Origin of the sequence: Desulfogranum mediterraneum DSM 13871 (genome assembly GCF_000429965.1) — a bacterium.
GTDB lineage: Bacteria > Desulfobacterota > Desulfobulbia > Desulfobulbales > Desulfobulbaceae > Desulfogranum > Desulfogranum mediterraneum.
Genome location: NZ_KE387007.1, coordinates 161,134 through 218,804 on the forward strand (window position 1 = coordinate 161,134; position 57,671 = coordinate 218,804).

Sequence of the window (57,671 nt, forward strand, 5' to 3'; positions counted from 1 at the left end):
GTTGCCCGTGAAGACCGGGCAAGTCCGCTCCACTGGTGGGTGGGGGTCGGTTACGCCGTTGGTCGTGATCGGGCCCGTTTTTACCTCAGGGACCGATCCGGCAGGGGGTTCGGGGTCTCCGGAAGCACCGTCCTGACCGATGGCCTGTGGCATCATGTGGTGGCGATCCGTGATGCCGCGGACGCCGAGTTGCGGCTCTATGTGGACGGCATCCTGGAGGGGAGTACTGCGGCCTCCTACAGTTCGGGATTTGTGGGGATCGATGCCACCTTGAACCTCGGTTGGGTGGATTATGGAGGTGGGTACCACTTTAGAGGAGAGCTTGACGAGGTGGCATTCCACCGTCGTGCCCTGAGTCAGGCAGAGATCACGGCCCATTATGAGAGCGGAGGCTTCGGGCGAGGATACTTTGAAGAGTAGGCCTTAGGGGGAGGGGGCAAAGACTGCAGATCTGAGCTCTCCCATCGTCCGCCCCCAAAAGAATAAAAACGATACCAGGACACCTTGAAAAATTGATTTTTTTCCAAGTTCAGCCTTGTGGGTACAGTCTTGTCTCCGGCATGTCAACCGTATGGCTACGGTAAGATTTGTCGCCTCCTTGGCCTTGATCGAAAAATCAGATTTTTCAAGGTAGCATGAGGCTTGATCTCTTGTTTTTATCTGGAAAAATCAGGGTATCCTTTTTGAGAGACCCGCCTGGATGGGCTATAAGGAAAGTGGCTGCAGGGTTGCGGCACAAGCCCCCTGTGTCAGGATAGATGTCGTCTCTTCTCGGAATTGTGTGTGGAGAGGGGGGAAAAGATGTGAAAGACAGGCCCCTGGTTCCTTTGCAGTCGCTTGCAGCTCTAGCCCTGAGACTCAGGCTTTCTGGACGATGAAAAACCATCTCTGGACATGCTGAGCGCTATCCTTCCTGGGGCTGATAAGCAGTGAGCTCAGAGCATCAACAGTCGTGTGGAGAAAGATCAAGATTCCAGCCAAGGCTTCATCGGCAGAGAGCGAGCCGGAACCGCTCGCTTGCTCTCTGAGGAGGCGTGCAGGCCTGCCTGATATGCGGGAAAAGGAGAGCTGTCCCGGTGCGTTGGAGGAAGATTCGTTTTTTTTTGGAGGGATGGTCGTTATGATTCCGTGGAAGATGAAGAGGGTGTGGCGAATATTTTGGCTGAGTCAGGGGGGGATTGGAATGTATGGTCGTTTTGCATCCCTGATGGGAGGCTGTTTTAGTGAACCATATTATGGTCGTGTTTCCCTGGCGAAATATAGTCAAAGAGGATTTGTTTCCCCCCTTGCCACTGTTTCGCATGAGCATTTTTTATATGGTGATAATGTGTTTCTTGATGATAGGGTCTTAATATATTGTGACTATGATGGAGGCGCCGTTGCCCTGGATGACAGAGTCTGTGTTTTTCGGGATACCATTATGCAAACAGGGCAGGGGGGAACCATTGAACTTGGCTCAGACACTTCTGTGCAGGCGAAATGTCTGTTTTCTGCTTATAAGGGGTTGATAAAGATCGGAAAAGATGTGCAGATTGCACCGAGTTGCAGTTTTTATTCCTATGATCACTCCCTGTCTGCAGGAACGCTTGTCAGGTCGCAGCCGTTGAAAAGCAAAGGAGGGATTGTTGTTGAAGATGACAGTTGGATTGGAGTTAATGCCGTACTGCTTGACGGGGTGACTGTTGGTAAGGGCGCCGTTGTCGGGGCAGGCTCTGTGGTAAATAGTGATATACCTCCAATGTCTATAGCCTGCGGCGTACCGGCAAGAGTCGTGAAGATGCGAGTCTCCTGAAGCTGTGATCCGGGAAGGGTCGCACGTGGGATTCAGCGGAGTTGCAAGAAGACGTATCCTGTCGGCACATTACGGCCAACAGGATACGCTGTCTTGTTACCTGCGTCTATCTCTGACGTTTGCCTGTGGTTATGGGTAAGTGAATGTAAATCTCTCCATGGTGGCCTCCAGTCAAGCCTTTACCTTCAGGCCAGCTCGAAAAAGTGTCTTTTCTTGCAAACTTGTCAAGACTTTACCCTTGGAATATCAGGCAAGTGCCTGCGGTGAAAGGTGTCGCAGGCCTTGACCTTGATCGAAAAATAGAATTTTTCAAGCTACCCTCTAGTGTGTACGCTATTGGAGGTCAAAGTCTTGGGGCGCAGATAAGGACTGGGGGGGCGGATCTGTGGGGCCTGGGGGCGGAGTGCCGCCTACAGGACCAATCGGGCCGCTGGATCTGATTGCGATGTCATCGTGATCGATATACATACTTCTGCTGTTGGCCACATCCTTGCTGTTTGAACCGACAGTAATGCGGGATATAGAGTTGATGGCTCCAAAGTCAACATTAGAGAAGTTGCCCATCAGTTCACCGTCTACCCAGTATTGATAGACTCCGTTGGGGATGTTAAAATGCACTTCAAACATGTGCCAGCTGCCGTCTGAGGTCTTGGTAGGGTAAAATTTGTCACCAAATCCCCCGGTATGGCGATAACTCTGGACCGTGGAGTAGAGTCGCATGTTTCCGGATCTGTCCATAAATTGAAATACCATCCCTGTGCCCGAGGGGGGATAGATGTACAGGCTTTTGTACTCCCGAAAAAAGCCGAACCCTGTTTCCCATCGCATATACCAACGCATCCAGAATTCAGTTTTAGCGGAATTAAAGCGTATGCTTATTCCTCCAGAGCCGTTGTTTGTGCCAGGGCCTACCCATTTACGCTGGCCTTTTCCCCCTGCCCCGCCAGGATAATTTGCAGCTGTGGTGATCTGGGTATATTTCTGATCAGGCTCTGTCCAGCCGTTCAGCCCCTTTTCCAGTCCGTCACAGTTAAGGGGATCGGTGTAGGTGTTCCAGTCAGCGCAGTCGTAGGTGGTTGACCAGGGAATGTTTATACTGGCAGAGGCACCGTAAGGGGAGAGCAGATACGCAAGAATTGCTGCCATAAAAAATAACTTCTTCATTGTTAACTCCTATACGAGAGAGCAGGTGGGGACTTAGTTCTCGGGCCATCCCCTGTGCTTTCGAGGTTGTACTTGGTATGTTTGGCTAATGGTTTCCCCTTCCCCCTCTTTTTTGGGGGAATACAGGGTTCTGTTACCGTTTTGTAATCAGGTGCTTTGTGATGCGTTCTAACAGAGACGCTGGTTTAAAGATCGTTGCCTGTGGTAGTAAAAGTTTCCTCGTTTTGGTCTGTTTTTTTTGGGTGTATTTTCAGTTTATTAGGCTCTGGGCCTTCACTTGCTTAAGAGCGTTTCCCTGAAAATCGTTTCCTCGCTGTCTGTGGCCACTCACTGATAGCTGTCTTGGTATCATGCAGTAATTAGGCCATTTTGTGCAGGATGATACTTTGGCTTTGCAGGGTTCTCTTCGAGGTAATCGTTGGTCGCGTCTTCCGGGTGGAGCCAGCTTGGCTGGAAACAAGTACGGTCCAGTAAAAATAGGCACTCTTATGGTTGGTTGCCAGCAAGGATCTGCTGTGGAGCATGATGCCGGAGCGAAACCATGCCAGGTTAGCCAGATCATGTTGTCCCCGGGAAAGCTGGGTGGCATGGAACCGCCGTCCCCTGCAAGTAGGTATGAGTTGCTGAAATTTCTGGGTCATGTGGGCTGCGTTTCGAGGCAGATTCTCTTTTACCTTAGGTCCGCTGTCCCTGCTTTTCCCGAATGCAGAGGGCTTGAGCGGCTGCTGGGGAAAACAGACTTTCTGTTGAGCAATCCATCTGCAAGCTCATGCCTCTGCGCTTGGTGGAGCACTTTCCACCCACCATAACCGGGCGTTACCGGTCGGTTGAGTGGTTGCCTTGGCGAAAGAAGGTCGTGTTTCCTTAATCGAGCCAGCTCAGATCTGGTCAAATGAAAGGGTATCTTCAGGCAGATGGCGGGACCTATGACGACGAGTTCTCCTCTGTTGAAGCTGTTGGGCAAACACCGGCCTGCTGCCGGGCAGGACTGTTGGGCGCTGCATCTCTGCCAGCAATAGCGATCTCTATGGAAGCTTTGCGATATGGCGCCTCCAGTCGACAACGGCTCTGCTCTGCCTCTGTCTCCTCTGGCGCGGAACATCCTTCCGGGTAGCATGCCCTGTGGAACGATCTCCTGGTGCTTCCCTGGGCTGCTGACCTTGGGGAGCACCGGCGAGTGGTGCATGGTTGTTATGAGCGATATTCATCTGCTGCTCCAGATCGGGAAAACCAAGCCGGAACCCGGATAACCGCTGTTGGCCAACAATTTCAAGGCTAAGGCTTGGGTGAGTTCTAGTTACTGGAGGCGATATTTAAGATCTCTGGAGGAGGTGTTGTGGATTCTGGTGGCTGCCAGGCGACTTCTTCACTGAAGCTACTGCTTGCTCCCTGGTCGTCATAGGCTGTGGCTGCAAAGTAGAGAGTGTCTCCTGGCGCCAGGTTGTTGACCGTAGCGTAAATTCTGCCGTTCACGGCCTGAGGCTTGCCGATGTCGAGCGTGGTTGTGTAGGCACGGCTTGAGGTCCCGTAGTGAATGCGGTAGCCGGCAAGGTTGGTCTCCGTGTTCGGCAGCCAGCTAAAGGTGGCGGATCCTGCTGCATCAGGCGGAGGTGTCTTCGTATCTGTCGGATTCCAGATAGCCTCTTGGCTGAAGCTGCTGCCTGTTCCCTGGTCGTCATAGGCTGTGGCTGCAAAGTAGAGAGTGTCTCCTGGCGTCAGGTTGTTGACCGTAGCGTAAATTCTGCCGTTCACGGCCTGAGGCTTGCCGATGTCGAGCGTGGTTGTGTAGGCACGGCTTGAGGTCCCGTAGTGAATGCGGTAGCCGGCAAGGCTGGTCTCCGTATTCGGCAGCCAGCTAAAGGTGGCGGATTCTGCATCAGGCGGAGGGGTCGTCGTATCTGTCGGATTCCAGACAGCCTCTTGGCTGAAGCCACTGCTTGCTCCCTGGTCGTCATAGGCTGTGGCTGCAAAGTAGAGTTTATTTCCAACGGTCAGGTTCTCGATGGTGCCGTAAATTCTACCGTTCACGGCCTGAGGCTTGCCGATGTCAATACTTGAGGTGTAGTTTCGGCTTGAGGTTCCGTAGTGAATCCGGTAGCCGGCAAGGGCTTTTTCCGTGTTCGGCAGCCAGCTGAAGGTAGCTGTCTGGCTCAAGGCAATACCTGTCAGGCTAAGATAAAAGAGCATGCTGAAAACTATCTTCTTGGCTGAGCCGGTGAGGCTATGATTCTTTGTTATGGCCATGGTATCCTGTCTTTCCTGCTTTTAATGTTTCAACAGGGAGATGGTGATTTCTCCCTGAATCTCTTTGATTTCAGGTGCTGTTGTTTGCTGATTATTCAACGGATATCTCCTGTTCTCCATCGTCATTCTCTCCTTCCACACCTGTGCCGATGCTTAAGTAGTATCTTGAGTCCCCGTTGCTGTTATCGTTGGCCTTTGACTGTTTATGGTCATTTTGGAGCTGAAACCCGGATGAATCTGCCTGCTCTAAGCCAACCATCTTTTTTTTCTCGCTAGTTGCCGATCTTGTATCAGGGAACAAAAAAGCTTGTCCGGGGGCAGCGGCTGGGGAACGCATCTCTTCCCGGCTGCTGTTCGCCTTCGTCTCGGACCTGCCTGCATCAAAGATTAAACCCTTGAAGTTGCCGCTTCCTTGCTGCCAGGCAATGTAATGGACAGCCTCTTCGGCAGCTTGCTCCTTACTCCCCTTTTGTTGTGAAAGTTGATACTCAAAGCCCTCGCCATTGATATCAGCTAGTTGGGCCCTGGTCGTTGTTTCCCTGTTGGTGGAACCGATGGTGGCCAGTACGATTGGTCTCTTGGCAAAAGGCTCTCTGAATTGAATAGCGTTGAGCCTGGTATATCCGGAAGCAATGCCTGCCTCCACAGTTGTTGTCTCGTTGAGGGCAAAACGCCCTTTTTCGACCACCAGGTAATTAACGGTCAGAGGGGCGTCTTTGCTATCTGAGGACGTCTCGGCGATGAATTTGATATCAAAGCCAGAGGCGTCGATATTTCGCAGTCGAACGGCGCCTGGGGGGAGGGTGCTCAATTTTGGAGCAGCGGTGACAACCACGGGGGTTGTAAAGGGTGTTTCCAGTTGAACCCTGACCCACTCGGAACTGATATCTATTTCACCCATTTCCAGGTGAAATGGTGCCTGCTTCTCGCTGTTGTTTACCCTGATGGTGGTGCTCACCGTGTCTATGACCTTCTGGTTTGCTGTTATCTGCAGGGATGCGGTAAAGTCAGCTTCTGTTGTATAGGTATGGCTGGCAGAGCGGCCGGTTGCGGTGGTGCCGTCTCCAAAAAACCAGGTGTAGTTATGAGAGGAATCGTTATTCTCTGTTGCTCCTTCGGCGTTAAAGGTAACGGTTAATGGAGCACGACCGCTGGCAGAAGAGGTGGTAATTTTTGTCTGTATCGGAGGCGTTCCGCCTGTTGGTGCTGAAGTGACTATAATGGGAAGACTCTCGAAGCTTGTCAGCCCATGGCGGTCTTTGGTGGTCAGGCGTACACCATAGGTGCCAGGCTCTGTAAAGGTGTGTTGGACCTGTTCTCCGGTGGAGACCTTGCCGTCTCCAAAATGCCAGGTGTGGGTAACCGGAGTGTCATCTCGGGGCGATGACTGGCTGCTCTTAAAGCTCACCTGTAACGGCGCTGGTCCGGTTGAGGCGGATGCCGAGATAATCGTGTTCAGGGCAGCCTCTGCTCCCTGGGCGATCAGGTCATTCTTGGGGGCGGCCTTGTCGGTCATTGTCGACGCTTGGGCTTTGTTGCTGTTATTAAAATGGTAATTTTTAGCTGAGGTGCTGGTAGCCGGCTTGTTGCCTGCGGCAAAAGAACGGGTGCCAGGTGCCTTGTCGCCAAGCGGGGACTGCCGGTCTGGACTGGCTACGGTTGGGGTGGATAGGGGGGAGCTGCCAGTGGTGGGTGTCGTTGCTAAGCGGGCAGAATGAATTTTTTTCTTGCTCTGAAAGGGGAACGGGGCTGAATGGGCGCTCTCGGAGCCATCGTTGAATAGGGCTGTAATGGTGAACAGGGTTGTGTCGCGTTGCGGAGACACTCGACAGTCCATGGAGAGGGCCTTGGGGTTACGGGTTTCGCAAACCTGACGGCCTTCCTGGTACATCCGAAAACCAGCCACGGCTGGGTTGCTTGGCGGGGTGTAGCCCCACTCAACATGAATGGATTGCTCGCCAGCAGCAGGGATGGCCGGACAGATGATACTGGCCAGCAGTATGGGTAATAGGGTGAGTCTGTAAGACATTGGTCTACCTATGGTCAAAAGGGGTCTTTGAGTGTTTTAGTATTTTCTGGTGAAAAAACTACCGGGCTGTCTTTAGCAAATAGAGTGCCAGAAGCGTTGTTGAGGGCAGGGTGACCTCAACTTCATCGTGCAAGGAGGCGACGCCGTCCGGCGATCTTCAAGATCAACTGGCCAAAGAGAGCAGAGGGAAGGGGGGAGGATGCCCCTGTTCTCCAGGCGCCAACGTGTGTAGGGAGGTATGGTATCTGGTGGCTAGGTGGCTAGGTGGCTAGGTGGCAACGAGAACAGCTCGCCTAAATCTCGACGAGGTATAGAGGGAGGTTTATGACTGACTGACGCTTTGTCTTGGCCTTGAGTGACCCCTCACCTTCAGCTGAAGCGCTGTGCCCTGTCTACTAAAAAGCAGAAGAACAAGCTGGAGTCGAGGCTGAATATGCCGAACCTCTTTGGAGGTGGAGGTGGAGGTGGAGGTGGAGGTGGAGGTGGAGGTGGTGGGTTGCCTTATCGCCTGGGGCAGGGTGGCTCCCATGTTGCGGGAACAGGGCCCGGCAAGCATGGGAGTTTGGCCGTTTATTTTCCTACAGTGATCTCGTCTTTGATTTTTTGGTACAGTTTGTCGCCAATGCCTTTGACCTTGACGAGATCTTTTTCGGTCTTGAATTTACCCATCTCTTTTCGATACTTGAGGACTGCCTCGGCCTTTGCCGGGCCAATCCCGGAGAGGCTCTCCAGTTCCTCCACAGAGGCGGTGTTGATATTGATCTTGGCAAGAGCTGCACCAGCAAAAAAGAGTACGAGCAAAAGTATCAGGGTTAGTTTCTTCACGTCGGTCTCCTTGGCTAAGATTGTACATTGTTAAGTCCCGTTTTCATTTCATATCGTATTGCCGCTTAGGGCGTGGTGTCAATGGAAAACGAGGGGTCTTTTTGGTATAACTGGCTATCGATACTAGGTTTTCTTTGTGTTGCAAGGGCTTGGTGGAGAAAGATGGAACTTCGGGTTTTGTTATTTTTCTGGTATCGTAGCGGCACTTTTTTTTCGAGGTCAATGGCTGCCGCAAAATGTGGCACTATGAAGGGGGATGAGCTCGGACCCATGAACAGGTATTCACAGGACCTTGAAGAGTGGACTCCCCTGTCAGGCTTGCTCTGCTGCAAGGCTGGTGTTCGCCTGAGACCGTGCCTGCTCTTGCTGTATCTGTCAGTCGTTAAGCTGGTAAGGAGCGTCTTTTCCATGTTTTTATGCCATGGCTGCCTGGAATATGATAAGATTTCAGGATCTATTAGCAGTGAGGAGGAACTGTGTATATGCATTCTTCGGAATTTTCAGAGAGTCTGATTGTTCATTTTAGACGGGCGGAGTTGTTGCGTGAAGAGGCGGTACAGTTACGGACCCTGGACTTGAACAGTCATCAGCTCTGTGACCTGGAGTTGTTGTTGAATCGGGGGTATTACCCTCTGAACGGCTATCTCAGCCAGGCTGATTATAACTCTGTGCTCGAGCGGATGGAGTTAAGCGATGGTTCGGTCTGGCCCATGCCGGTCTGCCTGGATGTGTCGGCGTCTACGGCAGCTCAGCTCTCCCCCGGACAACGTATCGCCCTCAATGATCAGGAAGGTTTTCAGCTGGCAATTCTTACCATCGGCGAGATCTGGCAGCCGGATAAGCTGCTCGAGGCGGCAGCCGTCTATGGAACCACGGATCCCCAACAACATCCAGGGGTGAAGCATTTGCTCCAGCAGACCGGGGAGTGCTATCTCAGCGGAGTGGTCGAAGGGGTTTCACTGCCCATTCACTATGATTTCAGAGATCTTCGCCTGACCCCCTCGGAAACCCACCGTCGCTTCACCCTGTATGGTTGGCGGCGGATTTTAGGTTTTCATACCCGCGAGTATCTCCACTGCGCCCATCGGGAGATGGTGTTGGCTGCGGCCCGCGAGATCGGAGCCAGTATCTTTCTCCATCCCGTGGTTGGCCTGGAGCACCCGGGCAGGCGGGATCATTACACCCAGGTCCATTGTTACCAGGAGTTTGTTACCCAGTTTCCCGCCAATATGATCCTCTTGGGGATCACTCCTCTGGCCGACCGTTTTGCCGGCCCCCGGGAGGCCCTCTGGCATGCCATGATCCGGAAAAATTTTGGCTGCAGCCATTTCATGGTGGCTGCCGATCACGGTGACCCCTTTGCCGGAGCAGGGCAGGACCTCTTCTATCCGCCCCGGGCTGCCCAGCAGCTGGTGGCGGAGATGAGTCCTCGTACCAGGATTGAGATGGTCCCGGAGCAGGCCATGGGCTACGTGGAGGCCAAGGCCCAGTATGTCTTTCTGGATAAGGTCAGCGATGACGAGGAGGTGAAAAATATCACTTCCTCGGAGTTGAAGAGGCGACTGGAGTGGGGGCTTGATATTCCGGAATGGTACTCGTTTGCAAACGTTGTCGATGAACTGCGCAAGGCCTTTCCGCCCAGGTCCCAACAGGGCTTTACCGTCTTTCTCACCGGCCTCTCCGGTTCGGGAAAATCGACCATTGCCAAGGTCCTGATGGTCCGCTTCATGGAGATGCGCGATCGGCCGGTCACCCTGCTTGATGGGGATATTGTCCGCAAAAATCTTTCCTCAGAGCTCAACTTTTCCAAGGAGCATCGCGACCTGAACGTGACCCGGATCGGCTTTGTGGCCAGCGAGATCACCAAAAACGGCGGGATCGCCCTCTGTGCCCCCATTGCCCCCTATGAAGAACCCAGGTCCGCCAACCGTGAGCTGATCAGCCGCTACGGCGGCTATATAGAGATCCATGTCGCCACCCCCCTGGAGATATGTGAACAGCGTGATCGCAAGGGGCTCTATGCCAAGGCCAGGGAGGGGCTCGTCAAGGGGGTGACCGGTATCTCTGATCCCTATATCACCCCGTCCAGCCCTGAGCTGACCATTGACACCAGCCAGCTGACCCCTGCCGAGGCCGTGCAGGAGATCATGCTTTATCTTGAGGAACAGGGGTATATTCGCTGAGTTGAGGGCAGGATGAAACGCTCCCTTTTCCTTGCCCTTGTCTTGGGCCTGATCGCGCCTTTTTTCTTTTTCGGCGGTCCGGGGTACCACGCCGAGCGTTCGTTTAAGGCTGGCTGGGATCTGGGACATATCGTTTTCTTTACCATTGCCGCCCTGCTCCTCCACGGTTGGCTGGAGCGAGGCCGGCAGTGGTCTTCGGCTCGCTGCCTGGGAGGGGTGTTTCTGCTGATTCTGCTTCTCGGGACAGGGGTGGAGCTTCTCCAGATGCAGCTGAACGGCCGATATCCAGATGGCTACGACCTGCTCCGTAACCAGTTGGGCGCCCTGCTGGGCTATCTTCTGGCCAGCCACGTCCGGGGACAGCTGTTGGCTCCGTGGTGGAGGCTGGCGCTTGGCCTGGTGGTTCCTGTGCTGCTGCTTGTTGCCCTCTGGCCCCTGGGGCGCAGCTTGACAGATGAGTATACCGCCCGGCAGCAGTTTCCCCTGTTGGCCGATTTCGAGACCCCCTTTGAGCAGTTGCGTTGGCTGAATCCCCGCCAACTCACCCGGCAGAGCACCATCGTCCGTCACGGCGACCATGCGGTTAAGGTCAGCTTGACCACCGCCCAATATTCCGGGACTTCACTCTTTTATTTCCCTGGTAACTGGCAGGGCTACTCCTGGCTCCATTTCAGCGTCTATAATCCCCTGGCCCAGGGCCTGGAGCTGCACTGTCGCATCCATGATCGCCAGCATAAGAAGAACGGCATGGTCTTCAAGGATCGGTATCATCAAAAATTTTTTCTCCACCAGGGGTGGAATGATCTTAAAGTATTTCTGACAGAGGTTGAGCTGGCCCCCGCCTCCAGGTCCATGGCCATGGAGCAGATAGAGGGACTTGGTTTCTTTGTGATCCGTCAGCCTCATCCCCGTGACATCTATCTTGATTATCTTTACCTGAGCAGGTAGCTACTGTGCGATTCTATCGGCCTCGATCTTTTTTTTCCCTCCTCCTTCTCGGCTTTTTCTTTGTCTCTCTGCCCCTGTTTACAGCCCTGTTCAGTTCTGTCCAGATTCTCGATGGCCTGCTCCAGCAGAGTGCGGTTGCCGTGTTTCGCTCTGTCAGTCGGGTGGAGAACTCCCGAAAGCTGGTCGATCTGCTGCATGATCAGGAGCGCTCAGCCCGGCTGTACAATGTCCTGGGGGAATCCGTCCACCTTCAGGAGGTCAACCGTGCCCAGGAAAAGGTGGAACAGGTCTTGGCCCATTTTATAATAAACAGTTCCGATGTCGAGCTCATCGGTCTCATCGAGCTGCTCGATGCCAAGGTTCGTCACCTGGTGGCGGCCCTGAATAAGGTCTCCGGTGACCCCGAGTCCCGCAAACAGACCCAGGAGACCACCCTGCTGCTCTACAGCGAGGTCGGCTCCATTGCCGCCAAGCTGGAGCGGCAGAGCAATACCCTGATGGTGAATGAGGTGGACCAGCTCCGGGAGAGCGTCCGCCGCAACAAGACCGCACTCTCCTGGCAGGTATCGGGATTGATCGGCTTCAGTGTCCTGCTGATCATTTTCTTTATTTCTCTGATCGTCAAGCCGGTCAGCCAGATAGACAAGGGGATCGATCGTCTGGGGGAAGGTGATTTCTCCACCCCCATTGCCGTGTCCGGATCCAGGGACCTGGAAGCCCTGGGGGAGAAGCTGGATTGGTTGCGTAAGCGGCTCAATAAGCTCGATCGGGAAAAGGTAAAGATGATCGCCCATATTTCCCATGAGTTGAAAACGCCGTTGGCATCCATCAAGGAGGGAGCCGGTCTCTTGAAAGACGGACTGGTGGGGACCTTGACCGTCAGCCAGGAGGAGGTGGTCTCAATTCTGGATAAAAATTGTGATAAGCTCCAGCGCCTGATTGAAAATATTCTGGATTTCAACATGGCCGAGGCCAAAGAGATGCCCATTGATCAGACCGAGCTGCCCCTGGATGCCCTGATCCGTGATGTGGCTGCAGATCATCATAACCCGACCCTGGCCAGGAACATTGCCCTGGAGCTTACCCTGGAGCCTGCTGCGGTCCTGGGTAATCTTCAACAGATTAAAACCGTCTTTGACAATCTCCTGGCCAATGCCGTCAAGTTTACCCCGGATAACGGTACGATCCGGATCTATATGCGGAAGAAATCAGGATCGGTCAATGTGATCGTGGAAGACAGTGGGCCCGGGATCAGCGAGGAGGATCGCGCCCAGATCTTTCTGCCTTTTTTCCAGGGAAACCAGCCTAAACAGGCGGCTGTTAAGGGTTCTGGCCTGGGGCTTGCAATAAGTAAAGAGTATGTGCAAAATTGTGGCGGGAGTCTGCGATTGCTACCCAGTCGTCAGGGGGCCCGTTTTTCAGTAACCTTACCTCGGATGAAAGGTGGCATGGAATGAGTTGGCGGTGGATTGCTTGGTGGATACTGTTGGCCTGTTGTTGTAGCGGTTGCGTCGGCCTGAGGCCACAGGCTTCGATTTATAATGGTCGTCAGGAGGCAAGTGTTGTCTTTTTTCCCACCCATTGCAGTAACCTGCTTTCCTGTATCAATGAATCACAGGATTTATCCAGGAAGGAGTTTTCTTCCTACTATAAGAAGAGTGTGGCTCAACAGGGTAAACAGCCGGCAGAGGAGGATCAGCTTCGTCTTATCTGTTTGAGTATGCATCAATATGCAAGCTATAAACAGTTTAAGCAGGGGTTGGAACTTTTAGAGAAGTACATTGATGGACATCCGGATGAAGAGGGAAGCCTCCAGGGCTTGAATCTGCTTTTAAAGCGCATTAACCGGGAGAAGATTAAGCGCTGGTCTCAGCAAAATCGACTGACCGATGAAAAAGAGGTGGTTGAAGAGGAAAATCGAGGCCTGTTGGAGACCGTTGCCGGCTTGGAGGGCCAAAGGGAGTTGGACCAAAAGCGGATCAATGAGTTGCAGAAGCAGATTGAACAGTTGAAAAATATAGAAAATATAATCAAAAACAGAGAGTTGTAGTGATGCCTCCGGGTGCAAGGGTAACAGATATGAGCGAGAAAAAATGCAGGATCCTTTTGGTCGACGATGAAGCCGATCTGCTGCGGTTGTGGAAGCTGCGTCTCCAGTCCAGTGGCTATGAGGTCTCTGTGGCTGAATGTGCCGAAGAGGCCTTGGCCACCTTTGCGGCGGTCAAGCCGGATGTGGTGCTGACCGACTTGCGGATGCCGGGTCTCGATGGGATGGCCCTGTTCGAGGCGATCCGTAATCTCAATAAATCCATACCAGTTATTATCATCACCGCCCATGGCTCTATCCCCGAGGCCGTGGAGGCCACCCGGCAGGGTGTCTTTTCTTTCCTGACCAAGCCCATCGACGGCAACGAGCTGCTGGAAGAGATTGAAAAAGCTTTGGAAAGCACCGGCGGATCCGGAGGGGACTCCTCAGGAGAGCGGGAAGAGTGGCGCCGGGAAATAGTCTCCCGCAGCGCGCTGATGGACGAGTTGCTCTCCCGGGCAAAACTGGTTGCAGAGACTGACTCCACCATCCTGATCCGTGGGGAGAGCGGCACCGGCAAAGAGTTGCTGGCCATTGCCCTGCACAAGGCCAGTAACTATAGTAAGGGGCCGTTTATCCCGGTCAACTGTACCGCCATTCCAGAGACGCTGCTCGAGTCAGAGCTCTTTGGCCATGTCAAGGGCTCCTTTACCGGCGCCTCCAGGAGTTATGCCGGGCTCTTTCAGTCGGCTCACAACGGTACCCTGTTCCTTGATGAGATCGGCGACATGCCACTCCATATCCAGGTGAAATTACTGCGAGTGCTCCAGGATCGACAGATCCGGCCGGTGGGCAGCTCCCAGCCGGTACCGGTGAATGTGCGTATTATTTCGGCCACCCATCGCAACCTGGAAGAGGCGATCCAGGCCAACGCCTTTCGTGAGGATCTGTTTTATCGCCTGAATGTGGTCAGCCTGGAGCTGCCGGCGCTGCATAAGCGTAAGGAGGATATTCCGCTGCTGGCAGAACACTTTGTCAGTGTCCTGACCGAAAGGGGAGACGGTAAACCCAAGAAGTTTACTCCGGAAGCCATGCAGACCCTGGTGGAGGCGCCCTGGCCGGGGAATGTCCGCCAGTTGTATAATGTGGTGGAGAATGCCGTGGCCCTGGCAACCTCCTCTTTTATCACCGAGGAGTTGCTCTACGATGCCATCAAAACCAACCAGAAGAAGATTGTTCCCCTGGCCGAGGCCAGGCGACAGTTTGAGCAGCAGTACCTGATCCAGCTCCTCCAGACCACCCGGGGCAATGTCTCCCAGGCGGCGAGGCTGGCCCACAGGAACCGGACCGATTTTTACAAACTACTCAACCGTCATCACATTGTGCCCTCCCTGTTCAAGTCCTAGGCGCCGACAGCCGGCAGATCTCTCGCTATCCGTTGCTGTCGTTTTTTTGCGACTAAGGGAGGGGCGACCCAGGGGTGTTTCTTAGGTTTCAGGGGGTTATGTTGTTGCTTTTTTGCGACTTGAAAGGGGTTGACAGTGGCTGCAGAAGAAGGTGGCCCGGCCGGCTAGGTTCTTCTTGCTGATGGGGGTTCGGCAGCTGGGGCAGGGGGCATCCTTTTTGCCATAGACGCTGAGTTGCAGTTGAAAGTAGCCTGCCCGACCGCTTGCCCCGAGAAAATCGGAGATCGTCGTTCCCCCTGCAGCAATGGCCTGTTCAAGGGTGGTTCTGCAGTGGGTAATGATCGCCTGCCACTGCTGTTGATTGAGCCCTCTGGCTGGGGACTCCGGGTGAATCCCTGCCTTGAAGAGCGTCTCGTTGGCGTAGATGTTGCCGACTCCGGCAATGAGGCGGCTGTTCATCAACATGGTCTTGACCGGGATGGTTCTCTTTCGAGCCAGGCTGAAGAGCTTTTCCGAAGTGAACCCCTCGCCCAGGGGCTCGATGCCTTCGTGGTTGGAAAAGTCCTGTTCGCTAAGAGCAGCCTCGGCAGCTGGCCAGACCATCACCCGGCCAAAACGGCGCACATCGTTAAGCCGCACGCTCAGGCCGTTGTCGAGCTGCAGGGCGAGGTGGTCATGCCTTGCCAGGGGGGTCTCATCTGCAAAGAGGCGCAACTTACCGCTCATCCCCAGGTGGATGACCAGGACCGCTTCGCTGGCCATGCGCACCAGCAGGTACTTGGCCCGTCGATCGATGGTGGTGATGAGCTGTTGCTTGATCTCTTTTTGGAGCAGCTGGACCGGCACGGCGGTACGCAGCCGTTTCCCGCTCCACTGGATCCTGATTACCCTGCGCCCCGGGAGGTGGGAGAGCAGGCCTTGACGGGTGACTTCCACCTCCGGGAGCTCAGGCATGATCACCCTCCTGGCTACAGGCGATGACATAGTCCTTGAGCAGGGCCAGGCGGACCTCAACCGGTCCGCCGTCGGGACTCCTCTCCAGGGAGCAGGCCATGGTCCAGCACCTTTCGCTCTCCTGGCGGATGCCCTGCACCTCAATGCCGCTGAACAGGGAGGGTTGGTCGTGGAGCATGCTTTTCTTGATCGCCTCCTTGGCTGCCCAGATCAGGGTGAGGGTGAGGAGCTTGTCGGTGTCTCTTAAAAGCGACGTTTCCCCGGGGCTGGTGAATTTGTCCGCCACCAGCTCGATCTTGGCCAGGATCTTCTGGATGTCGACTCCACAGCGCCCCTGGCACGAACAGAAGGCTGCGGCGTAGCCATGGCTGTGGCTGATGGATATCTGTGGCAGTCGTGTCAGGCTGGAGCGCTCTCCATGTTCCAGGTAGGGGCGGCCATGTTCATCGGCCAGGATGGATAAGCTCTTGGCCCGGGCTGTGCGGAAGGCAGGGAGCAGGCTGAGACAGTACTTGGCGGCGAGTCTGCCGCCGAGCCACTCCAGGTAGCGTTTGGGATAGCTGAAGCCGGCGCAGCGCTGTTGCTCGGCCTCGGACAGCAGGGAGCACCACCAGGGCGGGGTGGCCGCGTAACTGTGCAGTGCCTTGAGCAGGGAGATATCGGCCAAGGCCAGGGTGGAGGTAGCTGTGCCCGCCAGATGGGCAAAGGCCGAGGAGAGGCGCTGCATCTCGGGGAAAAAACAATGCTCAGGATTGTGTTCCCCCCCCTCTGCCGGTTGCCAGGGAGAAAGCAGGGGAAGAATGGTTGTTAAATCCATGGAATGGGGTATGGTCCACCTGATTAGCTTAAGGCTACCTTGAAAAGTTGTTTTTTCTGCCAATCTCTGCGTTGCGCTTGAAATTTTATCCACTGAATATCAAGCGTATGCCTGCGGTACATTTTATCGCGCGCCTTGGCCTTGATCGAAAAATCGAATTGTTCAAGACCGCAGAGCTGAACCCTATGCTGCCGCGACCCGGGTCATGTGGGGCTCGGTTCATTTCCCAGAGACTCTTCTTTACTCTACAACGTTATGGCTGTGTTTGCTGAATTTAGTCTGTTTGATATCTTTGTTGTTCTGATTCTGCTGTTCTTCCTGATCCGCGGGCTGTGGATTGGCTGTGTCCGTCAGTTGGCAGCCTTCTTTGCCCTGGTCGGCGGCTACTGGCTGGCCGCCCGCTACCATGGAGAGCTGGCGCCCCTTGTGGATCACTTTCTGGATGAGCCCAAGCTCATCTTTCTGGTCAGCGTGATTGCGCTGTTTATGGTGGCCGTGCTGGTGTTCACCCTCCTGGGGAAACTGCTGCACAAGGTGGTACAGATCACCCTGATGGGTTGGTTTGACCGGCTTCTGGGCGGTGGGCTGGGGGTGCTGAAGGGGCTGGTGATCAGCTCACTGCTCTACATGTTTCTTGCCTCCAGCCTTTCCGCCTCCAACAGCTTGCTGGGCCGCTCTTTTACGGTCCCCTACCTTCAACTCGGTGCAGCCCAGCTGCAGCGTCTTATCAATGATCCGCGTCTGCGTGACTACTTTAATCCCAAGAAACCGGCCATCGGTTCCCAGGAGAAGGCACGCTCCAAATCCTCCTCGCCGGGAAAGAACTAGGCAGGAGTTGTCTCGGCTGGTGTGAGGGCTGGGGGGAGAGCCTGCCGGCGCTGGGCTGCAGCTCTCCCGGCCCGGGGCTCCTCAGCCTCCAGCCTCCTCAAGCAGTTGAGCACGATATTCCCGGGCCATCCGTGCCACATCCTCCTTCCAGTCCACCATCAGATTCAGACCCGCCTGCTTGAGGCGATGGTTTTCCAGGATAGAGTTGGCCGGTCGTGGTGCAGGCGTCGGGTATTCCTCGGTGGTACAGGGCTCCATGGAGTAGGGAACCTGCATGCAGTCCAGGAAAAATCTGGCCCCCTCGTACCAGCTGGAGTGGTTCTCGGCGCTGGCATGGATGATCCCGGTGAGTTCGTGCTCCAGGAGGAGTTCGATCTGGGCAGCCAGGCGCCAGGACCAGGTTAAAGAGCCATACTGGTCGTTGACCACCCGGATGGTGCGTTCGGGGTCGGCCACGGCCAGACGCAGCATGGTTTTGAGGAAGTTCTTGCCTCCCATGCCGTAGAGCCAGGCCGTGCGGATGATCAGGTGGTTGGTCAGGGACTGGACCGCCTGGTCCCCCTTGAGTTTGGTCTGGCCGTAGACCGAGAGCGGCCGTGCCGCTGCGTCTTCTCGATATGCCTGGGGAGCAGGCAGGGCCCCGTCATAGACATAGTCGGTGGATATCTGCAGCAGTCGGGTGTTGTACTCTGCACATTGCTCGGCCAGGAGCTGGGGCCCCAGGGCATTGACCTCCAGACAGCGCTGTTGATCGGTTTCGCAGTTATCCACGGCCGTGTAGGCCGCGCAGTTGATGACCGCCTCCGGTCGGTGGGCAGCGAACAGGGCGGCCACCTGGGCACCATCGGTGATATCCATATCCTGGACATCACAGCAGGCCACGGTATGTTTGGGGGAAAGGGTGTGGAGGCAGTCCTGGCCAAGCTGGCCGTTGGCTCCGATGATCAAGAGTTTCATGGTGCTCGCTCCTAGGAGAGATCGGCCACGATATCCATCAGATACTGGCCGTATTGGTTTTTCATCATAGAGGCAGCGAGCTCTTCCACCTGCTTGCTGTCGATGTAGCCCTGGCGAAAGGCGATCTCTTCCAGGCAGGCAATCTTCAACCCCTGCCTATCCTGAACTGCCTGGACGTAGCTGGAGGCCTGTTGCAGTGACTCGTGGGTGCCGGTGTCCAGCCAGCAGAAACCGCGACCCAGGAGCTCTACGCTCAGCTTGTTCTGCTTCAGGTAGGCATTGTTGATATCGGTGATCTCCAGTTCCCCCCGTGCCGAAGGGCGGATCGAGCGGGCGATCTCGACGACCTGCTGATCGTAGAAGTAGAGTCCGGGTACCGCATATTTGGATTTGGGCTGGCTCGGTTTTTCCTCGATGCCGATGACATGGTTGTGGGCGTCAAATTCCACCACCCCGTAGCGTTGGGGATCCTTGACCAGGTAGCCGAAGATGGTTCCCCCTTCCTGGAGTTGGCTGCAACGGGAGACGATCTCGGCAAAGCCGTGGCCAAAAAAGATGTTATCCCCCAGGACCAGACAGGTGGAGTCTCCGTCGATAAAGGATTGGCCGATCAGAAAGGCCTGGGCAAGTCCCTCGGGCCGCGGCTGTTCCGCATACTGGATGTTGAGCCCCAGGTGCTCGCCGCTGCCGAAAAGCTCTGTAAAGCGGGGGAGATCGTGGGGGGTCGAGATGATAAGGATATCCCGGATGCCGGCCAGCATCAGCACCGACAGAGGGTAATAGATCATCGGTTTATCGTAGACCGGGATCAGCTGCTTACTGAGCACCCGGGTAAGGGGGTAGAGGCGGGTGCCGGAACCTCCTGCCAGAATAATGCCTTTCAATGGCTCGCTCCTGAGAGTATTGGGCATCTGGCCACAGGCTGAGAGGCGGCCTGGCTGTTGTCGCCTGGTCGTTGGCGGTGACCGCTTCGATTGGCGGCGGTCACCCCCTGGCGAGCGTGTGGGCAGATCCTGTTTGTCATAAAAGAAACAACTCGTTGCGGGGTGGAGAGGAAGTGTGCTACCTTTCTGCTTGTACAGTGCGTTGTTTGTTGCACACACCTTAGCACGCTACATACTGCATTTCCCGATTTCTTTCAAATAACATTCCCCAGGTGACGAGAATGAGTGATTCGGTCCGTTGCTTCACGGCCTATGATATTCGCGGCAAGGTGCCGGATGATTTGGATGAGGAGCTGGCTGCCCTGATCGGTCTGGCCTTTATTGAGCACTTTGCGGCCAAGAAGATTGTGCTTGGTCATGATATGCGCCTGACCAGTCCGGCCATTTCCCGGGCCCTGACCAGGGCCGTGCTTGCCCGAGGCTGCGATGTGGTGGATATCGGTCTCTGCGGCACCGAAGAGGTGTATCACCGGGTCTTTGCCGGTGCTGACCAGGGGGTTGATGGCGGGATCATGATCACGGCGAGCCATAACCCTGCCGCCTATAACGGCATGAAGCTGGTGCAGAGAGAGGCCCGGCCGGTCTCCGGGGAGAGCGGCCTGGCAGAGATCGAAGCCCGCGTCTCGGATACGACCTGGCGCCGGCAGGCGGGAAAGGATTCCGGTGTGCCGCCGGGCAGCTACCGGCTGGAGGAGGAGAAGGGTGGTTACATCCAACACCTGCTCTCCTCTGTGGATCTGGAGCAGCTGAAGCCCCTGAAGCTGGTGGTGAATCCGGGTAATGGCTGTGCCGGGCCGATCATCGACCTGTTGGAGTCCCATCTGCCCTTCACCTTTATCCGCCTGCAGGAACAACCCGACGGCAGCTTTCCCAACGGGGTGCCCAATCCCCTGCTACCGGAAAAGCGGGCCGTGACCGCCGAGGCAGTAAGGGAACACGGTGCGGATCTGGGGATCGCCTGGGACGGTGACTTTGATCGCTGCTTTTTCTATGATGAAACCGGCCGATTCATCGAAGGCTACTATATCGTCGGTCTCCTGGGGACCGCCATCCTCCAGCAGCATCCCGGCGCCACCATCCTCCACGATCCCCGCCTGACCTGGAACACCATTGAGATGGTGGAGGCCGCCGGAGGCCATCCCCTGATGACCCGCACCGGGCACGCCTTTATCAAGGAGAATATGCGGGCAGCCGACGGGGTCTACGGGGGCGAGATGTCTGCCCATCACTACTTTCGCGACTTTGGCTACTGTGATTCCGGGATGGTGCCCTGGCTGCTGGTGACCCAGCTGATGAGCAGCTCCGGTCAACCGCTTTCGGCCATGGTCGATGATCGGATGCAGCGCTTCCCGGTCAGTGGGGAGATTAACTCGACCGTGGCAGATCCCGATGGGATTATCCGTCAGGTGGAAGAACGCTACCGTGACGGTGAGCTGGACCATACCGACGGGATCTCCGTCAGTTATCCGGAGTATCGTTTTAATATACGTAAGTCCAACACCGAGCCGGTGTTGCGGCTCAACGTCGAAACCAGGGGTGATGCAGCCTTGCTTCACCGCACAACAGAGGAACTCCTGGCATTGATCCGGGGTTAGGGATAGGGGTATTTCATGGCTATTCAACCGATTATTCTTGCCGGGGGAACAGGTTCCCGGCTCTGGCCCCTGTCCCGGGAGTTGTATCCCAAGCAGGTGATCAGCCTGACCGGGGAGCTCTCGCTCTTGCAGACCACCATCAAGCGGGTTGCCGAGCTTGAGCATGCCCGGGCACCCATTGTGGTGGTAGGCGAAGAGCATCGTTTCATGACCAAGTCCCAGCTGGAAGAGCTGGAGCTGTTCAAGGACTTTCAGATTCTGCTGGAACCCATGGGCAAAAACACGGCACCGGCCATCTGCGGGGCCGCGGCCTTTGTTGCCCGTCAGGGGCACGGTGAGGATACCCTGCTGGTACTGCCGGCAGATCACCTGATTACCCGGCCGGAGATCTTTGCCCAGGCGGTTGAGCGGGCTGTGGCCCTGGCAGAACAGGGGATGCTGGTGACCTTTGGCATTGTCCCTGACCATCCGGAAACCGGTTATGGCTACATTGCCAAGGGAGAGGGGGGCAAGGTGGAGCGCTTTGTCGAAAAACCGGATCTTGTAACAGCCCAGGCCTACCTGACCCAGGGAGGCTATCTCTGGAACAGCGGCATGTTTACCTTCTCTGCCCAGACCCTGTTGGCAGAGATGCAGCTCTATGCGCCAGAGGTGGTGGAGTGTATGGCTGAGGCCGTCGAACAGGGGCGGTTTGATGGGGTGTTTTTCCGCTTTAACCGGGAGATCATGGCCTCCTGTCCCTCGGATTCCATCGACTATGCCCTGATGGAGAAGACCCGGAATGCAGCCGTTGTGGAGGCAGATATCGGTTGGAGTGATATCGGTTCCTGGCAGGCCCTGTGGGAGGTCGCTGACAAGGATGAGCGGGGCAACGTGGCCGGCGGCGATGTCCTGCTGGAGGACGTGGAGAACTCCCTGGTCCGCTCCGAACATACCCTGGTTGCAGCGGTGGGCTTGAAGAATACCATGGTGATCGAGACCGCCGATGCCGTCCTGGTGGCCCCCATGGATCGCTCCCAGGATGTGAAAAAGATCGTTACCCGCCTGAAGCGCGAGAAGCGCGGGGAGTTCCAGGTCCACAAGACCGTCTATCGTCCCTGGGGCTCCTATACCACCCTGGAGATGCAGGATCGCTTTCAGATCAAGCGGATCACGGTGAATCCAGGGGCCAAGCTCTCGCTGCAGATGCATCATCACCGTCACGAGCACTGGGTGGTGGTTTCCGGTACGGCCCGGGTGGTGAACGGTGAGGAATCGATCCTGCTCCAGGAGGACCAGTCGACCTATATCCCTTCGGGAACCAGGCATCGACTGGAGAATCCCGGGGTGATCCCCCTGGAGTTGATCGAGGTGCAGATCGGGAGTTATCTGGGGGAGGACGATATCGTCCGTTTTGATGACGACTACGGGCGCCAGGAGGAGTAGGCCCCGGCTGCCGGGCTCATCCTCCCGCAAGGACCAGCCGGTCTCTGCCCGCCGGGCTTTGTCGTCGGCCGGGCTTTCTGCTGTGCCTTGAGATGGGGGGGGACGCTCTGGGGCGGTCCGGAGAAGGGGTTTGCCGCAGCGAGTCTGAGATGAGCCCTGGTGAGACAAGCCTTTGGCAGCGGTTTAGGGTTGAGCCTGGAGCCCTGGATCTGCAGGGGGGGAACCCTTTTTCTGGGAGTCGTGGAAGGCCTCTACATAGGCATAGAGGATGTGGCGATCGTTTTCGCTTACGTGGAAGAACTCTATGCCGTTTTGGTGCATGCCCGAGGAGTAGGTGGTGTAGACGATCCGGCCCATGATGTTGACCAGTTTATCGTCAAGCTCCAGGGTAAGCATCACCTGCTGGCCTTGGGGGAGCGGGATATGGGTTTCCATGAGGATGCCGCCCTTGCTGACATTCAAGGTCCTGGCCATGGAATATTCTCCCTGCCGTCCCTGCTCGTCGACCACCAGGTAGTCAAGCAGGTTCAAGGATTCGGGTCTGGCATGACTTCTTCGTTCCGTGTTCATCTGGGGCCTGTGGCAAACAGGTTATAGGGGGCCGCTTTCCCGCGGCTTATTGGCGGATTTTTTAGGTCCATCTTTTATAGTTATTCGATATTCTTCTCCTATGCAATCCTTGAACATGGTTTTTTTTCCTCCTGATCAATTTTTTTGAACAACCCAGCCGGCAAGGCGGTCCTGGCTTGCGCGCCTGAGCTCAACTGCGCGTACCTTTCAGGGGCGTATCTCAAGCGGGACGGATCTCCCTGCCTCTGCCCCGGGGAAGTGTTGGGGCTGTTCGATGGTCACTTTTTGCACATAAATGTCACGTTTTTCGCCAAGGTGTACAATAGTGTAATCTTTTTCGCGCCAGTTTTTTTGCCTGGTTTTGACTTTTTCTCCCTCTATTTCAATTTCTTATCTGTTTTTTGTTTTTTCTGGCACAACACTTGAAAGCTAGAGCGTGAAGTGCAGCGCAAGGATCGTGGATTCAGGGGAGTCGCTTTTCTGCTTTTCTGTTTTCTGTAGAGGAGCTGAGCAGCCGGCCTCTCCTGGTGGCCGGCTCAGGCTGTGTCCTTGTCTCCAGGATGGGATGGCTTGACTGCTGCGTCTTGTTGTGAAACAAATGTTGCGAAACAAAAGCGTAAATCACAAAATTGTGAAGGAGGCAGGAGATGATCAACGCTGCAGATACCGCATTTATCCTCGCCGCGGCAGGCTTGGTGTTGCTGATGACTCCGGGCCTGGCCCTGTTCTATGCCGGCATGGTTCGCAGTGAAAATGTGCTGGGCACCATCATGCAGAGCCTGATCATGATCTCGATCATCTCCATCGAGTGGGTCTACATTGGTTACTCCCTCTCCTTTGGTCCTGATATCGGCGGGGTGATCGGCGACCTTTCCTGGTTTGCCCTGCGGGGGGTCACCACGGCCCCGAGTGCGGACTACGCAAGCACCATTCCCCAGCTGGTGTTCATGATCTATCAGTGCATGTTTGCGGTCATCACCCCGGCCCTGATCACCGGCGCCTTTGCGGAGCGGGTGCGCTTTGCGCCCTTTGCCCTGTTCAGTCTGCTCTGGGCTATCCTGGTCTACAATCCGGTCTGCCACTGGATCTGGGGCAGCGGCGGCTGGTTGGGAAAGATCGGCGTCCTTGACTTTGCCGGCGGCCTGGTGGTTCATGCCACCTGCGGCGTGGCTGCCCTGGTGGCGGTGATGATCATCGGTCCCCGCAGGGGGCATGGCAAGGTGAATTTCCTGCCCCATAATCTGCCCATGACCATGCTGGGCACTGGCCTGCTCTGGTTCGGCTGGTTCGGTTTTAACGGCGGTAGTGCCCTGGCAGCAGACGGGGTTGCAGCCACCGCCTTTGTCGCCACCCATCTTGCCGGGATGGCCGGGATGGCCATGTGGACCGTCCTGGAGTGGTTGAAGTTGGGCAAGCCGACTACCCTGGGGGCAGCCTCGGGGGCCATCTCAGGGTTGGCCACCATTACCCCGGCAGCTGGTTTTGTCGGACCCAATGCTGCGGTGATCATCGGTTTGATTGCCGGGCTGGTCTGTTATTATGCCGTCAACCTGAAGGCTCGATTACAGTTTGATGACTCCCTGGACGTGGTCGGGATCCACGGGGTAGGGGGCCTTACCGGAACCCTGCTGCTTGGGGTCTTTGCCTCCAGGGCGGTGAATCCCGGTGGGGTTGATGGCCTGCTTGCCGGTGGCGGCCTGGATCAACTTTTTTATCAGGGGCTGGGGATTGTGGTGGTCTGCGGCTATACTTTTGTGATGAGTTGGCTTATCCTGAAAGGGATTGATCGCTGGCTCGGCCTCCGCGTCAGTGTCGAAGCCGAAACCCAGGGACTGGATTACACCGAGCATTCGGAAACTGCATATAATTGATAAGGCCGGGGTTTCCCCATTCGGCTTGTGAACAGCAAGGAGACTCTGGGCCAGAGGTTAGCCATGAAAAAGATTGAAGCCATTATCAAGACCTTCAAACTCGATGAGGTCAAGGAGGCCCTGACCGGTATTGACATCAAGGGCATGACCGTGACCGAGGTCAAGGGCTATGGACGGCAGAAGGGACACACCGAGGTCTACCGTGGTGCCGAGTATGTCGTGGACTTCATCCCCAAGATCAAGATCGAGCTCATCGTCAACGATGATCAGGTGGATCAGGTGGTGCAGCTGATCGTGAAGGAGGCCCGTACCGGCAAGATCGGTGACGGTAAGATCTTTGTCCTGCCCGTTGAGCAGGTCGTCCGGGTTCGCACGGGAGAGGTCGATACCGAGGCCATCTGATGGAGAGGAGTCTGCGTTTTCATCAGGATGGGCTGGAGGATCTCTGGCAGCAGGGGCTCAGCGGCCATGCACTGCTGCAGCGCTATACGGATCTGGTCGATGGATTTATTGCCGACCATCTGCAGCAGGCCAGGGACAAGGTCCGGCCCGACGGCGCCATTGCCGTCATCGCCCTGGGGGGGTATGGCCGCTCCGAGCTCTATCCCTATTCGGATATCGATCTGCTGCTGCTCCATGATCGAGCCGCAGCCAAGAGCATGGCGGAGGTGGCAGAGGCGATTCTCTATCCCCTCTGGAACGAGGGGCTGGACGTGGGCCACAGTGTCCGTACGGTAAAGGATGCCATAAACTTTGCCGGGGAGGACTATATCTTTCAGGTGGCCCTGTTGGATGCCCGTCTGATCGGTGGCTCCGAGGAGTTGTTCGCAGAACTGCAGGGCAGGTACACCAAGAAGATCTTCGAGGGACGACGGGCCGCATTCGTGGTCTCCATGGAGGAGTTGCGCAGGCAGCGCCGGCAGAAATTCGGCAGCCATGCCTACCTGCTGGAGCCCCACATCAAGGAGGGCAAGGGCGGCATGCGGGATATCCAGGCCATGCTCTGGGTGGCCAAGGGGGTTTTCGGGCTGACAGATCTGGATGCCATCGCCTCCTCGGCCATGATCAGTGTGCAGGATCGCGTCTCCCTGGAAGACTCCTGGGACATGCTGGTCAAGGTCCGTAATAGGCTCCATTACCTGCGGCGGCGCAAGGATGACCAGCTGATCTTCGAGTACCAGGAAGAGATGGCCACGGCCTTTGGCTACCAGGAAGTGCACGGGATGCTACCGGTGGAACACTTCATGCGGGAGCTCTATGGCCACCTCCAGAACATCGCCGTGGTCACGGATATCTTTTTCGAGCATGTCCAGGAAGTGCTTGGCCTGGTCGGGAAAAATGAAGAAGAGCGGCAGCTGGAGCGCTTTGTGGTTGTCCGCGGCGATACCATCCGCTTGACTCGGATCGAGGCCTTGAAGGAGCGGCCCTATCTGTTGATGCGCCTCTTTCTGCTGGCAGGGCGAAGCGGCTATCCGCTCCATCACCGGACCCGGCAGGCGATCAGCACTTCCCTGGAGCTGGTGGATGAGCCCTTCCGGCGTTCCAAAAAGGTTGCCCGGATCTTCATGGAGCTGCTCGTTGAGAGCAGGGAGGTCTTTCCGGTGCTGGAGAGTATGTTGGTTTGCGGGTTGTTGCCGGCCTATCTTCCTGAATTTGCAAGCATCGAGTCCCTGGCCCAGCATGACCTCTACCACCTCTATACGGTGGACCGGCATCAGTTGCAGACCGTGGCCGAGCTCCATGGCCTCCGGCAGGAGCTGGGGGATCTTTTTGCAGAGCTTAGAGCTCCGCAGCTGCTCTACCTTGCCGCCCTGCTCCATGATGTGGGCAAGGGCAAGCAGAGCGATCACAGTGAGCAGGGGGCAGCCATGGTGACGGAGATCGGAAAGAGGATACAGTTAGCTGAAGAGGAGGTCGAGCTGCTCTCCTTTCTGGTTCGCTATCACCTCTTTCTCCCGGAAAATGCCCTGCGCAGGGACCTGAGTGACCAGCATTTTATCCAACAGAGTGCCGCCCTGATTCAGGACAGCCAGCGGTTGACCATGCTCTATCTGCTCACCATTGCCGATTCCAAGGCAACCGGCCCTGCAGCCTGGTCCAGCTGGAAGTCCAGCCTGCTCTCCGAACTCTACCTCCAGGTCAAGGCCTGCCTGGAGGCAGGCTGTGAACAGGAAGACAGCGCAGAACTCGGCGAGGAACAGGGGCTGGTCTGGTTGCGTGAGCAGCTGGAACAGGGACTTGCCCGTCAGGGCCAGGCCGAGATCGGGGTGGCTGCCCTGCCCGGGGCCTATCTGCTCAGCTTTACCCCGGAGGAGGTGTTGGAGCATCTGGCCCTCCATAAAAAACATCTGGGCAGGCTCCGGCAGCAGGTCTTGCTCTTTCCGGCAGCAGGAGCCGATTCCTGGTCCCTGTTGATCATGAGCCGGGATCGGAGCGGGCTGCTGGCCAAGTTGTGCGGGGTTTTGGCCCTCCACAACCTCCTGGTCCGTTCGGCCAAGATCTTTACCTGGCCGGACGGCACGGCGGTGGATGTGCTGGAGGTCAGCTCCCTGCTGGAGCGTGACTTCGTCGATCTGGACTGGGCGGCCGTGGAGCAGGATTGTAACCGGGCCATCAACTATCGTCTGGATATCGCCTACAAGCTCCATCACAAGCTGCAGCCCATCGGCATGGGCCGCTCCCGTCAGGTGCAGCAGCTGGAGCGAAAGATCGTAATCGATAACCAGATCTCCCGGCAACACACGGTCATCGAGGTCTATGGTGGAGACCGCTATGGGACCCTCTATCAACTGACCCAGGCCCTGGCGGATTTTAAGCTGGATATCCACAGCGCCCGGGTCGCCACCGAGGTGGAGCAGCTGATCATTGTCTTTTATCTGACCATTGCTGGGGCCAAGTTGTCAGATCCGGCCCTGCAGGCCAGGGTTGAACAGACCCTGCTGGACATTATCGGTAGTAAGGAAGAAGAACCGTTGCTCTCTGCCTGAGATCGTGCTGCGGCGAGCAACCGAGGTACCTGAAACTCATCCGGAGGCATCCGGATATACTTATCCCTTTAAGAACGAGGAGACGAACAATGACGCGTGACGAAATTATGCAAATCATAGAGGAAAAAAATGTCAATTTTTTCCGTCTGCAGTTTGTGGATATCTTTGGCTTCATGAAAAATGTGGCCATCCCCAGGAGCCAGATCGAAAAGGCCCTGGACGGGCAGATGATGTTTGACGGTTCCTCTATCGACGGTTTTGTCCGCATCAATGAGTCGGACATGTACCTGAAGCCGGATTATGATACCTTCACCGTCCTGCCCTGGCGGCAGGCCAACGGCAGCAACGCGGCCCGGATCATCTGTGATGTCTATAAGGCGGACGGCTCTCCCTTTGAGGGTTGCCCCCGGGTCAACCTGAAGCGGGTCCTGGCCGAGGCCAAAGACCTGGGTTACACCATGAACGTGGGCACCGAGAGCGAGTTCTTCCTCTTTGAGCGGGACGAGGACGGCTTTTCCACCACCGATACCAACGATGTTGCCGGCTACTTTGACGTGGATCCGGAAGACTCGGGGATCAACTGCCGCCGGAAGATCATCGAGACCCTGGAGGAGATGGGTTTTGAGATCGAGGCCTCCCACCATGAGGTTGCCGAAGGCCAGCACGAGATCAACTTCAAGTATGCCGATGCCCTGGCAGCTGCCGACAATACCATGACCTACAAGTGGGTGGTTCGTTCCATTGCATCCGAATTCGGCTTCCATGCCACCTTCATGCCCAAGCCGATCTTTGGGATCAACGGTTCCGGGATGCACTGTAACCAGTCGCTCTTCAACCTGGACGGCACCAACGCCTTCTATGATGAGAAGGCGCCCCTCCAGCTCAGCGAGGTGGCCTATAAGTACATTGCCGGCATCGCCAAGAATGCCAAGGGTTTTGTGGCCGTGACCAACCCCCTGGTCAACTCCTACAAGCGGCTGGTTGCCGGTTATGAGGCCCCGGTCTATGTGGCCTGGTCTGCCTCCAACCGTTCCGCCCTGATCCGGATCCCCGCCTCCCGCGGCATGGGTACCAGGACCGAGGTGCGCTGTCCGGATCCGACCTGTAACCCCTACCTGGCCTTTGCCATGATGCTCGACTCCGGCCTGGACGGCATCAGGAACAACCTGGAGGCCCCTGCGGCGGTGGATCTGGATATCTTTGAGATGACCCCGGCCGAGAAAGAGGCCGCAGGTATCGAGAGCCTGCCTGCCAACCTCCAGGAGGCGGTGGAGGCCCTGAAGGCCAACCCCATCGCCAAGCAGGCCCTGGGCGAGCACATCTTTGAGAAGTTTGTCGAAGGCAAGGAGGCGGAGTGGGATTCCTACCGCACCGCTGTCACCGACTGGGAACTCCAGAACTACCTGGATAACTACTAGTCTGCCGGCCTACAGTCTGCAGCGTTCCGGCAGTCCGGCCTTCAGGGCTGTGCTGCCGGTGTAGCCATGGGACAAAAAAAGGGTGTCTGCCTCCTGGCAGACACCCTTTTTGCGTATAGGGAAGGGAATGACTATTGTTTCGTCTTCCTCCGCAGCAGTCCGCTCAGACCGGCCAGTCCCAGGCCGAAGAGCAGGGAGGTGGCGGGTTCGGGTATCGGGGAAACCCGGCCTTCGATCACATCGTTGCCGCAGAACATGGTCCAGTGGATGCCAAGGCTGGTCACCTCACTGAACTCCTCTGGTAGATCCATGGTGATGGTGAGGCTGTCCATCGTCTTACCCCAGGTGCCGGTTGAGAGGGGCGTTTCAGGGGAAAAGGTTTGATACTGCCACTCTTGAGTATCTCGCAGGCTCCCTCCGGCAATGACCCCCTTGCCGACCATGACAGGAAGCAGTTGCGCGTCCCCGTCTGCCTGGAGTTGGATGGCGTAATTCCAGACCGTGTCGGTGTGGTCCTTGCTGTTTGCCTGGTAGTGGTTGTCAGCGCTCCCGGTTGGTTTCCAGCCTGCGGTTGCCAGAAAGAGGTTCCCCAAGGAGTATTCAGGCCTATTCATATAGGATGATCCGAAAAAAGCGGAATGGATGGTCACCTTCAGCGCCGCGCCGCTGAAGGCAACGTCCATGTGGGTGACATCAAAAACTCCCTCATCTCTGGGGTCGTGAACGTCCCCTGACGGCGTGCTGCCAGGGTTCCCCCAGTAGGAACTGGTACCGTCAGGATTTGGTCCAGGGCCTGCATGGTCGTAAATGGTGGCCGCCGAACCGCTGGCCGTAAGGCCGAACAGCAAGGCGGTGAAGGCCAGGGCGCCAATGGTGATAAGGTTTCTTTTCATAGCTGTTCCTCCTGTGGTACTGCTCTATCTCAACTCCCGACTGCCAACGTCCGGCCAGGGTGGAGTTTATTTTTTATCGTACTCTCATGATAATCTCTTAGAAATTTTCTACCATTGTACCTTGGTACAATAGACGAAGAATAGCCAGTGAATTATGCTAGAGGAAAGATGAAAACTCGTACTCAGCAACCGAGCGCACCGCCGGTTGTTGTCAGGTATTTGGAGGGAAAGAGATGGCTAACCAGGATATGCAGCAGGTAGGGACCAGTTTTATCGTCTACGGAACCGTGAAGGCGGTCGGTGAGGACGGCTTTGAGCGACTCCTTGCTCCCAACAGTCCGGTCTTTGCCAACGAACGGATTGTCACCGGTCCGGACGGCAGTATCTCCATCGTCTTTGCCGACGGTGAGATCCAACTGGACCTGGGCCGGATGAGTGAAGTGGTCCTGGATGAAGAGGTCTTTGCCGGGGAGGAGAGCGCCGGGGATGGTGCTGCCACGGTGGAAGACATCCAGCTTGCCCTGGAGGATGAGACCTTTGACCCCACCCTGCAACTGGAGCCTCCTGCCGCCGGCGGGGCCGCTGCAGGAGAGGGGGGCGGCGGCAGGAAGATCGTCAGCCTGACACCGGATCAGCTGGAGGTTACCCCTGAGGCGGATGCGGAGACCACCGGGATCGAGCTGGACTTTCTGGACGCCCCGGGGGTGGATATCCTGCCCACGGAAGAGGTCCCGCTGCTTGCCGTTGAGCCGGCGCCGGTCTTCTTTACAACACCTGCGGCAGTGACCCCGCCGGAAGACATCCCGCCTCCCCCTCCGCCCCCACCCCCATCAACACCCCTGGTTCCCGAGGCCAATGACGATACGGTCTACATCGAGGAGGGCTCGATGGGTGTTGATCAGGACGGCAGGCTGACTGTCAAAGGCAACGTGATCAGCGCGGAGCACAACAGCCAGTACCCCGGGGATCACCCGGACCAGAATCCCGATGTCAATGATGTGGCCGACGTGCCCATCCCGGGCGGCGACCTGACCCTGGTCGGGGTTTCCGGGGACTTTGCCCCCAACACGGTTTTTGCCTGGAATACGCCCCTGGCAACGGCCCAGGGGGGGACGATTACCTTTAGGCAGGACGGCAGCTACGAATATACGGCGCCGCCCTATATCCAGCACGAGGAGAGTGGCAAGGGCGACGGAACCCCTGATTTCGAGCAGTTTCGCTATACGGTGCAAGACGTCAACGGCCAGCAGGCCGAGGCAAACCTGACCATCAACATCACCGATACTGCTCCGGAAACCCAGGAGGCGGTCAACACCTTCTTTGTCTCCGAATATGCCGGCTATGACAACATGGTGGGCACCTATACCCTGGAAGAGGATGAGTTCGGCAACCTGATTCCGGTCTTCAAGACCATCGCCGATCCGGATCAGTCCCTGGATCAGATCCTGGTGGCCAGTACCAACGATGCCGTGGGTGGCAGCTTCAAGGAGGCCTCGCCCCAGCCCCTGGTCCATGAGGCCGATGCCGATGTGAAACTCTTTCTGGTTGCCGATGGCGCCGGGAGCTACAAGGATGGTGGCGGCAACACCGTGGATAGGATTCCCGCCGGCAGTCAGCTCCGTTTCGAGATCGACTATGCTGCCGATAATAGCGTGGAGGCGGCGCGGCTGCAGTACAGTAGTGATGGCGGGCTCACCTGGCAGGACTATCACGGACCCGGCCCCAACCCTGCCTACAACACCTACTTCATGGATCCGCAGTTCAATGCCGACGGCTTTGATCATTTCCGGAATGAAGAGGGGGATCCGATCAGCAGCCTGGGCGAGCTGGCAGACAACCCTGGCTATGAGATCCATATCGAAGATCTCTATGGGGGCGGTGACGAGGATCATTCCGATGCGGTGCTGCGGGTTGAAAAGGGCCCCACCGTGGACGAGAAGAACCTGGAGGACGGCAGTGCCCCTGACAGCAGTGCCCTGGAGGTGGGCGGCAACCTCTATACCGACGGCAACCTGGTGGTTGACGGCAAGATAGATCCGGGTGCCGATCCCCTCTCCATAAAGTTTGCAGGCCAGGGCGATGACGCCTTCATGAAACTCGACGGCAGCGGTGATTCCATCACCATCAAAAGTGCCACCGGCACCCTGACCATAAATGACGACGGCAGCTGGAGCTATGTCCTTGAGGACAACAGCATCGCCCATACGGACAACACGGCCGGGCGCGCCGACGGGGACAGTGACGTCGGCAGCGGTGATCAGGTGCAGGATGTCTTTAATCTGGTGGTGGAGGATATCGACGGCGATGCCGTCACCCCCCGGATCATCATCAACATCAACGATGACGGCCCTGAGATAGGCAACCCCCAGGATGCGATTCTTGGTAATGAAGGCGGCAATAGCGTAACCGGTGATCTGAGGGCCAGTTACAATGCCGACGGACCGGCTGAAAGCGCTGATGCCGGTCTCGCCGTAGCCATTACCGGATTTCCTGAACCAGGCACAAGTGATGACCCACGTACTGTGGTCGATGATAACGGCAATTATTTAACCTCCAACAACCAGCTTCTCTACTACCGGGATGATGGGGAAGGTGGTTTGATCGCAGGCTTTGAGGAAGGTGATAGTTTTCAGACGGTCTTCACCGTTAAGGTCGATGTTGATAGCGATGATAAGGCAACCTATACGGTCACCCTTGATGAAGAAAATTCCCTGGATGCCCCTTCCTCTCTTGACGATGAGACCGAGGGGAACAAGGTATCGGACCCAACTGTGACCTATCAGGCAACCATTACGGATGGAGATGGAGACCATGCCTCAACAGAGTTTGATGTGACCTTTGCAAATGGCCATCATATTAACGGAACCGACGATGATGAGGTGATCGCGGCAGGCTCTGGCAACGACTATATCCGTGCCGGTGGTGGCGAGGATGTCGTCGATGGCGGGGAAGGTAATGATGTCATCTTTGGTGAGGAGGGAGATGATACCATCAGTGGAGGTGATGGCCATGATACCTTGGTCGGTGGGAGCGGCAACGACAGCCTCTCCGGCGGGGAAGGTAACGATACCCTTGTGGGCGGCGACCAGAACGACGCCCTCTCCGGTGGCCCAGGCGACGATACCATCCATGGCGGCAGCGGTGACGATGCCCTAGCCGGAGACAGCGGTGATGATACCCTGGAAGGCAACGACGGGGCTGATCAACTCCAGGGCAATGCGGGTGCTGACACCATCAGCGGCGGTGCGGGCAGTGATACCTTTGAACAGCAGGACCTGGACGATAATGAGGTTGCAGACTATGATGCAAGTGTGGATACCTCTGTAGACGATCTGGTACCGCCGATTACCCCCTGAGCCGGGAGAGGCATCCTTTGGCTCTCCAGACGGGCATTGCCATGGCGGCAATGCCCGTTTTTTTATGGCTACTTTGAAAAGTGAGATTTTTCGATCAAGATCAAGGCATGGGGAAAAAGTAGCACAGGCATATAATAGATATTTCGAGGATACATTTTTTATTATAACGCAGAGCTTTGAAGAAAAAGCAACGTTTCAAGATCGCCTCATGCCCTGTTGACCAGCAGGGCCAGGTTGAGCCGACCCCTGGTGGCGGTCTTGGCATAGATGGCGCTGAGGTGGGCCTTGACGGTGCGTTCGGTGATCCCCAGTTGGGCGGCGATCTCCAGGTTGGACAGCCCCTCGGCAACCAGGCCGGCGATCTGGTACTCCCGGTTGGAGAGCTGCTCCAGCAGTGGCGGGGTGGCCGTGGCCTCGCTACCGCTGGTGTCGGCGGGGGGCGTAGGCCTTCCGGCCATGATCAGGCGCTGCATCAGCTTCTGGTTCACCCAGACCGAGCCCGCGCCTATGGCGTTGGTGGCCTCGACCAGGCGCTGCGGATTGATGTAGCTGTTGGCGTAGCCCACGATCCCGATGTGGAGACAGGCAAGCCCCTCTTCATCGTTGGGCCGGTCGGAGAGGACAAAGACCCTGCTCTCCGGCAGGGCCCTGCGCAGCTGCGCCAGGGTTGCCAGGTCCATCATCGCCTGGTGAATGAGCAGGACCTCAAAGCGGGTTTCCTGGAGGAGGATCTTCAGGTCCGCTCGGGTGGTGGCCTGGGTGACCAGATGGTGGCTGTTCAGGGCGCTGTCCCAGCGCTGGCGCAGGGCTGAGTTGTTACAGCAGAGGAGCAGGTTCATTCAACGTTCTCTCAGGGCGGTCTGCTGGGCGCGGAGCACCGGCTTCAGCAGGTAGGATAAGATGGTCTTCTTGCCGGTGAGGATGTCGACGGAGGCCACCATCCCCGGGATAATCGGCAAGGGATCGTCGTCGCTGCCGAGGTAGTTGCGTTGGGTCCGGAGCCGGACCAGGTAAAAGGCGTTGCCGTGTTCATCGGTAAGGGAGTCGGCGCTGATATGTTCCAGTCGCGCCTCCAGGCCCCCGTAGATGGTAAAGTCGTAGGCCGTAAATTTGATCATGGCCTTCTGGTCGGGGCGGAGAAAGGCGATATCTGCGGGCTTGATCCGCGCCTCGATCAGCAGGGTGTCCTCCAGGGGCACGATCTCCATCAGGTCCATGCCCGGCTGGATGATGCCGCCGATGGTGTTGACCAGCAGCTGGTTTACCGTTCCCCGTACCGGGGAGCGGACCTCGGTTCGCTTGAGTCGGTCCTTGAGGGCAACGGAGGTGGCCGTGAGTCCCTCGATCTTGGCATAGGCATCGTTGAGTTCACGCTGGGCTGTGTTGGAGAAGCCGAGCTGTTCCTCCTCGATGGCCTGCTGGGCCTCCGTGATCTTGGACCGTATCCTGGGGATGGCCAGGCGGGTGGAGGTAATTTCACCGCGCATCTCGCTGGACTGACGCTCCAGGTGGAGCAGGTCGACCTCTGAAACCGCTCCCTGGGCAACCAGTGGGGTGGTGATGGTTATCTCCTGCTTCAGCAGCCTGTAGGTGCGGTTGAGTTCCTTGAGCCTGGCCTGCATCTCTTTGAGTTCCTGCTCTTGCTGGGTGTGCTTCTCCCTCAGGATCTGCAGCGAGGCCCTAAGCTCCCGCTTGCGGGAGTTGTAGAGCTGCTCTTCCCTGCTGCCGATTTCCGGCTTCTCCTCCATCACCTCTTGGGGGATCACCAGTTCGCTATGATCGGTCTCTGCCTCAAGCCTGGCGATCTTGGCCTTCAGCGCCAGATAGTTGGCTCGACTCTCCAGGTATGGGGCGGAAAATCTGGTCTTGTCGATCTCCAGCAGCAGCTGACCAACCTCCACGATGTTGCCGACATTGGCGTGCAGCTTGGAAAGGATACCGCCTTCCAGGTTCTGGACCACCTGGATCTGACGGGAGGGGATAACCTTACCGCCCCCTCGGGTTACCTGTTCGATTTCGCTGATCGCTGCCCAATAGAGGGCCAGAGCAAAGAAGAGCAAGGTCAGCCAGAGGATAAATCGTCCTCCCCGGGGAGACTGCACCAGCATGGTGGTCCTGATATCGGTCACCAGATCGACATCCGGGGCCGGCATTCGCCTGAATATTCCTGGTTGGTTGTTGGTGTCTTTCTTCATGGGCAGGGCCTAAAACTGGATTTGGCCGCTGCGCATGGCACTGAGCACCCTGTCCCGGGGGCCGTCTGCAATGATAGCGGCATTGTCGATAATGATGATCCGGTCGACCAGGTCGAGGAGCGAGGCCCTGTGGGTGATCAGGACCAGGGTCTTGTCCTGGAGGATGGGGTCGAGTTTTTCCTTGAGCTTGGACTCGGAACGGTTATCCATGGAACTGCTCGGCTCGTCAAAGACCAGGATAGGCGGATCGTGGAGCAGGGCTCTGGCAATGGCCACACTCTGGCCCTGGCCGCCGGAAAGTCCCCGCCCCTGCTCGCCGATAGCCATATCAAAGCCCTTGGCATGTTTGCCGACAAAGGAGGTGACCCCGGCGAGTTCGGCCGCACGGAGGATGGTCTGGTCGTCCACCCCGGTTGAGCCGAGGACGATATTTTCCTTGACCGTGCCTCGAAACAGGGTGATGTCCTGGGGCACGTAGCCGATAAAGCGGCGGAGCTCGGCAGGATCGATCTGGCGGATGTCGGTGTCATCGACACAGACCGTACCTTCGGTGGGTTCATAGAGGCCCAGGAGCAGCTTGCCCAGGGTGGTCTTGCCTGAACCGATTGGCCCGATCAGGGCAACCTTCTCCCCGGGTGCGATGCTGAAAGAGATGTTGTTGAGTGCCTGGCTGCTCTGTTCGGGGTAGCTGAAGCCGATGTTCTCCAGGGAGAGCTTCCCGGTGCAGCTGCTGCGGTGGAGAAAGGTTTTTCCAGGCGGCCGTTCAACCGGCAGGCGCATGATCGTGTTCAGGGTGGCGAGTGCCGCCCTGGCCTGGTGAAACCTGGTGGTCAGGCTGACCACCTGGGACATGGGGGCAATGGCCTGGCGGGTAAGGATGACCAGGGCGATCAGTCCGCCCTGGGACATCTCTCCGCCGGCGATCCGGTAGACCCCGGCAACCACCACCGCGACCACCGCCATGTTGAGGATGAAGTCGGCAAAGTGATTGACCGAGGAGGAGATAAAGCGGGAACGTGCACTCCACTTGGCAATATAGCTGACCGCCTCTTCCCAGGCCCGTTGGATCTGACTCTCCGCCCCCAGCATCTTAACGGTCTCCAGGCCGGAGAGCCCCTCCACCAGGATGGCATTTTTCTGAGCTGCGGCCTGGAAGCTCTTTTCCACGGCCTTTTTCAGGGGTATCTGCACGGCCAGGGCATAGAAGGCCAACAGGGCAATGGCGCCAAGATGGATATACACCATCGCTCCGCCCAGGTACCAGACCGCCAGCAGGCCCAGGCCCATGAAGGGCAGGTCAATCAGGGCCGTGATCGAAAAAGAGGTGATAAAATCCCGGATAGATTCAAATTGCTGCAGGTTTTTGGAAAACCCGCCAATGGATTTCGGGCGGACCTCCATCTTGAGGCCCATCACCTTCTGGAGCAGGGCTGCCGAGATCTGGAGGTTGGCCTTCTTGCCGGCCTCGTCGACAAAGTAGCCCCGTAAGCCCTTCATCAGGAGGTTGAAGAGGTAGACCACGCCAATGCCGGTGGCCAGTACCCAGAGGGTCTCAAAGGCAAGGTTGGGGATGACCCGGTCGTAGACGTTCAGGGTGAAGAACGGACCGGCCAGGCCGAATAGGTTGATCAGAAACGAGGCCAGCAGCACGTCCCGGTAGATACGCCAGGAGGAAGAAAAGGTGCCCCAGAACCAGTCTTTTCGAGGCGCCTCCTGGGGAGCATCCTGCTGTTCTTTCCTGAAAAGGGGGCGGGCAAAGATGGTGTAGCCGGCATAGTAGCTGTTGAGCAGCTCCAGGCTCAGGGTCTCTTCCCCCATGCCGGTCTCGGGCAGGAGGATGCTTGCCCTGTCGCCGGCAGGATCGATCTGGGTGAGGATGCAGGCCTTGTGATCGTTCAAGAGGAGCACCGCCGGCAGGTGCAGATTATGGATCTCTGTCAGGGGCCGCTTGACCACCCGAGAGGAGATGCCGGCGCGTTCTGCTGCCCGGGAAAAGAGTTCTACGCTCAGCCTGTTATGCACCAGGGGTAAACCGGCCCGCAGGGAGGTTCTGGAGGCGGGCAGGTGGTATAATTTGGTCAGCTGGATCAGGCAATCTGTGAGCGGGTCGTCGGTGGTCTCACCGGCATGCTCGGGCAGCCACTGGGGCGGTGGATCTTGAATTTCCGTTTCACTCATAACTGTAGGTCTATTCCGGGACTGAAGAGGGGGAGAGTCTGCGATCTTGTCTGATCAGGTCCGACTGTGTTAGTATCAAGTAAATCATACCCACTCCATTATGGTCAATAGTTGCTTGGGAAGTACTATGTTATTTGTTGAACGGGATGAACACGGTGCAATCGTTGCAATACGTCAGGGAACAGCCGGAGCGGACAGGGAGCCGGTCTCCTTCCTGGATGATGAGGTGCTCTCCTTCTTGAAGGAGTCTGGTGAGCTTGACGCCCTCTCTCAGATGCTCGCCCTCTCGGACAACAGCCTGATCCGGGTTCTGGAAGATCTTGTTGACCTGCTGATCTCAAAAAAGATTATCCTGTTCACCGACCTGCCCCAGGAGGCGCAGGAGAAGATACGGGAGAGAAAGCGGATACGGCAGCACCTGAGCAAGGACGACCTGATGGTGGCGGATATCCTCTAGGAGTCGACTGCCTGCTGGTGTCCGGCCAAAAATGAGTCATTTCGCTCAAGGTCAAGGGTCGCGAAAAAATCGCAGGCATATGTTTGATAATTCAGCTGATATTTTAAAAATTTTTTTTGGGTGTGACCCCGGGGTTGAGTGAAGTGAGCTTTTAGGTATAGCTCATTGCTAGACAGTCTCCAGCGGTATCGCCCGGGGGCGGTGGATGTGGTAGCCCTGTACCCCATCCAGGGCGATGGACCGCAGGGCCTGGAGCTGTTCTTCCCTCTCGATGCCTTCGACAATCACCCGGATGTCCAGGCTGTGGGCGGCATTGCAGATGGAGCGGATAAAAAAGACGTTATCCCTGTTGTCGGCATCGATATTGTGGGTAATGGCCCGGTCGATTTTTATGTAGTCCGGCATCAGCGACTGGAGATAACCGAAGTGAATCAGGCCCTGGCCGAAATGATCGATACCCACCTGATGGCCTGAGCCCTGGAGGTCCCCGATGAACTGTCCTATTCTGGTGGTGCTGCGGACAGCCCTGATTTCGGCAAATTCAAAGTTGAACCTGGGGCCGTCCGCCGGCAGGGAGCGCAGGGTGTCCACCAGCCAGTGGTAAAAGCGATCGTCGTCCAGTGAGGTCGGCGAAATGTTCAGGGCAAGCCGACTGGGTTGAAACAGGGACCTGGGCAGCTCCAGAATTTTTTCAAGGACCAGTCTGTCCAGCCGGGTGATCAGCTGGTATCGTTCTGCCAGGGGGATGAACAGGCCGGCCGGCAGGATGTTTTGCTGGCGATCCTCTATCCGGGTCAAGACCTCAAAGTGTACCGCTTCCGCCAATAGCCGCGGTTGCACGGTCTTCTGGACAAAGAGGCGAATCTCCCGTCCGGAGATGACTTCCTCAAGGAGCTCTTTCCATTGGCTTCTGCCTTTGGCCAGCGCTCCCTGGCGGCCAAGGCTGTCGCTGAGGAGAGCCTGGTTGCTGCCGCTGTGGATGGCTGAGCGCAGGGCCTCGTCAGCCCCCTTCAGCAACCTGCTGAAACTCAGGTTGCTCTCGTAGATGAGCCCGCCTGCCGTCACCGGAACTTCAGTCTGTAATCCCCCTGCCAGACTGCCTTCCCGGCTCTGTTCCAGGATCATGGCGAGGATAGCCTCTGCCTGTTCTCGATCGCTGTTGGCCAGGAGTATGGCAAAATCGGAGCCGCCGAGACGTGCCCCTGCAGCGGGGTACTGTTCACAGGCAGCCCGGATGGTCCCAGCCAACTCCTCCAGGAGCCGATCACCCGCCGCATACCCCAGGGTATCATTGATGCTCTGCAGGCCCTTGAGGTGAATGATCACAAAGGCCCCCTGCAGCGGGGCGGTCTTTTCGGTGACCTTGGTCAGGACCTGGCCCTCGATAAAACGTCGGTTGCCCAGGCCGGTCAACGGATCCAGGTAGGTCTGCTGAAAGAGCAGCTCAGCGGCATCGGCCTGTTCGCGGAACATTGCCTGGACCTTGGCGGTCATGGTATTCATGGCCCGGACCACCCTGGCCAGTTCCCTGGTGCGTGGAATCTGTTCTTGGAGTTGATATTGGCGTTCGCAGAGGCCCAGGGCCTGCTCTTCCACCCGGGTGAGGGGGCGGAGGAGGTAGTGGAGGCCAATCCCGCCCAGGATGGCGGCGCCGATGATTGCGGCTGCAAACCAGAGTGAGGTGGAGAGGGTGGTCTCCCAGAGGGTGCCGTAGGCAAAACCGGGGTGGCTCTCGACCGTAACGGTGCCGGCCCGCTGCCATTGGTTCATGATCAGGGCTTCGGCCTTTGGGCTGGTGAGCGGGACCATCCGGATGAACCAGGGGGGGACCCCTTCCACCTTGACATCAAGCCTCCTGGCCACAATCGCCCTCTGTTCCATGTCGCTGAGGCTGATCTCGCGATAGTAGCCGCGGTCAAAGACCGCATTGATCATCGTCTCCATGGCCGGGGTGTCCATCTCGCTGTAAAAGGTGGAAAGCGACAGGCCCAGGGAGGTGGCGGTGTCCTGGGCATGTGATTCCATCTGATTGAGGAGAAAGTTGCGGGTGGAGGAGAGCTTTTCGCCCCACATCCCGGCAAAGAGCAGGCAGAGCAGGGTGATGACGAATATGAGCAGTTGGCGGTATAGGGTCATGGTTGCCTCATCTTACTGAAAGTCCCTGGTCATTCGGCCCAGGGTATCCTGCCATCGCTTTAATCGACGGCTGCTGCCGATCATCTTGCCCCGCCCCTGTTGTTTTGCCAGCCACAGCCCGGTGCCGTTGAAACTGTATATGGGGAGGAGATCTTTTCTTTGGGAGGCAGGAAGCAGGGCGTTGGTCAGGTTGTCGATTACCAGCGGGACTGCTCCCGGTGCCGGAAAGTAGGTCAGAACCATGTGGGCCTGGTTGAGCTCCAGGGCCTTGACATAGGTGATGTTGAGCTTTGACTCGTCAACTCCCATTGCCTTGAGGGTAAAATACTTGGCAATGGAAAAGTCCTCGCAATCCCCGCCATTGCTGGCCAGAAACTCGATTGGGGTGGCCCAGTAGTCTTTTTTCTGCCAGTGCAGGCTGTCGGCGACAAAGGGGATGCTGTTGAAGAAGAGGTTCACCTTTTTGATGATGTCCAGGTCCTTGCCCTTGCTGTTGCTGCGGATCAGCTCCTGCCACTGCTCAAGCCTGGTCCGGGCCTGAACACCATACTGCTGTTCAATCCTGGCCAGGGTGGTTTCAGGAAGAACAAAGGATTCTTCGGTGGTGACCGGGTAGGGGAAAAGAGAGAGCAGGAGCAGGGAGAAGAGCAGCAGGGAGAGCCATCGCAGGGGCGGTGCTGAAAGCGAACCAGCCCCGGACCGGTGACTGGAACTTGCCGGAACGGTCGACAGAGAACCATTCTCTCGGCTTGGGACCTGGGGCCTGGGCTTTGGGGCTGCTCTGTTTTTCCCGGCCATGCTCAAGGACGCTCGTCGGAAAAAACAGAGGGCCGCCGCTGCCCCCCGCCATGAAGGGTGCTTCCTCAGGACTCTTCTTGGGGCTCTGGGGTCTCCTCGTCATCCAGGAGCGCCTCTTCTGGCCACTGGAGGTCGAGGGCGTGGACGATTCGTCCGGTACCGTTTAAGATTCGATACTGGGCATAGAGACCGTCGTAGCGGGCCACGATCAGTTGCTGCAGGGAGTCAATTCGCTCTGCCTCGGAGTCGAGTACGTCGAGCAGGGTTCGTTTACCGATGTTCCACTGTTGGCTGTAGGCGCTTGCTGTAGAGGTGGCAAATTCGACCCGTTGTTTGAGGTAGACGATTCGGTTTAAGGCAGCCTGGTAGGATTGCCAGGAAAGTCGGATCGATTCCACAACCTGACGATGGGTATTGTTGCGGATCTCACGGGCCTCATTGATCAGGTGCTTGGTCTCTGCCTTGCGGGCCTTGTCGCGCCAGCCGTTGAAGAGGTTGTAACGGAGTCGAACCATGGCCCTGAGATCTTCCCGTTCTTCAAAGCTGTAGTTGGTCTCACTCTCATAGAGCTGGTCAAGCTCAAGGTCGACGACGGGGTAAAAGGGGCTCTTGGCGACCTGGTCCTGGAAGTGGCGGGCATCAAGGTCTGCGTTGGCTGACTGGAGGGTGGGGTGCTTGGCGATGGCCAGCTGTTCTGCCTGCTCCATGGTTTCGGGCAGCAGCTGCCTGTTGATCTCCGGCTGGGTGAGACCTGCAGGCAGGTGACCTACCACCGCGAGATAGTTGGTCTTTGCGTCGAGCAGGTTCTGTTGGCCAACGATGAGGTTGGATTGAGCCAGGGTAAGGCGACTGCGGATCTGATCCATGTCCGCCTTGCTGCCCACTCCGGAGCTGCTGCGCAGTTTGATCTGGTCCGAGATGCGTTGATGGATGAGCAGATTTTCTTCCGCCAGTTCAAGCACTCGCTGGTTTTTCAGGACCTCGAGGTAGACCCGCGAGGTCTTCAGGGCGGTGTTCTCAGCGGTGGTGCGGACAATGTAGGCCTCCGAGCGGACCCGGGCCTTCTGTCGTTCTATCTCGTTTTTGGTGGAGAGGCCGGCAAAGACGTTCTGGCGGAGGCTGAGCTGGGCCAGCTGCGGACTGAGGTCTTCATCAAATGGCTGGTTGACATAATCCTTGCCTGCGCCAAGCTGGAGGTCAACTTTGGGAAAGTAATCGGCGCGTGCCTGGACCACCTCTTCGTCCCTGGCAAGTCGATTGTAGGCGACCGTGCGGACATTTGGATTGGTCGAGATCATCTCCTGGACAGCATCTTGAAGGGTTTCGGCAGAACTGCTTGAGACCAAAAGGAGCGTCAGGATGGCGGTGAGTGTGGTTAATCGCTGTACCATAGTTTCGCCCTTGGGTGTGTGCACTGATTGAATTGTATGTGATCGGTATATCTTAGCAGAGAACCCGTACTCAAGCAAACGGTATAATTGTTAATTTTATATTGAATTTATATTGGTGCTCTGCTCTTTCCCGGTCTTGCCCCGGAACCGGGGCTGAACAGGCGGCCGGCTCGGCTGTGAGGCCGGGCAAGGGCTGCCGGCAAGGGACCCTGGTTTTAATGATTGCCACCAGGATGGCAATGGTGGTATAGGCAAGCGGTGGCAACCGGTCGGCTTTGTGTTTTTTTTGGGGTGAGCAGGGGCGTGGTACTCATTGTCCTGACCGATAATTGTGGTAACTTAGCCGTTCAGAGATATAATGTCGGCTGGGCCCCACTCTTTTCTGGAAGAGTATTTCTTTCAAGCTCGACCTGGTCGGCCCAGGCATTATCTGACAGGGGGTATCCCCTCCACGCCTTGAGCGGGGGGAAAGGGCACTGCCCAAGACCGATACACCCCAGGCATTCCTTGAACCACCACAGGGCAACAGGCAGGTTAGCGTGCAATCACTGGCAGACGATCTGAAACATATCTACGAGGACAACAGCTGGCAGCGGCAATGGGCCCTGTTTACCCTGGTGAAGCGGTGGCAGGCCATTGCCGGCGAGCCGCTCTGGCAGGTGACCTATCCTGCGTTTTTTCGAGGAGAGGTCTTGTGGATCTTTGTGGCCAACTCTGCCTGGATGCAGCATCTTCAGTACGGGAAGGTCGAACTGCTGGCCAAGATCGCTGAGTTGCTCCCCGAGGTGGTGGTCAATGATATCCGCCTGCAGTTGTACCCCCCAGACCTGCCCGACCTGTCGCCTCCTCCCCAGGAGCCTCCAGTGCTTCAGGAGGTGGAACCGGGCAAGGAAGAGGCCTTTAAGCAGTTGATCGCCGGGGTCGCAGATGAAGAGTGTCGTCGATCCCTCCATAAACTGTGGCGCCTGTTTGCCCAACATCGAACGGTAACGAAGGGGCCGGATGGGTCTGAGGTGTGAGGGCAGGGGAGGTTGGGATCGGGTGCTGCAGGTGTCTGGCACCTGGCGTCTGGCGGCGGGTAGCGTTTCTGCCGAGTTCCCGGAGGAGAGCTTCGAGTCTCACTCCGGGTCTGGCAGGGCGGCCAATTATCCAAGATGATAGTAATAGCGTGTGAATGGATCACTAAGGTTTTGATGGCATGAAGATTACAGAATTGATAGGCAACACTCCCTTGGTTGAGCTGCCCAGACTGGGTACCGACCCCAAGGTGCAGCTCTTTGGCAAACTGGAATCCAGCAACCCCGGGGGCTCGATCAAGGATCGAGTGGCCCTGTCCATGGTGGAGGCCGCCGAGAGAAGCGGCGAGCTGACCCGTGACAAGATCCTCCTGGAGGCGACCAGCGGTAATACCGGGATCGGGATCGCCATGGTCTGTGCCGCCAAGCAGTACCGCTGCCAGTTGATCATGCCCGAGTCGGCCTCCATTGAACGCCGCCTGATCATGCAGGCCTATGGTGCCGAGATTATCCTCACCCCTGCCAAGAGGTCCACCGATGGCGCCATCGAAAAGGCCTATGCCATGGCCCGGGAGCATCCTGATCTCTACTGCCTGGCCGATCAGTTCAACAACCAGGCCAACTGGCAGGCCCACTATAACTCCACCGGACCAGAGATCTGGGAACAGAGCGGCGGCCGGGTAAGCGACATCATCGTCACCCTGGGCACCTCGGGTACGGCCATGGGCTTGTCCCGCTGGTTCAGGGATCATCACCCCGAAGTACGGGTGATCGCGGTGGAGCCCTACCTGGGCCATAAGATCCAGGGGCTGAAGAACATGAAGGAGTCCTACAAACCCGGGATCTTTGATAAGACCATCCCCAGCGCCATCGTCAACATCGCCGATGAGGACGCCTTTGCCACCGTCCGCAGGCTGGCCGCCGAAGAGGGTATCTTTGCCGGGATGAGCAGCGGTGCCGCCGCCTTTGCAGCCATGGAGCGGGCCAAGGAACTCGAGGAGGGCTATATCGTGGTCATCCTGCCCGATGGCGGGGAGCGCTACCTGAGCACGCCGCTGTTTGTTCCCCAGAAGAAGACGGCGGAACAGGGGTCGCAGCTGAAGTTCTTCAACACCATGTCCCGGAAAAAAGAGCGCTTTGAGCCGGTCAACAAGGAGCGGGTCACCCTCTATGCCTGCGGGCCAACCGCCTATACCCCGCCCAACATGGCCCATCTCAGACGTTTTGTGGTGGCCGATATCATGGCCCGTTACCTGCGCTACCGGGAGTATACGGTGGAGTCCTACATGAACTTCACCGACCTGGACGACAACACCATCGCCGGTGCCGAGGCCGCCGGGATGGAGCTCAAGGCCTATACCGGCGGTTTCATCGATCAGTTTCTCAAGGCTGCCGAGATCCTGGGTGTGGAAGAGTCCACCGGCTACCCTCTGGCCTCCGATCATGTAGAGGATATGATCGAGATCGCCCATGAATTGATCCACAAGGGCTATGCCTACGAGAAGCATGGCTCCATCTACTTTGATATCTCCAAGTTCAAGCGGTACGGCCGACTCTCAGGTATCGATCTCAGCAAGATCCGGGTGGGCAGGACTGTTGACCTGGATAACTACGAGAAGGACAACCCCCGCGACTTCACCCTCCTGAAACGCTCCACCCTGGCAGAGTTGAAGAAGGGGATCTTTTTTGAAACCGACTGGGGCAACGTCCGGCCGGGCTGGCATATCGAGTGTTCGGCCATGTCCACCCGCTACCTGGGCGAGACCATAGATATCCATACCGCAGGCCAGGATCTGGTCTTTCCCCACCATGAGAACGAGATCGCCATTGCCGAGTCCCTGACCGGCAAGCCCCTGGCCAACTACTGGGTGCACTCCGGCCTGTTGCTGCGCGACGGCAAGAAGATGGCCGATGATTCCGAGAACGGTGTTACCCTGCAGGAGGTGCTGGACAGGGGCTACAGCGGCCGAGAGGTGCGTTTCATGCTCCTGGGTGTTCACTACCGCAAGCCTCTCCATTTCTCCTACAAACGTCTGGAGAGTGCCAGGAGCGCCCTCAAGCGGATCGATGCCTTTACCCGCAAGATCCTCTGTCTGCCGGTGGGGCTGCCCCATCCCCAGGTGGCCACCTATATCTCTGCCCTGGAGAGCCGCTTCAGTGAGGCCATGGATGATGATATCAACACCTCCGGAGCCATCGGGGCCCTGTTTGACTTCTTGCGAAAGGTCAACCCCGTCATCCAGTCCAGTCACCTGGATCAGGAGCAGAAAAACGATATCCTGGAGGTGCTGGGTTCCATTAACAAGGTGCTGGGCTTCCTCCAGCTTGAGCAGTCCCCCCTGAGTCCGGAGATCGATCGCCTGATCCACCAGCGTGAGCGGGCCCGGCAGTTGAAGGACTGGACCGCCGCCGACTCGGTGCGGGAGCAACTCCTCCGCAAGGGGATCACGGTCCAGGATTCCGCCACCGGCCCGATCTGGGAGCGGGCAGACCAGGAGTAGGGAGAGCGGAGCAGATCGGATCAGGCCGGCAGGGCCCTCTCTGCTGGTGAGCCTGAAGGCCCGGCAAATTTATTTGCCTATTTGCTTGCCTTCCTGGCGAATTCCCGGTACATTCCGTTCCGGAAAAAATATGTGCGCCAGTAGCTCAGTTGGATAGAGCAACGGCCTTCTAAGCCGTAGGCCGGGGGTTCGAATCCTCCCTGGCGCGCCATTTATATCAAGCACTTAGCTCTTTTTTGGGTTAGGTGCTTTTTTGTTTGGTTACATGGGGTTTTCCCTTTTGAAATTATCGTTCCTGGATTTTGCCGTAATGTCTTTTTCTGAGAGGACAGCTCCCCCTCAGCCACCCCAGATTGATTTTTCCGTTTAAGTCTGCACCTTTTACGGGATTCCAGATCTGCCGCAACGCTGTTTTATTACCCTCGGTGGGGGCAATTGAACCAATTCAGATTCGGATTTGTTAACAGTCCGTATTTCAACCGCCCTGCTGCCCTCTTTTTATGTTTCCCCTGCTACCTCTCCGTCTTTTTAGCGAATTGTCCAGCAGTTACTTAGCTTAGGGTGCGGATTGTTGTTGCGCTTGACCATTGAAAAATCCTTGGGCATATCGACGATGGGTTCAATAGTTCAAACGCCTTCTACAGCAGCCATGACTTGCCCTTTTCCGTCAGAAATAAGCTATATGGCAATAGTTGTACAAACCTTGGCTGGCAAGGTTGTATTGTCCTTGGCGGCCACATTAACCGACACTTCATCTTGCTCATCAATTGTTCATACGAATGCTGCTTGGTATTCGTTTAGGGCCATATTGGCTGCCTCTTTATGCGTTGATTGTTGAATTTGAACGGCATTAAACCATTTCCGAAAATGATTACCACTAATCCTCAGCCACATTTATTTTGGGGGGTAGTCACTAAATGACTAACCGACCATATCATAATCCACCAAGATCAAAACAAACGGGGGATTATCATGGCAAAGAATTCAATTCAGTTCCAAAAAGGCTTGAGTTTGACCAATTTTCTTGCTCAGTACGGTGACGAAGAAAAATGCTATCAAGCTCTGTTTACATTCCGATGGCCCCGGGGCTTTGTATGTCCCAGGTGCGGACATGCGGGGCACTGTCAAATTGCATCTCGTAAGGTTCTTCAATGCAATTATTGCCATACTCAAACATCGTTGACTGCCGGGACCATATTTGCATCAACGAAATTACCGCTTACAGTCTGGTTCCTTGCGATATACCTTGTCACTCAAGCCAAAGTTGGCATTTACTCATTGCACCTTGGCCGCACCCTTGGAGTATCTGCAAATACAGCGCTTCGCATAAAACATAAACTCCAACAGGCAATGAAGGAAAGAGATGATACCCAACCACTGAAAGAACTGGTGGTTATTGACAGCAATTTCCGATTTAAGATATCTCGCTAATGTTACGTAACTTTTTCCGAGGCGATTCGTAAAGAAAAGATCGTTAAAATAGTCAGTTAGATTCATACCTGAAGGACATGTTGACATCAATGAGCTAACTTGTTGATTTGGCAAGATATTAGTTTGCTAACGCCACGTTAATTAACAACACGATAACAATTACTTACTCAACAAAAGTAATAACTGGGTTATTGACGACGCATATTGGGGCGGAAAGAAGAATGACGGGATCCGAGGCCGTGGAGCTACAGGTAAAACACCCTTTGTGGCATCAATTTCACTCACCGATAAAGGCCACCCTGTCAAAATGCGTCTGAGTCGAGTGACTGGATTTACAAAACAAGAACTGAAAGCATGGGCAAAAAAGCACCTGTCCCCTAAAACGTTGGTAGTATCAGATGGCCTCAACTGTTTCCCCGCTGTCAAGAAAGCTGATTGCAAGCACGAACCGATTATTTCCCGTACAGACAACGGGTATGATGAGTATGGTGTTTTTAAATGGGTCAATGTCATGATCGGTAATGTTAAAAATGCATTACATGGAACGTACCATCACGTGAGTCCACGCCACCTGCCACGGTATCTTGCAAAGTTTTGCTATCGATTCAACCGGAGGTTTGATTTGCACACCATGGTTGATCGCTTGGCATACGTGGCGATGCGGACTCCGCCAATGCCACAGCGCCTCTTAAAGTTGGCTGAAGTTCGTTGGTAATCACTTTTCCGAAAAACTCCACCCTTCTTTAAGGACCTGCATACAACCTCGACGATTACGGGATGAGCAGAGTCTTGCCGTCTAACTATCAGCTTAAAACTTCCCGCCGCTCTAGAAAATATAGAGGCTTGGTTAAAGGAAGACCTTACTCCCTGCTATCTGGGAAAAACGCTCGGCGGAGTGCTTTGCAAGGGCTGAAGATGCCATGGGGAAGGGCACACCTCTGCTCTCTCCAGGAGCTTGTCTTTCTCGGAGCAGATCGCTACAGTGGCGGAGACGAGTGTGAAACCATAGGATGCTGCTGCCTGTTGCCGTTGAGCCGAGTTGGTGAGACGAAAGAGACGTGGAGGAAGGAGTGGAGAGCGTAGAGTTGAAGGGCTACCTGCCCGGGGCCATAGGGCGGATTACCGAGCTGCATGCCGATTACTACTGCAGCCGCTGGGGCCTGGGGCCGCGCTTTGAGGCGGGGATTGCGGCAGGTCTCAGTGAGTTGATCTCTCGTTACGATGAAGAGCGCGCCCGTCTCTGGACCGTGGTCAGTGAGGGGCGGGTGGAAGGCTCCATTGCCATCGACTCCAGGGATCTCGCGGCCCGGGGTGCCTTTCTGCGCTGGTTTATCCTGGCCCCGGAACTCCAGGGGCAGGGGCTGGGCAGGAGGCTGCTGAGCGAGGCGGTCTCTTTTTGCCGGGCCAAGGGCTATGGCCGTATTTATCTCTGGACCTTTCCCGGGCTGCATCATTCCCGTCGGCTCTATCAGAGCCTTGGTTTTCAGCTGGCAGAAGAACGTCCCGGCTGCCAGTGGGGGACGGAGATGGTTGAGCAGCAACTTGTCCTGGAGCTCGGGGAACGGATCTAGGGGGAGGCGGCGTCTCCTCTGAAGCTTTTTAAGATCTGGTCAAGATCGTCGGTCTGGTAGGGCTTCTTCAGGGTGGTGAGGAAGCCGTGTTCCCGGTAGTTGAGCATGACCGGGTCCTTGCCGTCGCCGCTGCAGGCCACCATCCGTGCCTGGGGATGTCTGCTCCGCAAGGCCTGGCTGGCTTCCAGTCCTCCCATGCCTCCCGGGATATTGAGATCAAGGATCACCAGGTCATAGGGCTGCTGTTGTTCATAGGCCTGCTGGTATCGTTCTACGACCATTGCCCCGTCTCTGACCGTATCCACCCGGCTGCCCAGGTTTTCGATGATGATTGCGGCAATCTGGAGGATTGCCGCATCATCATCGAGGAGAAGCACCCTCCTGGCGGCCGGAGGATTTTGAGCCGGTTCATCCATTGCTTCCCGTGGGCGATCCTGCTGGTGGAGGGAGAACAGGGTCCCGACCCCTCGGGCGAGTGCTTCCAACTCGGCCCGGAACCCGGATGAGATCTGTTGGCTCTTGGCCTGTTGATAGAGTCGTTGGGCCTCTTCCGCCCAGGCAAAGAGACCGCATTGCAGTAAGCTGCCCTTGATGGCATGCAGGGTTCCAGCCAGGGGCGACCATGCCTGCTTGGCCGCTGCTTCCAGAGCCCTGTCCAGGTTGCTGTTGATGTTGAGGGAGCAGGTTTGGAGAAAATGGTGGATCTGTTCCTCGTGTAAGTTTGCTGAAGATTTAAGAAACTTGACGATATCATCCCGGCTGGCCGGCTGCTGCGGCGTGGCCTGGGCAGGGTCCTTGACAGGCTCCGGCAAGGCCGGAGTCGCCTCCCCGGTGGGGAGGGGTGGACCTCCCTGGAGCACCTCGCTAAAGGTGAGCTCCAGTTGTTCCAGTTGAAAGGGCTTGGGGATATAGGCATCCATGCCGGCATCAAGGCAGAGTGCCTTGTCGCTGCCCAGGGCATGGGCCGTCAGGGCAATGATGGGCAGGTGCTTGTCGGTCAGCTGGGCGGAGAGTCGCTGCTCCAGATCCGGGGAGAGCTTGTGGCCTGAGGGCCGGCCCTGTTCGATGTTTCGGATGATCTGGGTGGTGGTAATTCCATCCATAAGGGGCATCTGGACATCCATCAGCATCAGGGTAAACTGCTTTTCGGCCAGCAGCTCCAAGGCCTCCAGGCCGTTTTCCGCCGTGCTCACCCGGTGCTTCTCTTCCAGGATCATGCAGGCCAGGTCCCGGTTGACCTCATTGTCGTCCGCCACCAGCACCTCAAGTCCCTGAAGGGCGGCGATCGCTGCCGGTCGTTCAGGGGTGGGTTGTTGAGCCTGGGGATGATAGGGCTCCAGGCCAACGGTAAAGTGGAAGGTCGAGCCCTCTCCCAGTCGGCTGTCCACCCAGATTCGTCCGCCCATCAGTCCGACCAGCTGTTTGGAGATGGCCAGGCCCAGGCCGGTTCCCCCGAACTGACGTACATAGCTGCTGTCTGCCTGTTCAAAGCTGTTAAAGATCGTCTCCTGTTTTTCCGGGGAGATGCCGATGCCGGTATCGCTGACGCTGAAGTGGAGGCACGGTCCCTGGTGGTCGCCTTTTTGGCTGGCCGCCTTGATGCAAATGGTCCCGCTCTGGGTGAACTTGATGGCATTGCCCACCAGGTTGAGCAGGACCTGCTGGAGGCGAAGCTTGTCACCCAGGTAGAAGCCGGCCAGTCCCTCTTCCCGCTCTATCCTGAGCGTGATTTCTTTTTCCAGGGCCAGCATGTTCAGGGTGGAGACGATGGACTCCAGGACGGTGGGCAGGTTAAAGGGCATGGGGTTGAGTTGCATCTGGCCGGCTTCGATCTTGGAAAAGTCGAGGATATCGTTGAGTATCCCCAAGAGGCTGTCCGCCGACTGCTTGATGGTTCGCAGGAGGCTGCGCTGTTTATCTTCGACCGCCCTGTTGAAGGCCAGGCTGGACATGCCGATGATGGCATTCATCGGGGTGCGGATCTCATGGCTCATGTTGGCCAGGAACTGGGACTTGGCAGTGTTGGCTGCCTGGGCCTGTTCGGCCAGGACCAGGGCCTCGTCCCGGGCCTCCTGGAGTTGGGCCGTGCGTTGGCGGACCTGTTCCTCCAACTCCGCGTCCCGCTGCTGGATCCGGCTGAGCATCTCGTTGAAGCCCGAAGAGAGCAGGCCGAATTCATCCTGGGACTCGCAGTTGGCTCTGAGGGCGTAGTCTTTCTTGGTGGTGACCTGACTGATGATCTCCACCAGGTCGTGGACCGGGCGGGTGACCAGGCTGTGTAGCCGACCGGCCAGGATCAGGGCCAGGATCAGGCCGCCGATGATAATCATCAGGGCATAGCTCCCTGCCCAGAGCAGCATCTGATAGAGTGCCTCCATGCTTGCCTGGAGATAGAGGGAGCCGATCTGTTCACCATCCACCATGATGGGCTGGAGGATATCGATATGGCTGTTGTGGAAGGCGTAGCCCTGGAGGGATAACTCCCGGCGGATAGGGTCAGACCAGGGTTCGGTGAGCGTCTGGTCGCGGTTCTCTCTGGCGACTACGGTCTGGTCCTGGTTAAGGACGGCTGCCTGGAGGATGTCCTCTTTCTGGCGGAGTGCCTGCAGGATCCGCTGCAGTCCCTCCTGGTCCTGAAAGAGCAGGGCTGCGGCGCTGTTGTCGCTGGTGATCTTTGCCAGACCCTTGAGCTCCTGCAAGGCCCTGGACTGGTAGAGACGCCATTGCCCCACCATGGCCACCGCCGAGGAGAGCAGGAGGATGATGGTGCAGACGCTGAAGATAATCAGGTTGAGTTTTTGTTTGACCGGCAGGTCCTGGATAGCGCGTCTCATGGTTTGGCCTCCATCACTTCGATGGCCAGGGAGAGCAGGCGGGAGTCGATGCGTATTCGGCTCTGCTTGGCACTGTTGAGGTTGATGATGAAGCGTAACCTCCCCCTCACCGGGATGAACTGAATCATCCCGCCCTGTTGGGAGAAGTTTTTTTCCTCTGCCACCGTGACGATCGCTTGCCCTGCGAGTCTGTGCAGGAAAGGGGTGATCTGGCCGGGGTCAGGTGGGGCAAGGTAGAGGATCTGGCATTGTCCGATACTGGCAAGGTCGGGGTAGTACTCGATGAGGATGGGGTGCTCCTGGATGCGTTTGCCCTGGAGTTTGTTCAGCTGAGCGGCAAAACGGCTGTCCCCCAGAACTCCGATGGTCAGCGGGCTCGTTGCCTGGGCAAAGGTCCCCTCGGGCCAGTGAATAAACTTGGCAAAGTTGAAGAGGTAGGCAGCCTTCACCTTGTCGGCCGCAGGGTTGTCGGCCCCGGCCGGGGCCGACAACCCTGCGGAGAGCAGCAGGAGGAGCAGGATGGAGAAGAGTCGACTGGGCAAGCTCAGCTCTTAATATTCCCAGGTGATCTTGGCATAGACCGAGGGGCCGATCTCGATGGGGGCGGTAAAGGACTCGGAGACAAACTCCACCCGTCGGCCGCCGATCAGGTTCTGACCCACCAGGGTCAGCTCCAGGCCCTCCCGGACGATCCAGCGGATGTTGGCGTCCAGGTTGAGATAGGCGTCGACCTCTTTTTCGTTGTTAAAGCTCAGGCTGGCCTCTTTGAGTTCGTCCACATAGCGCAGCCAGAGGTTGAGGTGGAGGCGCTCGCCGATGATGAAGTGGGTCCGTGCCGAGACCTGGTGACGGGGGCTGGAGTCTTCGTAGACCTCGTCAGGGGCGAATTGATAGTTTTGCTCGTCGGTCATGGCAAGCTGGATAAAGCTGTAGCCCAGCTCCGTCTCCAGCCACAGGCTGGGGATCCATTTGGCGGTCAGCTCCAGGCCGTAGGCATCCCCCTCGATGGCGTTGCTGAACTGCAGATCCATGGTGCGGCTGGAGCCGTAGGACTGGAGATGGTCATAGTCGTTATAGAAGAGGGCCAGGTCCAGGGAGAACTCCTTGGCTGCGCAGTAACGGTAGCCCAGCTCATAGGCGATCAGCTCTTCGGATGTGAATTCAGGGTTGCCGACAATGGCCACCGGCACGGGAAAGGGGATGGTCGGCGGGGCCGGTGGAATAACCTGGGTGACGATCCGTCCCCCCTCCTCCACCCTGGAGGGGGTGCGTACTGCCCGGGCAACCGAGGCCCAGAAGGTCTGGCTCTGGTCCGCCTTCCAGAGGGCCCGGATATTGGGCTGGACTTCGAAGCCGGTGTAGTCGTTATGCTCCAGTTTGGAGCCGATGGTCAGCCAGAAGGTCTCTCTCACCAGCTCGATTTCATCCTGGAGAAAGCCGCTGAAGAGTTGGATGGTTCGGGAGTCCGGGGTCAGCGAGACCTGGAAGGTGTTGTCAAATTCATCCTGGATATTCCGGTAGCCCAGGCCCCAGATCAGGTCGTGGCGTTCCCCTACCTGAAGGTGGTGGCTCAGGTCAAAGTCCAGGGTCTGGTGGGTCTGCTCCATGTAGATCTCGTCCCGGTTGGTGTAGTCATAGTAGAGCTGGGTGGTCAGTTTGTTGTTTTCCGAGAAGTGATGCTGCCAGCGGCCCAGGAGGTTGTGGCCGCTGGAGCTGAACTGGTCGTGGACCACGCTCTGGTAGGGAGGGTATGGGGTGGTGTAGGGGGAGACCAGCTGGTTGTTCTCGTTGGCAATGAGGTCGCCCTGTAGGGTCCAGGAGTCGTCCAGGCCGAGATCGCCGTCCAGGCGAAAACCGCCGCTGGCAGTGTGCCAGTTATCCTCGGCATCTGTCTGATCCGCACCAAACTGATAGGATGCCTGGTCATGGCGATGGAGGTAGAAGCGGCCATAGGTGTCCTCGTTGAGCTGGTTGCCGTAGCGGGCCGTGCCCATGAAGCGGTCATGGCTGCCTGCAGCGCCGCTGAGCAGCACCCCCTGGGTATCGGAGGCCTGTTTGGTGATGATGTTGATGATCCCGTTGACCGCATTGGCGCCCCAGAGGGTGGCGCCGGGGCCGCGGATCACCTCGATTCGTTCTACATCCTCCAGGACCACGGTTTGCATATCCCAGTAGACCCCGGAAAAGGAGGGGGTGTAGACGCTGCGGCCATCGATCTGGACCAGCAGCTTGTTGGCAAAGGTGGAGTTGAAGCCGCGGGAGCTGATGGCCCACTTGGAGGAGCTGATCCGGGCGACCTGGATGCCCGGGACCAGCCGCAGGGCCTCTGGGATCGAGGTGGCCCCGGAGTTGCGGATGGCCTCCTGGTCGATGACATAGGCGGCGGCCGGCACCTCGTTCAGGTTCTGGACCTTGCGGCCCGCCGAGGTGATCTGGATCTGCATCAGGGATTCCAGGTCCAGGTCCAGGACATCCTCGGCGCTGCTTCCCTGTGCCGTTGTTACAGACAGGGTCATGAACAAGGTATAGACGAAAAGGTGTTTCAGGGGAAAAAGTTTGGAAATCTGAACCATTTTTTTTCCTTGGGCATTGATTGCTGCCGTTGGCAGGAAGGAGGAAAGATATTTCTTAGAGTATATAGGGGCAAAAAAGTAAAATCAAATGATCGCCCTTTATTAACCAGGAATGACAGCCTCTCCGGCTGGAAAGGGAGCAGGTTGGTGCCGGTCTTGGTGAGTTGGTTTTGCGGCGCAGCTCTTTACGCTGAAAGCTGATGGTGGCCAGGGAGACCTCGCTCTCCTGGGGGCTAAGCAGGAGATTTAAGGAGGAGAGGCGCTGGAGAAAGGGGGTGGTGATATCTTTGAGGTGCTTGGCGGCAGTGTCAAGGTGGGGGCATCGATTGAGGGCCGACTTTAGGGGGGGCAGGGAAATCGGCAGCTGGGTGACCGGGTGGGAGCTTTTCTACCAGAGCTGCCAGCTCCCTGTAGCCGCGATGTAGCCGGCCAGACTGATGTTGGTGATGCCGTGGGCGATGATGCAGGCCAGCAGATCTCTTTGGCGAATGAGCAGCCAGGCCATCAGCAGGCCGTAGGCAATGGCAGCCGGCCACTCCTGGCTGGCATGGCCGCTCACGAAGACCAGGGTCGAGATGGCGACCGCCATCCAGGACCACTGGCCGGGTTTGACCTGGTCGATGGAGCGGTTGTGGAGTGCCTCCTGAAGAGGGGCCTCCAGACCCTGTCGGCGGCATTGGTCCCACTGCAGGGCCATCCTGAAGGCGAAGCCATGGATCATAAGCTCTTCAAACACCGGCACCAGCAGTCCTGCCGCCGAGAGGCGGAGCAGGAATCCCGTGGACGTCCAGGGGGCGGCGCTTGCAGCATCAGTGAAGGGCAGCAGGCAGAGGATCCAGAGTGCACATCCTGCCAGGCCGGTGAGGGTGCCGATAAGCAGCGAGGAGGAGATGCTCTTCTTCTGAACAAGGGGGATATACCAGCGCCAGCCCCAGGCCAGCAGGGCCGTGGTGATGACTATACGGAGCAGGTAGTTGAGCTCAATCGGGATGGTCTCTGCCAGGGTTGAGCTGATCAGGACATAGGCCAGGTAAGGGGCGATATAGGGCAGCAGCAGGCGCTGGTTGGTCGTCATCCCGGTGCCGGGCGCTTGCTCCGCACGGGGCTGCTTACTCGTCTGGCGCATCATGCCCGCCCCGCTCTTTTTCTCGGCGAGCCTGTTGCTCCTGCTTCCGGGTGCGGTAAAAGTCAATCAGAGCCCAGGGGAGCAGGACGGCGCTGGCGATACGGTTAAAGAGCAGGTGCTCCTGCATCTCGGGTGCACTGCTTAACCAGCCGTCATAAAAGCACCAGAGGCCAAAGCAGGCCAGGATAAAGGGAAAGACATAGGGGCTGATTTCCGGTGGTTGTTTCTTTTGCTCTTTGGCCATGGCAGGGTGCTGTGGGTCAGGTTTGTGGGAGATTGGGCGGCTCTTGTCTCAGCTGCAGAGTGCGGGGGAGCTTTCGGTTCCGGTTTTCTTTTCCGGCTCACTGGCCTTGCCCCTGGTCCGGGTCATGAACCCCTCTGCAGCGGATCGATATTGTGGGAAAAAAAGTCGATGTTTAAATTTTTAGTAGTATCTATGCTACAATAGCAATGACTGTTCGGCAATGTAGAAAGGCTGTTTTTCCAGAATCTGTTCTAAAAAAGGTATGGTTTTTATGCGCCTGTTTCCTCGGCCTGCCTCTGTTCGCCTTCATTTGGTGATCGCCTCGCTGTTTGTCGGCTTGATCACGCTCTTTGGCAGTGGTCTGGCCTGGTATAACTACCAGGCAACCTCGCGGCTGTTGGTGAGCGCTGCCAACGAGATGTTCTCCCAGATCAGCCGGGAGTTAAGCCTCGATTACCTGGGGAGCTATAAACCGGTAGCCACTGCGGTGATCGTGGTGAGCGCCACCGGGGTCGTCCATGCCGTGGACCTTGAGGAGCGCCTGCGTTATTTGCCGATGTTTCAGGCGGCCCTCCAGGAGGCCCCCCATCTCTCCGGTCTGCAGGTGGGCTACGGTGATGGTGGCTACTTCATCGTCCGTCCCTTGAGCCGCGACTATCTGCGCTCCAGGTTCGATGCGCCTCCGGGAGCCGCCTTGGTGGTGGATCAGGTAGAGCTTGAGGCGGATGGTAAGCGCTATCTGCGTCGATTCTGGTTCTCTGAAGGCTTGGAGGAGGTCGGCAGGGCAGCCCCGGAAGAGACCGGCTATGACCCCAGGCTGCGCCCCTGGTACACCCAGGCCATTGCCGAGAGCCGGGTGATCGGTACTGCTCCCTATCTGTTTCGTTTCATCGGCCGGCTGGGCTTCACCGTAGCCCGGCGTTCGCCGCTCTCCCGGGCCGTGGTGGCCGGTGATGTCACCCTGATGCAGCTTTCAGAAACCCTGGCCAGCCACCGGATAACCCGGCGCTCTGAACTCGCACTGCTCTCGGAACAGGGGCAGGTGGTTGCCTACCACGATGGCTCCCGACTGGTCAGGCGGGTCAAGGGGCAGGAGCCGCAACTCTCCAGCCTCAGAGAGCTCGATAGCGGGGTGCTCTCCTACGTGGCTGAAACGGTCCCCTTCCGTGATGGGGTGGTCGATTTTCGCTACAAAGGGGAGTCCTGGTTGGGGGCGGTCCGTGAGCTGGATAATCTTCTGAAAGAGTCTGGCTATTTCTTGGTGATGCTCTCTCCGAAAAGGGAGCTGTTGGCACAGGCGGTGACCATTCAGCTCAGGGCAGCCTTGATTGCCCTGGTGCTGATCCTGGCAGCCGTGGTGCTGACCTGGCTGTTGGCCCGGAGGATTGCGACCTCTCTGCAGGGGCTTGTTGAGGCGGCGGAGCGGGTCAGTCGTTTCGATTTTTCCACCGCGGTGAGCAATGGCACTCCCATCCGGGAGGTGCAGGAGTTGAGCCGGGCCATGGGGATGATGCAGGCCACCATCGGCCAGTTTACCCGGCTGATCGATTCCCTGGCCGGTGAAGGGGACTTTGATGCGCTCCTGGCCACGGTCACCGCCGAAACCATGCAGATCTGTGGTGCCGATGCAGCCGTGGCCTACCTGGTGGATGAGTCGACTGATCGGCTGACCCCGGCCGTGGTCAAGAGTCGGCGGCTTCAGGGGCTGGAGGTGGCCGGCCTCGGGGAGGTCCCTGTTGCCGCTGGCTCGCCCCTGGCGCGTGCCCTGCTCAGCGGTACAATGGAGGAGATCAGGGTTACCGCCAGAGACGGGGCAGGGTTTGCCGACCTCTTGCAACTGCTTGGTCATGAGGCCCTGACCCTCTCTGTTATCCCCCTGCATAACCGTTCAGGCGAAGCCGTCGGTGTCCTGGTCATGATCCATGAGCAGGCCCATGCCGCAGTCGGACCCGGGGCGGTCGACTACTCCTCCTTTGTAGAGGCTATCT

43 protein-coding genes and 1 tRNA gene (1 of these 44 running past the window's edge) are annotated in these 57,671 nt (G+C 57.1%); 23 read left to right on the forward strand and 21 right to left on the reverse strand.

Annotated elements, in window-relative coordinates; translation table 11 throughout:
• The coding region (locus G494_RS24700) for a LamG domain-containing protein (protein WP_035247730.1) at positions 1–420 on the forward strand (420 nt) is incomplete at its 5' end.
• Between the two features lie 532 nt (positions 421–952).
• The gene (locus G494_RS28005) at positions 953–1,792 is read left to right on the forward strand and encodes an acyltransferase (protein WP_269746634.1); all 840 of its coding nucleotides are present in this window, start codon (positions 953–955) and stop codon (positions 1,790–1,792) included.
• 333 nt (positions 1,793–2,125) lie between these two features.
• Here G494_RS28005 and G494_RS0120140 read toward each other — a convergent pair whose 3' ends face one another.
• The 4 genes from G494_RS0120140 to G494_RS0120170 form a co-directional block, all read right to left on the reverse strand.
• The gene (locus G494_RS0120140; protein WP_028585959.1) at positions 2,126–2,956 is read right to left on the reverse strand and encodes a hypothetical protein; all 831 of its coding nucleotides are present in this window, start codon (positions 2,954–2,956) and stop codon (positions 2,126–2,128) included.
• Between the two features lie 1,293 nt (positions 2,957–4,249).
• Entirely contained in the window at positions 4,250–5,200 is a 951-nt protein-coding gene (locus G494_RS25875) for a fibronectin type III domain-containing protein (RefSeq protein WP_051305917.1), read from the reverse strand.
• Between the two features lie 91 nt (positions 5,201–5,291).
• Positions 5,292–7,247, reverse strand: coding sequence for a PKD domain-containing protein (locus tag G494_RS24710; RefSeq protein WP_153305974.1), 1,956 nt, complete (start codon positions 7,245–7,247; stop codon positions 5,292–5,294).
• Between the two features lie 552 nt (positions 7,248–7,799).
• Positions 7,800–8,054, reverse strand: coding sequence for a ComEA family DNA-binding protein (locus tag G494_RS0120170; protein ID WP_028585963.1), 255 nt, complete (start codon positions 8,052–8,054; stop codon positions 7,800–7,802).
• Positions 8,055–8,536: 482 nt separating this feature from the next.
• Here G494_RS0120170 and G494_RS0120175 point away from each other — a divergent pair, with 482 nt between their 5' ends.
• From G494_RS0120175 to G494_RS0120195, 5 genes are all read left to right on the forward strand, one after another.
• Positions 8,537–10,237: a bifunctional sulfate adenylyltransferase/adenylylsulfate kinase gene (locus G494_RS0120175; protein ID WP_028585964.1), complete on the forward strand. Its 1,701-nt coding sequence runs from the start codon at positions 8,537–8,539 to the stop codon at positions 10,235–10,237.
• 12 nt (positions 10,238–10,249) lie between these two features.
• A complete protein-coding gene (locus tag G494_RS0120180) occupies positions 10,250–11,185 on the forward strand; it encodes a VanZ family protein (protein WP_028585965.1) in 936 nt (311 codons plus the stop codon).
• Between the two features lie 5 nt (positions 11,186–11,190).
• Positions 11,191–12,642, forward strand: coding sequence for a HAMP domain-containing sensor histidine kinase (locus G494_RS0120185; RefSeq protein ID WP_028585966.1), 1,452 nt, complete (start codon positions 11,191–11,193; stop codon positions 12,640–12,642).
• A 263-nt stretch (positions 12,643–12,905) separates the two neighbouring features.
• Positions 12,906–13,235 (forward strand): hypothetical protein, encoded by a 330-nt coding sequence (locus tag G494_RS0120190; protein ID WP_153305975.1) that lies wholly within the window; start codon positions 12,906–12,908, stop codon positions 13,233–13,235.
• A 29-nt stretch (positions 13,236–13,264) separates the two neighbouring features.
• Positions 13,265–14,617, forward strand: a complete 1,353-nt coding sequence (locus G494_RS0120195; RefSeq protein WP_028585968.1) for a sigma 54-interacting transcriptional regulator — start codon at positions 13,265–13,267, stop codon at positions 14,615–14,617.
• A gap of 96 nt (positions 14,618–14,713) precedes the next feature.
• Here the strand turns inward: G494_RS0120195 and mutM are convergent, their stop codons facing one another.
• Together mutM and G494_RS25880 are read right to left on the reverse strand one after the other, a co-directional pair.
• On the reverse strand, positions 14,714–15,571 hold the full coding sequence (gene mutM / locus G494_RS0120200; protein WP_028585969.1) for a bifunctional DNA-formamidopyrimidine glycosylase/DNA-(apurinic or apyrimidinic site) lyase: 858 nt from the start codon (positions 15,569–15,571) through the stop codon (positions 14,714–14,716).
• The gene (locus G494_RS25880; RefSeq protein ID WP_028585970.1) at positions 15,564–16,388 is read right to left on the reverse strand and encodes a 4'-phosphopantetheinyl transferase family protein; all 825 of its coding nucleotides are present in this window, start codon (positions 16,386–16,388) and stop codon (positions 15,564–15,566) included. Before G494_RS25880 ends, mutM begins: the two co-directional genes overlap by 8 nt.
• 261 nt (positions 16,389–16,649) lie before the next feature.
• Between G494_RS25880 and G494_RS0120210 the strand changes: the two genes are divergently transcribed.
• A complete protein-coding gene (locus tag G494_RS0120210) occupies positions 16,650–17,216 on the forward strand; it encodes a CvpA family protein (protein ID WP_161630028.1) in 567 nt (188 codons plus the stop codon).
• An 81-nt stretch (positions 17,217–17,297) separates the two neighbouring features.
• On the opposite strand, the gene rfbD is transcribed toward G494_RS0120210, so the two are convergent.
• Positions 17,298–18,173 (reverse strand): dTDP-4-dehydrorhamnose reductase, encoded by an 876-nt coding sequence (gene rfbD / locus G494_RS0120215; RefSeq protein ID WP_028585972.1) that lies wholly within the window; start codon positions 18,171–18,173, stop codon positions 17,298–17,300.
• A gap of 11 nt (positions 18,174–18,184) precedes the next feature.
• Positions 18,185–19,057: a glucose-1-phosphate thymidylyltransferase RfbA gene (gene rfbA / locus G494_RS0120220; protein ID WP_028585973.1), complete on the reverse strand. Its 873-nt coding sequence runs from the start codon at positions 19,055–19,057 to the stop codon at positions 18,185–18,187.
• A gap of 281 nt (positions 19,058–19,338) precedes the next feature.
• Between rfbA and G494_RS0120225 the strand changes: the two genes are divergently transcribed.
• Both G494_RS0120225 and G494_RS0120230 read left to right on the forward strand, forming a co-directional pair.
• Entirely contained in the window at positions 19,339–20,712 is a 1,374-nt protein-coding gene (locus G494_RS0120225; protein ID WP_028585974.1) for a phosphohexomutase domain-containing protein, read from the forward strand.
• A 15-nt stretch (positions 20,713–20,727) separates the two neighbouring features.
• Positions 20,728–22,137 (forward strand): mannose-1-phosphate guanylyltransferase/mannose-6-phosphate isomerase, encoded by a 1,410-nt coding sequence (locus G494_RS0120230; RefSeq protein ID WP_084457146.1) that lies wholly within the window; start codon positions 20,728–20,730, stop codon positions 22,135–22,137.
• 183 nt (positions 22,138–22,320) lie between these two features.
• On the opposite strand, the gene G494_RS0120235 is transcribed toward G494_RS0120230, so the two are convergent.
• Positions 22,321–22,707: a PilZ domain-containing protein gene (locus G494_RS0120235; RefSeq protein ID WP_084457148.1), complete on the reverse strand. Its 387-nt coding sequence runs from the start codon at positions 22,705–22,707 to the stop codon at positions 22,321–22,323.
• Positions 22,708–23,354: 647 nt separating this feature from the next.
• Here G494_RS0120235 and G494_RS0120240 point away from each other — a divergent pair.
• From G494_RS0120240 to glnA, 4 genes are all read left to right on the forward strand, one after another.
• Positions 23,355–24,578: an ammonium transporter gene (locus G494_RS0120240; protein WP_028585977.1), complete on the forward strand. Its 1,224-nt coding sequence runs from the start codon at positions 23,355–23,357 to the stop codon at positions 24,576–24,578.
• A 63-nt stretch (positions 24,579–24,641) separates the two neighbouring features.
• Entirely contained in the window at positions 24,642–24,980 is a 339-nt protein-coding gene (locus G494_RS0120245) for a P-II family nitrogen regulator (RefSeq protein ID WP_028585978.1), read from the forward strand.
• Positions 24,980–27,565: a [protein-PII] uridylyltransferase gene (gene glnD / locus G494_RS24720; protein ID WP_084457150.1), complete on the forward strand. Its 2,586-nt coding sequence runs from the start codon at positions 24,980–24,982 to the stop codon at positions 27,563–27,565. The genes G494_RS0120245 and glnD overlap by 1 nt, the downstream gene beginning before the upstream one ends.
• Positions 27,566–27,654: 89 nt before the next feature.
• Entirely contained in the window at positions 27,655–28,983 is a 1,329-nt protein-coding gene (gene glnA / locus G494_RS0120255; protein ID WP_028585979.1) for a type I glutamate--ammonia ligase, read from the forward strand.
• A gap of 131 nt (positions 28,984–29,114) precedes the next feature.
• Here glnA and G494_RS0120260 read toward each other — a convergent pair whose 3' ends face one another.
• On the reverse strand, positions 29,115–29,876 hold the full coding sequence (locus G494_RS0120260) for a PEP-CTERM sorting domain-containing protein (protein WP_028585980.1): 762 nt from the start codon (positions 29,874–29,876) through the stop codon (positions 29,115–29,117).
• A gap of 233 nt (positions 29,877–30,109) precedes the next feature.
• On the opposite strand from G494_RS0120260, the gene G494_RS25885 reads away from it, so the two are divergent.
• Complete coding sequence (locus tag G494_RS25885; RefSeq protein WP_051305918.1) at positions 30,110–33,232, forward strand: retention module-containing protein; 3,123 nt, start codon at positions 30,110–30,112, stop codon at positions 33,230–33,232.
• A 206-nt stretch (positions 33,233–33,438) separates the two neighbouring features.
• Here G494_RS25885 and G494_RS24730 read toward each other — a convergent pair whose 3' ends face one another.
• The 3 genes from G494_RS24730 to G494_RS0120280 are packed head-to-tail and all read right to left on the reverse strand — an operon-like array spanning position 33,439 to position 37,605.
• Complete coding sequence (locus G494_RS24730; protein WP_051305919.1) at positions 33,439–34,071, reverse strand: LuxR C-terminal-related transcriptional regulator; 633 nt, start codon at positions 34,069–34,071, stop codon at positions 33,439–33,441.
• Positions 34,072–35,427 carry an HlyD family type I secretion periplasmic adaptor subunit gene (locus G494_RS0120275; protein WP_084457152.1) on the reverse strand — a complete coding sequence of 452 codons (1,356 nt, stop codon included), beginning with the start codon at positions 35,425–35,427 and terminating at the stop codon, positions 34,072–34,074.
• A gap of 9 nt (positions 35,428–35,436) precedes the next feature.
• Positions 35,437–37,605 (reverse strand): type I secretion system permease/ATPase, encoded by a 2,169-nt coding sequence (locus G494_RS0120280; RefSeq protein WP_028585982.1) that lies wholly within the window; start codon positions 37,603–37,605, stop codon positions 35,437–35,439.
• Positions 37,606–37,732: 127 nt separating this feature from the next.
• Between G494_RS0120280 and G494_RS0120285 the strand changes: the two genes are divergently transcribed.
• The gene (locus G494_RS0120285) at positions 37,733–38,062 is read left to right on the forward strand and encodes a hypothetical protein (protein WP_028585983.1); all 330 of its coding nucleotides are present in this window, start codon (positions 37,733–37,735) and stop codon (positions 38,060–38,062) included.
• A gap of 168 nt (positions 38,063–38,230) precedes the next feature.
• On the opposite strand, the gene G494_RS24735 is transcribed toward G494_RS0120285, so the two are convergent.
• The 3 genes from G494_RS24735 to G494_RS0120300 form a co-directional block, all read right to left on the reverse strand.
• The gene (locus tag G494_RS24735; RefSeq protein ID WP_051305920.1) at positions 38,231–40,198 is read right to left on the reverse strand and encodes an EAL domain-containing protein; all 1,968 of its coding nucleotides are present in this window, start codon (positions 40,196–40,198) and stop codon (positions 38,231–38,233) included.
• 12 nt (positions 40,199–40,210) lie between these two features.
• On the reverse strand, positions 40,211–40,996 hold the full coding sequence (locus tag G494_RS24740) for a transglutaminase-like cysteine peptidase (RefSeq protein ID WP_084457154.1): 786 nt from the start codon (positions 40,994–40,996) through the stop codon (positions 40,211–40,213).
• Positions 40,997–41,061: 65 nt separating this feature from the next.
• Entirely contained in the window at positions 41,062–42,387 is a 1,326-nt protein-coding gene (locus tag G494_RS0120300; protein WP_035247747.1) for a TolC family outer membrane protein, read from the reverse strand.
• A gap of 539 nt (positions 42,388–42,926) precedes the next feature.
• On the opposite strand from G494_RS0120300, the gene G494_RS0120305 reads away from it, so the two are divergent.
• From G494_RS0120305 to G494_RS24745, 6 genes are all read left to right on the forward strand, one after another.
• Positions 42,927–43,406, forward strand: coding sequence for a DUF721 domain-containing protein (locus G494_RS0120305; RefSeq protein WP_028585985.1), 480 nt, complete (start codon positions 42,927–42,929; stop codon positions 43,404–43,406).
• Positions 43,407–43,585: 179 nt separating this feature from the next.
• On the forward strand, positions 43,586–45,904 hold the full coding sequence (cysS, locus tag G494_RS0120310; protein ID WP_028585986.1) for a cysteine--tRNA ligase: 2,319 nt from the start codon (positions 43,586–43,588) through the stop codon (positions 45,902–45,904).
• A 134-nt stretch (positions 45,905–46,038) separates the two neighbouring features.
• Positions 46,039–46,115 (forward strand) — tRNA-Arg (locus tag G494_RS0120315).
• A gap of 761 nt (positions 46,116–46,876) precedes the next feature.
• Positions 46,877–47,335, forward strand: coding sequence for a transposase (locus G494_RS26500; RefSeq protein ID WP_084457158.1), 459 nt, complete (start codon positions 46,877–46,879; stop codon positions 47,333–47,335).
• A 190-nt stretch (positions 47,336–47,525) separates the two neighbouring features.
• The gene (locus G494_RS26505; protein ID WP_084457160.1) at positions 47,526–48,050 is read left to right on the forward strand and encodes an IS1595 family transposase; all 525 of its coding nucleotides are present in this window, start codon (positions 47,526–47,528) and stop codon (positions 48,048–48,050) included.
• A 355-nt stretch (positions 48,051–48,405) separates the two neighbouring features.
• Positions 48,406–48,906 (forward strand): GNAT family N-acetyltransferase, encoded by a 501-nt coding sequence (locus tag G494_RS24745; protein ID WP_208597725.1) that lies wholly within the window; start codon positions 48,406–48,408, stop codon positions 48,904–48,906.
• On the opposite strand, the gene G494_RS24750 is transcribed toward G494_RS24745, so the two are convergent.
• The 5 genes from G494_RS24750 to G494_RS0120355 form a co-directional block, all read right to left on the reverse strand.
• Positions 48,903–51,740: a response regulator gene (locus G494_RS24750; protein ID WP_051305922.1), complete on the reverse strand. Its 2,838-nt coding sequence runs from the start codon at positions 51,738–51,740 to the stop codon at positions 48,903–48,905. The two genes, G494_RS24745 and G494_RS24750, sit on opposite strands and share 4 nt — an antisense overlap.
• Positions 51,737–52,282, reverse strand: a complete 546-nt coding sequence (locus G494_RS0120340) for a YfiR family protein (RefSeq protein ID WP_028585988.1) — start codon at positions 52,280–52,282, stop codon at positions 51,737–51,739. Before G494_RS0120340 ends, G494_RS24750 begins: the two co-directional genes overlap by 4 nt.
• Positions 52,283–52,291: 9 nt before the next feature.
• Entirely contained in the window at positions 52,292–54,313 is a 2,022-nt protein-coding gene (locus G494_RS0120345) for a TonB-dependent receptor plug domain-containing protein (protein ID WP_028585989.1), read from the reverse strand.
• 388 nt (positions 54,314–54,701) lie between these two features.
• A complete protein-coding gene (locus tag G494_RS0120350) occupies positions 54,702–55,442 on the reverse strand; it encodes a CPBP family glutamic-type intramembrane protease (protein WP_232362607.1) in 741 nt (246 codons plus the stop codon).
• Positions 55,423–55,683, reverse strand: a complete 261-nt coding sequence (locus G494_RS0120355; RefSeq protein WP_028585991.1) for a hypothetical protein — start codon at positions 55,681–55,683, stop codon at positions 55,423–55,425. Before G494_RS0120355 ends, G494_RS0120350 begins: the two co-directional genes overlap by 20 nt.
• A gap of 271 nt (positions 55,684–55,954) precedes the next feature.
• Between G494_RS0120355 and G494_RS28010 the strand changes: the two genes are divergently transcribed.
• Positions 55,955–57,671: the 5' portion of an HD domain-containing phosphohydrolase gene (locus G494_RS28010; RefSeq protein ID WP_035247749.1), read on the forward strand. Its footprint extends 1,220 nt past the window's final position; 1,717 of the gene's 2,937 nt are visible here — the first part of the coding sequence; the start codon lies at positions 55,955–55,957; the stop codon falls past the right edge of the window.

Coding starts and splice junctions, on each gene's coding strand:
- G494_RS0120140 (WP_028585959.1), bottom strand. CDS start 2,956: ATGAAGAAGTTATTTTTTATGGCAGCAATTCTTGCGTATCTGCTCTCC.
- G494_RS25875 (WP_051305917.1), bottom strand. CDS start 5,200: ATGGCCATAACAAAGAATCATAGCCTCACCGGCTCAGCCAAGAAGATA.
- G494_RS0120175 (WP_028585964.1), top strand. CDS start 8,537: ATGCATTCTTCGGAATTTTCAGAGAGTCTGATTGTTCATTTTAGACGG.
- G494_RS0120180 (WP_028585965.1), top strand. CDS start 10,250: ATGAAACGCTCCCTTTTCCTTGCCCTTGTCTTGGGCCTGATCGCGCCT.
- G494_RS0120190 (WP_153305975.1), top strand. CDS start 12,906: ATGCATCAATATGCAAGCTATAAACAGTTTAAGCAGGGGTTGGAACTT.
- G494_RS0120195 (WP_028585968.1), top strand. CDS start 13,265: ATGAGCGAGAAAAAATGCAGGATCCTTTTGGTCGACGATGAAGCCGAT.
- mutM (WP_028585969.1), bottom strand. CDS start 15,571: ATGCCTGAGCTCCCGGAGGTGGAAGTCACCCGTCAAGGCCTGCTCTCC.
- G494_RS25880 (WP_028585970.1), bottom strand. CDS start 16,388: ATGGATTTAACAACCATTCTTCCCCTGCTTTCTCCCTGGCAACCGGCA.
- rfbD (WP_028585972.1), bottom strand. CDS start 18,173: ATGAAACTCTTGATCATCGGAGCCAACGGCCAGCTTGGCCAGGACTGC.
- G494_RS0120225 (WP_028585974.1), top strand. CDS start 19,339: ATGAGTGATTCGGTCCGTTGCTTCACGGCCTATGATATTCGCGGCAAG.
- G494_RS0120230 (WP_084457146.1), top strand. CDS start 20,728: ATGGCTATTCAACCGATTATTCTTGCCGGGGGAACAGGTTCCCGGCTC.
- G494_RS0120235 (WP_084457148.1), bottom strand. CDS start 22,707: ATGAACACGGAACGAAGAAGTCATGCCAGACCCGAATCCTTGAACCTG.
- G494_RS0120240 (WP_028585977.1), top strand. CDS start 23,355: ATGATCAACGCTGCAGATACCGCATTTATCCTCGCCGCGGCAGGCTTG.
- G494_RS0120245 (WP_028585978.1), top strand. CDS start 24,642: ATGAAAAAGATTGAAGCCATTATCAAGACCTTCAAACTCGATGAGGTC.
- glnD (WP_084457150.1), top strand. CDS start 24,980: ATGGAGAGGAGTCTGCGTTTTCATCAGGATGGGCTGGAGGATCTCTGG.
- glnA (WP_028585979.1), top strand. CDS start 27,655: ATGACGCGTGACGAAATTATGCAAATCATAGAGGAAAAAAATGTCAAT.
- G494_RS0120260 (WP_028585980.1), bottom strand. CDS start 29,876: ATGAAAAGAAACCTTATCACCATTGGCGCCCTGGCCTTCACCGCCTTG.
- G494_RS25885 (WP_051305918.1), top strand. CDS start 30,110: ATGGCTAACCAGGATATGCAGCAGGTAGGGACCAGTTTTATCGTCTAC.
- G494_RS24730 (WP_051305919.1), bottom strand. CDS start 34,071: ATGAACCTGCTCCTCTGCTGTAACAACTCAGCCCTGCGCCAGCGCTGG.
- G494_RS0120275 (WP_084457152.1), bottom strand. CDS start 35,427: ATGAAGAAAGACACCAACAACCAACCAGGAATATTCAGGCGAATGCCG.
- G494_RS0120280 (WP_028585982.1), bottom strand. CDS start 37,605: ATGAGTGAAACGGAAATTCAAGATCCACCGCCCCAGTGGCTGCCCGAG.
- G494_RS0120285 (WP_028585983.1), top strand. CDS start 37,733: ATGTTATTTGTTGAACGGGATGAACACGGTGCAATCGTTGCAATACGT.
- G494_RS24735 (WP_051305920.1), bottom strand. CDS start 40,198: ATGACCCTATACCGCCAACTGCTCATATTCGTCATCACCCTGCTCTGC.
- G494_RS24740 (WP_084457154.1), bottom strand. CDS start 40,996: ATGGCCGGGAAAAACAGAGCAGCCCCAAAGCCCAGGCCCCAGGTCCCA.
- G494_RS0120300 (WP_035247747.1), bottom strand. CDS start 42,387: ATGGTACAGCGATTAACCACACTCACCGCCATCCTGACGCTCCTTTTG.
- cysS (WP_028585986.1), top strand. CDS start 43,586: ATGAAGATTACAGAATTGATAGGCAACACTCCCTTGGTTGAGCTGCCC.
- G494_RS26500 (WP_084457158.1), top strand. CDS start 46,877: ATGGCAAAGAATTCAATTCAGTTCCAAAAAGGCTTGAGTTTGACCAAT.
- G494_RS24750 (WP_051305922.1), bottom strand. CDS start 51,740: ATGAGACGCGCTATCCAGGACCTGCCGGTCAAACAAAAACTCAACCTG.
- G494_RS0120345 (WP_028585989.1), bottom strand. CDS start 54,313: ATGGTTCAGATTTCCAAACTTTTTCCCCTGAAACACCTTTTCGTCTAT.
- G494_RS0120350 (WP_232362607.1), bottom strand. CDS start 55,442: ATGATGCGCCAGACGAGTAAGCAGCCCCGTGCGGAGCAAGCGCCCGGC.
- G494_RS0120355 (WP_028585991.1), bottom strand. CDS start 55,683: ATGGCCAAAGAGCAAAAGAAACAACCACCGGAAATCAGCCCCTATGTC.